This window comes from Sphingomonas sp. AP28, from assembly GCF_056680455.1.
The window spans coordinates 2,436,180-2,492,202 of the sequence record NZ_CM155283.1 but is presented as its reverse complement, the minus strand read 5'-3'; the positions used below and the strand labels follow the sequence as shown (position 1 = coordinate 2,492,202).

General features: G+C 66.4%; 56 protein-coding genes and 2 tRNA genes (2 of these 58 only partly in view). 37 read left to right on the top strand and 21 right to left on the bottom strand.

The genetic code is table 11. The features are described 5' to 3' along the window. Positions 1-836, top strand: partial view of a bifunctional diguanylate cyclase/phosphodiesterase gene (locus AC1MH0_RS11400; protein ID WP_480962869.1) — the end only. It extends 1,582 nt beyond the left edge of the window; the window shows 836 of its 2,418 coding nt (coding positions 1,583-2,418); the start codon falls outside the window, past its left edge; the stop codon is at positions 834-836. Positions 837-840: 4 nt separating this feature from the next. Here AC1MH0_RS11400 and AC1MH0_RS11395 read toward each other — a convergent pair whose 3' ends face one another. Continuing rightward, positions 841-1,161, bottom strand: a complete 321-nt coding sequence (locus tag AC1MH0_RS11395) for a hypothetical protein (protein ID WP_480962868.1) — start codon at positions 1,159-1,161, stop codon at positions 841-843. A gap of 281 nt (positions 1,162-1,442) precedes the next feature. Between AC1MH0_RS11395 and AC1MH0_RS11390 the strand changes: the two genes are divergently transcribed. The 3 genes from AC1MH0_RS11390 to AC1MH0_RS11380 all read left to right on the top strand — a co-directional run bounded on the left by AC1MH0_RS11390 (position 1,443) and on the right by AC1MH0_RS11380 (position 3,686). Continuing rightward, positions 1,443-2,897 carry a PAS domain-containing protein gene (locus AC1MH0_RS11390; RefSeq protein ID WP_480962867.1) on the top strand — a complete coding sequence of 485 codons (1,455 nt, stop codon included), beginning with the start codon at positions 1,443-1,445 and terminating at the stop codon, positions 2,895-2,897. Positions 2,898-2,911: 14 nt separating this feature from the next. Further along, positions 2,912-3,244, top strand: a complete 333-nt coding sequence (locus AC1MH0_RS11385; protein WP_133020103.1) for a hypothetical protein — start codon at positions 2,912-2,914, stop codon at positions 3,242-3,244. Positions 3,245-3,335: 91 nt separating this feature from the next. After that, positions 3,336-3,686 (top strand): response regulator, encoded by a 351-nt coding sequence (locus tag AC1MH0_RS11380; RefSeq protein WP_333961083.1) that lies wholly within the window; start codon positions 3,336-3,338, stop codon positions 3,684-3,686. 46 nt (positions 3,687-3,732) lie between these two features. On the opposite strand, the gene AC1MH0_RS11375 is transcribed toward AC1MH0_RS11380, so the two are convergent. The 8 genes from AC1MH0_RS11375 to AC1MH0_RS11340 all read right to left on the bottom strand — a co-directional run bounded on the left by AC1MH0_RS11375 (position 3,733) and on the right by AC1MH0_RS11340 (position 14,942). Then, positions 3,733-4,038 (bottom strand): hypothetical protein, encoded by a 306-nt coding sequence (locus AC1MH0_RS11375; protein WP_480962866.1) that lies wholly within the window; start codon positions 4,036-4,038, stop codon positions 3,733-3,735. A gap of 28 nt (positions 4,039-4,066) precedes the next feature. After that, on the bottom strand, positions 4,067-4,951 hold the full coding sequence (locus AC1MH0_RS11370) for a type 1 glutamine amidotransferase (RefSeq protein ID WP_480962865.1): 885 nt from the start codon (positions 4,949-4,951) through the stop codon (positions 4,067-4,069). Between the two features lie 83 nt (positions 4,952-5,034). Continuing rightward, a complete protein-coding gene (locus AC1MH0_RS11365) occupies positions 5,035-6,111 on the bottom strand; it encodes a lipocalin-like domain-containing protein (RefSeq protein ID WP_480962864.1) in 1,077 nt (358 codons plus the stop codon). Beyond that, positions 6,111-8,657 (bottom strand): FtsX-like permease family protein, encoded by a 2,547-nt coding sequence (locus AC1MH0_RS11360; protein WP_480962863.1) that lies wholly within the window; start codon positions 8,655-8,657, stop codon positions 6,111-6,113. The genes AC1MH0_RS11365 and AC1MH0_RS11360 overlap by 1 nt, the downstream gene beginning before the upstream one ends. Beyond that, entirely contained in the window at positions 8,647-9,333 is a 687-nt protein-coding gene (locus AC1MH0_RS11355; RefSeq protein WP_480962862.1) for an ABC transporter ATP-binding protein, read from the bottom strand. Before AC1MH0_RS11355 ends, AC1MH0_RS11360 begins: the two co-directional genes overlap by 11 nt. Before the next feature lie 63 nt (positions 9,334-9,396). Further along, positions 9,397-11,604: a penicillin acylase family protein gene (locus AC1MH0_RS11350; protein ID WP_480962861.1), complete on the bottom strand. Its 2,208-nt coding sequence runs from the start codon at positions 11,602-11,604 to the stop codon at positions 9,397-9,399. A 119-nt stretch (positions 11,605-11,723) separates the two neighbouring features. After that, positions 11,724-11,798: transfer RNA gene (locus tag AC1MH0_RS11345), tRNA-Gly, on the bottom strand. 192 nt (positions 11,799-11,990) lie between these two features. Next, positions 11,991-14,942 carry a TonB-dependent receptor domain-containing protein gene (locus AC1MH0_RS11340; protein WP_480962860.1) on the bottom strand — a complete coding sequence of 984 codons (2,952 nt, stop codon included), beginning with the start codon at positions 14,940-14,942 and terminating at the stop codon, positions 11,991-11,993. A 360-nt stretch (positions 14,943-15,302) separates the two neighbouring features. Here AC1MH0_RS11340 and AC1MH0_RS11335 point away from each other — a divergent pair, with 360 nt between their 5' ends. From AC1MH0_RS11335 to AC1MH0_RS11305, 7 genes are all read left to right on the top strand, one after another. Continuing rightward, positions 15,303-16,085 carry an ImuA family protein gene (locus AC1MH0_RS11335; protein ID WP_480962859.1) on the top strand — a complete coding sequence of 261 codons (783 nt, stop codon included), beginning with the start codon at positions 15,303-15,305 and terminating at the stop codon, positions 16,083-16,085. Continuing rightward, entirely contained in the window at positions 16,054-17,523 is a 1,470-nt protein-coding gene (locus tag AC1MH0_RS11330; RefSeq protein WP_480965732.1) for a Y-family DNA polymerase, read from the top strand. Before AC1MH0_RS11335 ends, AC1MH0_RS11330 begins: the two co-directional genes overlap by 32 nt. 13 nt (positions 17,524-17,536) lie before the next feature. Next, the gene (locus AC1MH0_RS11325; RefSeq protein WP_480962858.1) at positions 17,537-21,049 is read left to right on the top strand and encodes an error-prone DNA polymerase; all 3,513 of its coding nucleotides are present in this window, start codon (positions 17,537-17,539) and stop codon (positions 21,047-21,049) included. Positions 21,050-21,138: 89 nt separating this feature from the next. Continuing rightward, the gene (locus AC1MH0_RS11320) at positions 21,139-22,035 is read left to right on the top strand and encodes a tetratricopeptide repeat protein (protein WP_480965731.1); all 897 of its coding nucleotides are present in this window, start codon (positions 21,139-21,141) and stop codon (positions 22,033-22,035) included. Beyond that, the gene (locus AC1MH0_RS11315; protein ID WP_107954135.1) at positions 22,032-22,673 is read left to right on the top strand and encodes an LON peptidase substrate-binding domain-containing protein; all 642 of its coding nucleotides are present in this window, start codon (positions 22,032-22,034) and stop codon (positions 22,671-22,673) included. The genes AC1MH0_RS11320 and AC1MH0_RS11315 overlap by 4 nt, the downstream gene beginning before the upstream one ends. Positions 22,674-22,711: 38 nt before the next feature. Next, the gene (locus AC1MH0_RS11310; protein WP_480962857.1) at positions 22,712-22,858 is read left to right on the top strand and encodes a hypothetical protein; all 147 of its coding nucleotides are present in this window, start codon (positions 22,712-22,714) and stop codon (positions 22,856-22,858) included. A 2-nt stretch (positions 22,859-22,860) separates the two neighbouring features. After that, a complete protein-coding gene (locus AC1MH0_RS11305) occupies positions 22,861-23,046 on the top strand; it encodes a Trm112 family protein (protein WP_480962856.1) in 186 nt (61 codons plus the stop codon). A 10-nt stretch (positions 23,047-23,056) separates the two neighbouring features. Here the strand turns inward: AC1MH0_RS11305 and AC1MH0_RS11300 are convergent, their stop codons facing one another. After that, on the bottom strand, positions 23,057-24,223 hold the full coding sequence (locus tag AC1MH0_RS11300; RefSeq protein ID WP_480962855.1) for an alpha-hydroxy-acid oxidizing protein: 1,167 nt from the start codon (positions 24,221-24,223) through the stop codon (positions 23,057-23,059). A gap of 26 nt (positions 24,224-24,249) precedes the next feature. Next, the gene (locus AC1MH0_RS11295; protein ID WP_480962854.1) at positions 24,250-25,059 is read right to left on the bottom strand and encodes a class II aldolase/adducin family protein; all 810 of its coding nucleotides are present in this window, start codon (positions 25,057-25,059) and stop codon (positions 24,250-24,252) included. A gap of 95 nt (positions 25,060-25,154) precedes the next feature. Here AC1MH0_RS11295 and AC1MH0_RS11290 point away from each other — a divergent pair, with 95 nt between their 5' ends. The 3 genes from AC1MH0_RS11290 to AC1MH0_RS11280 all read left to right on the top strand — a co-directional run bounded on the left by AC1MH0_RS11290 (position 25,155) and on the right by AC1MH0_RS11280 (position 27,492). Then, positions 25,155-25,820: a Crp/Fnr family transcriptional regulator gene (locus AC1MH0_RS11290; protein WP_480962853.1), complete on the top strand. Its 666-nt coding sequence runs from the start codon at positions 25,155-25,157 to the stop codon at positions 25,818-25,820. A 41-nt stretch (positions 25,821-25,861) separates the two neighbouring features. After that, a complete protein-coding gene (locus tag AC1MH0_RS11285) occupies positions 25,862-26,653 on the top strand; it encodes a DUF72 domain-containing protein (RefSeq protein WP_480962852.1) in 792 nt (263 codons plus the stop codon). A 500-nt stretch (positions 26,654-27,153) separates the two neighbouring features. Continuing rightward, the gene (locus AC1MH0_RS11280; protein ID WP_480962851.1) at positions 27,154-27,492 is read left to right on the top strand and encodes a hypothetical protein; all 339 of its coding nucleotides are present in this window, start codon (positions 27,154-27,156) and stop codon (positions 27,490-27,492) included. Positions 27,493-27,564: 72 nt separating this feature from the next. Here the strand turns inward: AC1MH0_RS11280 and AC1MH0_RS11275 are convergent, their stop codons facing one another. Beyond that, a complete protein-coding gene (locus AC1MH0_RS11275) occupies positions 27,565-28,980 on the bottom strand; it encodes a sigma-54-dependent transcriptional regulator (RefSeq protein WP_480962850.1) in 1,416 nt (471 codons plus the stop codon). Between the two features lie 140 nt (positions 28,981-29,120). Here AC1MH0_RS11275 and AC1MH0_RS11270 point away from each other — a divergent pair, with 140 nt between their 5' ends. The 8 genes from AC1MH0_RS11270 to AC1MH0_RS11235 all read left to right on the top strand — a co-directional run bounded on the left by AC1MH0_RS11270 (position 29,121) and on the right by AC1MH0_RS11235 (position 33,956). Further along, complete coding sequence (locus AC1MH0_RS11270) at positions 29,121-29,243, top strand: aa3-type cytochrome c oxidase subunit IV (RefSeq protein WP_082441508.1); 123 nt, start codon at positions 29,121-29,123, stop codon at positions 29,241-29,243. A 4-nt stretch (positions 29,244-29,247) separates the two neighbouring features. Continuing rightward, positions 29,248-30,369, top strand: coding sequence for an NAD(P) transhydrogenase subunit alpha (locus AC1MH0_RS11265; RefSeq protein WP_480962849.1), 1,122 nt, complete (start codon positions 29,248-29,250; stop codon positions 30,367-30,369). 10 nt (positions 30,370-30,379) lie between these two features. Continuing rightward, complete coding sequence (locus AC1MH0_RS11260) at positions 30,380-30,628, top strand: type II toxin-antitoxin system HicA family toxin (protein ID WP_480962848.1); 249 nt, start codon at positions 30,380-30,382, stop codon at positions 30,626-30,628. Further along, on the top strand, positions 30,625-30,840 hold the full coding sequence (locus AC1MH0_RS11255) for a type II toxin-antitoxin system HicB family antitoxin (RefSeq protein WP_480962847.1): 216 nt from the start codon (positions 30,625-30,627) through the stop codon (positions 30,838-30,840). Before AC1MH0_RS11260 ends, AC1MH0_RS11255 begins: the two co-directional genes overlap by 4 nt. 19 nt (positions 30,841-30,859) lie before the next feature. Then, positions 30,860-31,165: an NAD(P) transhydrogenase subunit alpha part 2 gene (locus tag AC1MH0_RS11250; RefSeq protein ID WP_093398355.1), complete on the top strand. Its 306-nt coding sequence runs from the start codon at positions 30,860-30,862 to the stop codon at positions 31,163-31,165. 113 nt (positions 31,166-31,278) lie between these two features. Beyond that, positions 31,279-32,775, top strand: a complete 1,497-nt coding sequence (locus AC1MH0_RS11245) for an NAD(P)(+) transhydrogenase (Re/Si-specific) subunit beta (RefSeq protein WP_480962846.1) — start codon at positions 31,279-31,281, stop codon at positions 32,773-32,775. Between the two features lie 101 nt (positions 32,776-32,876). Next, complete coding sequence (locus tag AC1MH0_RS11240; protein ID WP_480962845.1) at positions 32,877-33,818, top strand: hypothetical protein; 942 nt, start codon at positions 32,877-32,879, stop codon at positions 33,816-33,818. Between the two features lie 62 nt (positions 33,819-33,880). Further along, positions 33,881-33,956, top strand: a tRNA-Val gene (locus tag AC1MH0_RS11235). A gap of 2 nt (positions 33,957-33,958) precedes the next feature. Here the strand turns inward: AC1MH0_RS11235 and AC1MH0_RS11230 are convergent. Continuing rightward, positions 33,959-34,519, bottom strand: a complete 561-nt coding sequence (locus tag AC1MH0_RS11230) for a helix-turn-helix domain-containing protein (protein ID WP_480962844.1) — start codon at positions 34,517-34,519, stop codon at positions 33,959-33,961. Between the two features lie 86 nt (positions 34,520-34,605). Between AC1MH0_RS11230 and AC1MH0_RS11225 the strand changes: the two genes are divergently transcribed. The 3 genes from AC1MH0_RS11225 to AC1MH0_RS11215 all read left to right on the top strand — a co-directional run bounded on the left by AC1MH0_RS11225 (position 34,606) and on the right by AC1MH0_RS11215 (position 36,849). After that, entirely contained in the window at positions 34,606-35,070 is a 465-nt protein-coding gene (locus tag AC1MH0_RS11225; RefSeq protein ID WP_480962843.1) for a DUF6456 domain-containing protein, read from the top strand. 203 nt (positions 35,071-35,273) lie between these two features. Beyond that, entirely contained in the window at positions 35,274-36,212 is a 939-nt protein-coding gene (gene dapF / locus AC1MH0_RS11220; protein WP_480962842.1) for a diaminopimelate epimerase, read from the top strand. 82 nt (positions 36,213-36,294) lie between these two features. Further along, positions 36,295-36,849 carry a fasciclin domain-containing protein gene (locus AC1MH0_RS11215; RefSeq protein ID WP_480962841.1) on the top strand — a complete coding sequence of 185 codons (555 nt, stop codon included), beginning with the start codon at positions 36,295-36,297 and terminating at the stop codon, positions 36,847-36,849. A 205-nt stretch (positions 36,850-37,054) separates the two neighbouring features. Here AC1MH0_RS11215 and AC1MH0_RS11210 read toward each other — a convergent pair whose 3' ends face one another. Next, entirely contained in the window at positions 37,055-38,320 is a 1,266-nt protein-coding gene (locus tag AC1MH0_RS11210; protein WP_480962840.1) for a NupC/NupG family nucleoside CNT transporter, read from the bottom strand. 163 nt (positions 38,321-38,483) lie between these two features. On the opposite strand from AC1MH0_RS11210, the gene AC1MH0_RS11205 reads away from it, so the two are divergent. The 6 genes from AC1MH0_RS11205 to AC1MH0_RS11180 all read left to right on the top strand — a co-directional run bounded on the left by AC1MH0_RS11205 (position 38,484) and on the right by AC1MH0_RS11180 (position 42,512). Continuing rightward, positions 38,484-39,146, top strand: a complete 663-nt coding sequence (locus AC1MH0_RS11205) for a queuosine precursor transporter (protein ID WP_480962839.1) — start codon at positions 38,484-38,486, stop codon at positions 39,144-39,146. Between the two features lie 121 nt (positions 39,147-39,267). Beyond that, a complete protein-coding gene (argB, locus tag AC1MH0_RS11200) occupies positions 39,268-40,185 on the top strand; it encodes an acetylglutamate kinase (protein WP_060526005.1) in 918 nt (305 codons plus the stop codon). A 227-nt stretch (positions 40,186-40,412) separates the two neighbouring features. Then, positions 40,413-40,715 (top strand): YggT family protein, encoded by a 303-nt coding sequence (locus AC1MH0_RS11195; RefSeq protein ID WP_056053469.1) that lies wholly within the window; start codon positions 40,413-40,415, stop codon positions 40,713-40,715. Then, complete coding sequence (locus tag AC1MH0_RS11190) at positions 40,712-41,023, top strand: DUF167 domain-containing protein (protein WP_480962838.1); 312 nt, start codon at positions 40,712-40,714, stop codon at positions 41,021-41,023. Before AC1MH0_RS11195 ends, AC1MH0_RS11190 begins: the two co-directional genes overlap by 4 nt. Then, positions 41,020-41,895, top strand: coding sequence for a bifunctional methylenetetrahydrofolate dehydrogenase/methenyltetrahydrofolate cyclohydrolase FolD (folD, locus tag AC1MH0_RS11185; RefSeq protein WP_480962837.1), 876 nt, complete (start codon positions 41,020-41,022; stop codon positions 41,893-41,895). The genes AC1MH0_RS11190 and folD overlap by 4 nt, the downstream gene beginning before the upstream one ends. Then, on the top strand, positions 41,892-42,512 hold the full coding sequence (locus tag AC1MH0_RS11180; protein ID WP_254687058.1) for a MarC family protein: 621 nt from the start codon (positions 41,892-41,894) through the stop codon (positions 42,510-42,512). The genes folD and AC1MH0_RS11180 overlap by 4 nt, the downstream gene beginning before the upstream one ends. Before the next feature lie 88 nt (positions 42,513-42,600). Here the strand turns inward: AC1MH0_RS11180 and AC1MH0_RS11175 are convergent, their stop codons facing one another. Next, positions 42,601-44,388 carry an AcrB/AcrD/AcrF family protein gene (locus AC1MH0_RS11175; RefSeq protein ID WP_480962836.1) on the bottom strand — a complete coding sequence of 596 codons (1,788 nt, stop codon included), beginning with the start codon at positions 44,386-44,388 and terminating at the stop codon, positions 42,601-42,603. A gap of 90 nt (positions 44,389-44,478) precedes the next feature. Here AC1MH0_RS11175 and AC1MH0_RS11170 point away from each other — a divergent pair, with 90 nt between their 5' ends. Then, the gene (locus tag AC1MH0_RS11170; RefSeq protein WP_480962835.1) at positions 44,479-44,904 is read left to right on the top strand and encodes a GtrA family protein; all 426 of its coding nucleotides are present in this window, start codon (positions 44,479-44,481) and stop codon (positions 44,902-44,904) included. 30 nt (positions 44,905-44,934) lie between these two features. Beyond that, entirely contained in the window at positions 44,935-45,663 is a 729-nt protein-coding gene (locus AC1MH0_RS11165) for a class I SAM-dependent methyltransferase (protein ID WP_480962834.1), read from the top strand. A 269-nt stretch (positions 45,664-45,932) separates the two neighbouring features. Here AC1MH0_RS11165 and AC1MH0_RS11160 read toward each other — a convergent pair whose 3' ends face one another. Beyond that, positions 45,933-46,967: a glycosyltransferase family 2 protein gene (locus tag AC1MH0_RS11160; protein ID WP_480962833.1), complete on the bottom strand. Its 1,035-nt coding sequence runs from the start codon at positions 46,965-46,967 to the stop codon at positions 45,933-45,935. A gap of 47 nt (positions 46,968-47,014) precedes the next feature. Then, positions 47,015-49,120 carry a RelA/SpoT family protein gene (locus AC1MH0_RS11155; protein ID WP_480962832.1) on the bottom strand — a complete coding sequence of 702 codons (2,106 nt, stop codon included), beginning with the start codon at positions 49,118-49,120 and terminating at the stop codon, positions 47,015-47,017. 167 nt (positions 49,121-49,287) lie between these two features. Between AC1MH0_RS11155 and AC1MH0_RS11150 the strand changes: the two genes are divergently transcribed. Further along, positions 49,288-49,767, top strand: coding sequence for a winged helix-turn-helix transcriptional regulator (locus AC1MH0_RS11150; RefSeq protein WP_121904809.1), 480 nt, complete (start codon positions 49,288-49,290; stop codon positions 49,765-49,767). A 149-nt stretch (positions 49,768-49,916) separates the two neighbouring features. On the opposite strand, the gene AC1MH0_RS11145 is transcribed toward AC1MH0_RS11150, so the two are convergent. From AC1MH0_RS11145 to AC1MH0_RS11135, 3 genes are read right to left on the bottom strand one after another with little or no spacing between them, the layout of a single operon-like run. After that, complete coding sequence (locus AC1MH0_RS11145) at positions 49,917-50,342, bottom strand: acyl-CoA thioesterase (RefSeq protein WP_480962831.1); 426 nt, start codon at positions 50,340-50,342, stop codon at positions 49,917-49,919. Between the two features lies 1 nt (position 50,343). Beyond that, positions 50,344-51,120: a sulfite exporter TauE/SafE family protein gene (locus AC1MH0_RS11140; protein ID WP_121886361.1), complete on the bottom strand. Its 777-nt coding sequence runs from the start codon at positions 51,118-51,120 to the stop codon at positions 50,344-50,346. 9 nt (positions 51,121-51,129) lie between these two features. Further along, the gene (locus AC1MH0_RS11135; RefSeq protein WP_060525995.1) at positions 51,130-52,338 is read right to left on the bottom strand and encodes an LL-diaminopimelate aminotransferase; all 1,209 of its coding nucleotides are present in this window, start codon (positions 52,336-52,338) and stop codon (positions 51,130-51,132) included. 335 nt (positions 52,339-52,673) lie between these two features. On the opposite strand from AC1MH0_RS11135, the gene AC1MH0_RS11130 reads away from it, so the two are divergent. From AC1MH0_RS11130 to clpS, 3 genes are all read left to right on the top strand, one after another. Continuing rightward, a complete protein-coding gene (locus AC1MH0_RS11130) occupies positions 52,674-54,392 on the top strand; it encodes a PHA/PHB synthase family protein (RefSeq protein WP_480962830.1) in 1,719 nt (572 codons plus the stop codon). A gap of 333 nt (positions 54,393-54,725) precedes the next feature. After that, a complete protein-coding gene (locus tag AC1MH0_RS11125; protein WP_480962829.1) occupies positions 54,726-55,175 on the top strand; it encodes a phasin family protein in 450 nt (149 codons plus the stop codon). A gap of 193 nt (positions 55,176-55,368) precedes the next feature. After that, the gene (gene clpS, locus AC1MH0_RS11120) at positions 55,369-55,719 is read left to right on the top strand and encodes an ATP-dependent Clp protease adapter ClpS (protein ID WP_056066412.1); all 351 of its coding nucleotides are present in this window, start codon (positions 55,369-55,371) and stop codon (positions 55,717-55,719) included. A gap of 157 nt (positions 55,720-55,876) precedes the next feature. On the opposite strand, the gene AC1MH0_RS11115 is transcribed toward clpS, so the two are convergent. Beyond that, positions 55,877-56,023: the 3' end of a Crp/Fnr family transcriptional regulator gene (locus AC1MH0_RS11115; RefSeq protein ID WP_056488277.1), read on the bottom strand. 537 nt of this gene lie beyond the right edge of the window; only the last 147 of its 684 coding nucleotides appear in the window; its start codon lies off the right edge, out of view; its stop codon occupies positions 55,877-55,879.

The window sequence follows — 56,023 nt, the reverse complement described above, 5'->3', positions numbered from 1 at the left end:
CCGAACGCCTGGTCGAACGGCAGCACATCACCGACGACCTTTACGAAGCGGTGCAGAATGGCGGCTTCGCGCTTGCGTTCCAGCCGGTGGTGGCGCTGTCGGCGGGCATCACCACCGGGTACGAGGCGCTGATCCGCTGGAACCACCCGACGCGCGGCTGGATCTCGCCCGATACCTTCATCCCGATCGCCGAGGATTGCGGCCTGATCGAGGAGATCGGCCGCTGGGTCATTATGGAAGCGTGCCGACAGCTGGCGGGCTGGTCGTCGCACCTCCACGTCGCGATCAACGTGTCGGCGGGACAGCTGAAGTCGGACGCGCTGCTGCACCATCTGACGCAGGCGATCCTGGTTCACGGTATCGCGGCGGAGCGGGTCGAGGTCGAGATTACCGAGACCGCGCTGATCGACGATGCCGCGCGCACCGCGGCGATGCTGGCGCGGATCCGCCGGACCGGGATCAAGGTCGCGCTCGACGATTTCGGCACCGGCCAGTCGTCGCTCGCGCATCTTCGCGATTTCCAGTTCGACCGAATCAAGATCGACCGGAGCTTCGTGATCGACGCGGGCTCGGACCCGCGGTGCATGGCGGTGTTGCGCGCGACCGTCGCGATCGGCCAGGAACTCGGCGTGCTGACGCATGCGGAGGGAGTCGAGACGCGCGAACAGCTCGAACTGCTGCGCTCGATCGGCTGCGACGCGGTGCAGGGTTATCTAGTCGGGCGACCGGTCGTGCCGTTCACCGATGCAGTCGAAAATCTCGTGCCGATGTCGGTGGGCATGGTCCCCAGCCCGACAGGTGGCGATCCGGCGGCTGTCGCACGGATCGCCGCCTGACCGCTTACCGGCAGATCCGCAGCGCGATCGCGTCGAGTTCGCGGTCGTAGCTGGCGCGCTCGGCCGCGCTCAGGAAGCCCTGTTTGGCGACGAAGCGATCGGTGGCGCGGCGGACCTTGTCGACTCGCTGCCAGAGTTGCGTGCCTTGACGCTCGGTGATCCGGCGGGCTTTCCGCGCGGTGCCGATATCCGCCTGCAGGATGTTCGCGCGCACCGAGATATGCGCCTGGCGCGGGTCCTTGATCGATCCACCGAGCTCGCCCTCGACCGCGTGCTGCTCGGTTGCAGCTCGGATAATCCTGTCGCGGGGTCTGCGCCGTGGCACCGGTCGCGCCGACCGCCAAGACGACGAACATGAGACTTTTCACGATTGCTCTCCTGCCACGCACCCCATTGGTGCGGCTCGCGCGCTACTACGAACACCCTGAACGTCGGTTGTGCGCGGACCACGCGTGACTATCCCGCCTGCCGGGCATTCGAATTACGGGCATTCGAAATAATGTCGGGCAGTCGAATTGCTTCCGTGCAACGAGGGTATGCTATTGTGGGGGTGGAAGATTTTCGATAGCAAATGGTCGCTTGGAACAGAGTAGGAACCAGACGTCCTTGGACGACCAGGATGCCGATCATAGTCTGATCATGGCAGCATTCGGTCGCTCGCTCGATGCGAGCGATCCTTTCGTCGTCGGTTTCAACGAGGCGACATTGCCTATGGCGATCAGCGATCCGACGCTCCCCGACAATCCGATCATTCACGTGAACGCCGCGTTCGAGCGTCTGACGGGCTATGCCCGCGACGAGGTGGTCGGACGGAATTGTCGGTTCCTGCAAGGGCCGCAGACATTTTCGGAGGACGTATCGCGCCTGCGGGATGCGATCGGGCGGTCGGAGCGAATCGAGGTCGACCTGCTCAACCACCGCAAGGACGGGACGCCGTTCTGGAACCGGCTGCTGGTCGCGCCGGTGTTCGATCGCAGCCGGCATCTGCGCTATTACGTCGCGTCCCAGCACGACGTGACGCTCGAACGCGAGACGCTCGCGCTGCTGGAAGCAGAGCAGCGCGAACTCGAGGCGTCTGCCGCGGAGACTCAGGTTCGGCTCGCCGACAGCGCCGCGCGGCTGCAATTCGCGTTGAAGGCTGGGCGGCTGGGCGCATGGACCTTCGATCCCGCCAGCCAGCATCTCGACGCGTCGGATGGCTGCAAGATCGTCTTCGGCTATGATTCGGGCGCGGCGTTCGGTTATCCCGAGTTCCTCGAAACGATCCATCCGGAGGATCGCGCGCGCGTTGTCGAGGCGATCCAGGAGACGATCGCGACGGGATGCGACTACGACATCGAATACCGCATCGTGACGCCGACGGCCGAGGTTCGCTGGGTCGCGATCCGCGGCGAATTGCTGACGCGCGCGGATGGAACGGCGCTGTCGATGACCGGCTTCTCGACCGACATCACCGAGCGCAAGCGGACCGAGGAACACCGCGCGCTGCTGGCGGGCGAGTTGACGCACCGGGTCAAGAACACGCTCGCGACGGTCAGCGCGATCGTCAACCAGACGTTGCGCGATGCCGCGTCGATGTCCGAGGCGCGCGACACGATCGGTGCGCGGATCGGATCGCTGGCGGTCGCGCACGACCTGTTGCTGCGCGACGAGGTGGAGGGCGGGACGATCGCGGATATCGTGACCGGGGTGATGGCGCCGTTCGACGATGGCGGCGGTCGCCTGTTCTCGGTCGAGGGGCCGCATGTCCGGCTCGAGCCGCGCGTGACGCTCGCCTTGTCGATGGCGCTTCACGAACTGGCGACCAACGCCGCCAAATATGGCGCGCTCCACGTCGCGGGCGGGCATGTCACGATTTCATGGAGCGTCGGTATCGGCGAGGGCGGACGCCGGCTGGCCTTCATGTGGGAGGAGACCGGCGGCCCGGTGGTCACCACGCCGACGCGCACCGGCTTCGGATCGCGGATGATCGAACGCGTGCTCGCACAACATATGCGCGGCACCGCCCGGATCGAGTATCGCGACACCGGCGTCGTCTTCACGATCGACGCGCCGCTCTAGGCTCGCTTGCGTCGATGCCGAAACCGCCCCCGCTGACGACCCCCGACGGACGGTATATCGTGGTGCGCGGACGGCTTTGGCGGACCGCGAACCCCGGCCTGGACGAAGACGACCGCGTGCGACTGGTTGCGGCGTTGATGGACGGGCGGCGAGGCGTGGCCGCGGCGAAGCGGGAGGGCGATAGCGCAGCGGAGGCGGCTGCGCGGGCCGCGGTCGATGCGGCGAAGCACGGTCTGGGCGAGCGCGGGCCGGTCTGGTGGACCGATGGCGCGCCCGATCTCAACCGGCACATGGCGCGCACGACGCGCTATGCGGAGTGGTTTGCGACGGTGGATGACGCCGCGTAACCGAGTAACCTATTTTACCATAAAATATGTCCAAGCCGGACCCGAGCCGGACCCAGCGCGTTGAGAGGCACTGGTTTGACGGGAAACGCAGATGTGTCACGTGCTTGTGATCGAAGACGACTGGCTGATCGCGGACCATATCATCAGCCTGATCGAGCAGGCTGGCGCCACCTCCTATGATCAGGCCGATTGCGAGACCGATGCGGTCTTCGCCGCGGGCGCGCGCATCCCGGACATGATCGTGTCAGACGTCCGGTTGCGTGAGGGTACTGGTCCATTGGCGGTGCAGCGGATCATCGCGGCACACGGCGACATCCCCGTCATGTTCATTACCGGAACGCCCGAGGCGTGCGTGCCGTGCGATCCGCCTGCCGCAGTGCTCGACAAGCCGATCATCGAATCGGCGGTTATCGAGACGTTTCGGAGACTTGCGCCGCACTGAGCGGCGGCGAGGTACGGCGTGGTGAGCGCCGTACCTCGATTGGCTATCAGCCCCGAATATCGCTCGCGTCGAATTCCTTGAATGCGGCCTTCACCTCGGCGGCGCGCGCATCGTCCGCGATGTCGACCGAGACGACGATCTTGCCTTCCAGCGCCGCATCGTCGCGCGATTCCGGCGTCGGGTCCTTGCCTTCGGTATCCGAACCAGCCTTCTCGTCGCCGACGCTGTTGGCTGCGCCGTCGGTGGTGATGAAGATGTCGGTCCGCTCGATGCCCTGCTCCTGGACCAGGCGCTCGACGGTCATCTCGGCTTCGCGGCGGGTATCGAACTTTGCCTTGAGAGTGGTGGACATTGGTCGCTCCTTGTTGCGGGTCAAAAGGTCAGGCGGGACACAGATCGGGCGATGCGGCGTGTGCGCGATCGCTGGCGTCGATGTCCGCGAGGTGATCGAGGAAATTGTTAAGTTCGGTGCGGCGCCGCGCTTCGTCGGCGAACTCGCGGTCGACGCCGAGCGCCCATAGCAGCGAGCGGCGATCGGGATCGTGGTGGAGCGCATCGAGCTGGTCCGCGCGGTGCTCGACATCGTCGGCCGTCTCCGCGAGCCCGGCTTCGACGATGTCCTCGGCCTGGCGACGCAGCGCCACCGCGATCTCGCCGAGCGCGAGTTCGGGGTGATATTGCACGCCCCAGAAAATCCCGCCGTCGTGGCGGATCTCGGCGGCCTGGATCGTCGTGACGGCGTTGCTCGCGAGCAGGGTCGCGTCGGCGGGAAGCGTCTCGACCTCGTCGCCGTGGATCGCGGGGGCGTCCCAGCTGGCCGCGCGGCCGGCGAGCAGCGGGTGATCGCGGCCGGCGTCGGTCGGCGTGATGCGGCGGGCGATCCCGGCCTCCATCCGCTGCGGCATCTTGCGGACTTTTCCACCGGCGGCGGCGACCGCGAGCTGTAGCCCGGCGCAGGATCCGAACGACGGCGTGCCCGATGCGAATATCGATCGCATGAAGGTCAGCTGGCGTCGGACCTCCGGGCTGTCGTCATAGACGTGGAGCGGCGATCCGGTGATGAACACCGCGTCGAACAGGCCCAGCGCGCTGGCCTCGTAGACCTGCGCATCGTCGTCGGCGGGTGCGACGATCGTGATCTCGGCATCGGGACGGAGTTGACGAAGCGTCGACGCGTAGGTTTCGCCCGAGCTTTTGCCGGCATGGCGACGACGCGCCTCGCGCTCGTCCGCGGTCTCGCTTTCGGCAACCAGAAAATGCGGCAAACCCGGTCCTCTCCCGTTTCGGTTCGAGCGACCTCAACGCGCTGGCACGCGTTTCGTCCGCCGCCACCGCAAATTTTGCGCGCTTACATTTCCAGCGCGCGCTCGTAGCCGGTGAGTTCGAGATAGCCGCGACCGCCGCGGGTGCGGACTGCGCCCTCCCAATAGACCGGCAGGCCGCTGCGACGGGCGTCGAGTTCCTGCGCGGCGAACATCGGTACGAGGCGCCAGCGCTGGATGCCGCCCGCGATGCGGACGCTCAGTTCCTGCGAGACGGGGTAGAGCGCGCCGGTCGCCCTGCTCCGCCATGTCGCGAGCGGGCGGAAGGCGACGTCGTTGGGGCCGAACACCGTCATGCCGCCATCGGCGCGACGGAGCGAGCCGCCCGTCCAGACCGTGCCGCCGCCCTTGCGCCGGATGCGGAACGCCATCAGCGCGGAGCCGTCGTCGAAGTTGAGCCCGGTCCAGTCCCAGCCTTGCGCGGCGGGGGCGAGGTAGTTGGACGACCATTCGCGGTCCAGCCACGCCTCGCCGGTCACCGCGACCGTTCCGCCGCCTTTGCGGACGCGGCCGGTCACGCGCAGATGCGGCACCGAGTAATAATAGCTGGCTTCCTCGGGGCGTGCTCCCTTGCGGCTATAGCCTCCGATTCCCTGAGGCAGGGGAGGCTGGGTCGGCTGGAAATCTAGCGCGAGGCCGAAGCCATCCGCGTTTACACGCGTCGTCCAGCGGCCATTCCCCGCGCGGCGCAATCGCCAGTCGCGGATCGCGACGTCGGCATCGCCCGTCCGCGCCTGCGCGAGACCGAAGCCTTCGCGAGCCGCCTGCTCGCCGTGGAGCAGCTTGCCGGTGGTCGGATCGGACAGCGCTGCGTGCGCGAACAGGACCTGGCGTGCGGCGAACGGGCTCGGGTTGCGCGGATCGACCGGCGGGCGCGTGCGGAAGAACGTCACCTGGAAACCGAGATCCTTGCCATCCTCGGTCCGCAGCCAGCCGGTGACATACCACCATTCGGTACGAAACGCCGGGTGCGCGCCGTGATCCGCGGGGAAACGCAAGCTGATCCCCGGCCGCACGACCGGATAGGGGGCGGGCGGCGTGGCGGCGGGCGCGGCGACACCGATCGCGGCGATCCAGCCGAGCAGGGCCCAAGGTCGCAGCATCACCAATCCTCCCGCACCGACTGTACCGCGCTCTTCGCCGTCGCGCGCCGTCCCGCGAGCATCGCGGTCGCCGCCGCCGCACCCGTCAACGCGATCGCGACGCCGATCAGCGTGCCGACCGGGATGCGGGTGGTCATCGTCCAGTTGAACGACTGCGGGTTGATGACGTGGATCAGCACCTGCGACAGGACCAGCCCGAGCCCGATCCCTGCAAGCGCGCCGGTGAGCCCGACGATCGCACCCTCGGTGGCGAGCATCCTGGTGAGCTGGCCGCGGGTGAGGCCGAGATGCCGCAACATCCCGAACTCGCGTTCGCGCGCGATCGTCTGCGCCGACATCGTTGCCGCCACGCCCGCCAGCCCGACCAGGATCGCCACCGCCTCCAGCAGATACGTGACCGCGAAACTGCGATCGAACAGCGTCAGCGCGAGTTTCCGCAGCGTCGCCGGCTGGCCGACTTCGACCTGGGGACGCAGGTCGGCGGGCAGGCGATCGGTCATTGCACGGGCGACCTTCGCCGGATCCGCACCGGGCAGGATCGTCGCGGAAATCTCGTCGCGGCGATCGTCACCGGTGAGGCGCTGGTAATCGCCCTCGTCGATCAGCACCGCGCCCGCCTGGCGTCCGTAGTCGCGCCATATGCCGGCGACGGTGAACTGCGTGCGGCCGGCGATCGGCAGCGTGATGCGCTCGCCCGAATTCCAGCCGTACAGGCGGTGTGCGGGCTCCGAAACCCAGATCGGCAGCGCGTCCTTCGGTACCGGCGGCCCGCGATCGATCAGCACCAGCAACGGATCGCGGCCACCGCGCTCGGGTCTTGCGATCAGGCTGACGGGTGGGCGATCCGCCGCGATAGTCAGCGGGATCTGGCGACTGAAGGCGAGGCGGGCGATACCCGGCGTGCCTGCGATACGCGTGCGGGTCACCGGATCGAACGTCGCGCCGGCGGTGGTGCGCAGATACAGGTCTGCGCCGAGCACCTGGTTCAGCCACTCGTCGACCGCGCCGCGGAAGCTGGTCACCATCGTCGCCATCGCGATCATCAGCGCGGTCGAGGCGACGATCCCGCACAATGCGGTCGCCGCTTCGCCCGGCGCGCCGTGAAGGTGACGAACTGCGAGCAGGCCGGGCACGCTGCCCCGCGTCCGCCTTGCCAACGGGGTCAGCAGCGTGCGCGCGAACCACGGCACGCCCGCGACGCCGCCCGCGAGCATCAGCGCCATCCCCAGGAAACCGAACAGCGGCAGCCCGGCGATCGCAGGCAACAGCGACGAGGCGCCTCCGGCGACGAGTAGCGCGGCGGCAGGCCACCACGCGACCGGCCGCCGTGGATCGAGTACGTCGCCGGCGTTCTTGAGCGCTGCCGCCGGTGCAGCCCGCGCCGCGACGCGGGCGGGCAACGCGCTGCCGAGGATCGCGGCGAGCAGGCCGAGCGCGAAGAACCCGATCGCGGCGCCGGGCTGGATCACGACGCGCGCGGTGCTGCCGCCGAAATAGCCCGCACCGAGGTCGCCGCCGAACCAATGGAGTGCCGCCCATGCCAGGCCGTACCCTGCCGCCAATCCCGCCGCTGCGCCGACCAGTCCGATCGCGAGCCCCTCGATCACGACCGCGGCGATGATCCCGGCGCGCGGCATGCCCAGTGTCCGGAGCAGGGCGAACGCGCGTTGCCGCCGCACCACCGACAGCGACTGCGCCGAATAGACGAGGAAACCGCCGGTCAGCAGCGCGACCAGCGCCAGCATGTCGAGATTGACGCGGTACGCACGCGACAGGGCATCGCCCTGCGCGTTCTGCGTTTCGGCGGTCGACAGGATAGCGTCCGCAGGCAGGATCGCGCGCAACGCCGGCTCCGCGATCGCGCGATCCGACAGCGCCAGGTCGAGCCGATCGATCCGCCCTAGACGCCCGAACCGCCACTGCGCCGCGGCGATATCCATGACGCCGACCGCGGTCGATTCGTCCGTCGCCGGCAGCGTGCCCGCCACCCGCAACGGCACCGACCGGCCATTGGCGACGACGACCAGCTGAGTTCCGATCTTCGCACCGACCTGGGTCAGCGCCGCACGCGACAGGAACAGCGCGGACTCGTCGAACGCCGTATCGTTGCCGGTATCGGGACCACGCGGGCGGATGCCGATCAGCGACGGCGTCACCGTGGCGGCACGGATCACGTCGACGCCCAGCAGGGTCAGCCGGGCCTTGCCGATCCGCGCATCGAGGCGAAGCACCGGGCTGGCATCGCCGACGCCATCGGCACGCGCGACGCGGGGATAGAGCCGTTCGTCGAAGCCGAGCGGGCTGGTCGCGCGGACCGACAGTTCGGCGGCACCGCTGACGCCGCGCATCGCGCCGTCGAACGACGCCAGCGCCGATCCGTTGACGAGATGCACCGCAAAGCCGAGCGCCACGCCGACCGCGATCGCGACCGCCGTCAACAGGAAGCGGGCAGGGTGGAACCGCCACTCGCCCGCGATCAGCCAGCGGAGTCCCAGCCGTCCCGACCAGAGCCCGGACCCGGACGTCAGGCCGATCTCAGGCGCCACGCCGCTCCACCAGTCCCTCGGCACCCAGCGTCAGCACGCGGTCGGCGATCGCCGCGCTCGCGTCAGAATGCGTCACCATCACGCCCGCCGCGCCATTGCCACGTACCGCATCGGCGAACAGCGACAGCACGCGCGCGGCGGTCTCCGGATCGAGGTTGCCGGTCGGCTCGTCCGCGAGGATCAGCGCGGGGCGGTGGACGAGCGCACGGGCGATCGCCACGCGCTGCAGCTCGCCCCCCGACAGGTCGCGCGCATAGCCGTCGCCGCGACCGTCCAGGCCGACCGCATCGAGCATCTCTTCCGCGCGCGCGGATGCCGCGGCATTGTCCGGCGAAACGAGCGCCAGCGGCAGCGCGACGTTCTGGCGCAGTGTTAGATAGGGGAGGATGTGGAAGGCCTGGAACACGAAGCCGATCCGCTCGCGCCGCAACCGCGTCCGCGCGGTTTCGTCGAGCGTGCCGAGGTCGATGCCGTCGATCGCCACGCTGCCCTCGTCCGCCTCGTCCAGCCCGGCTAGGATGTTGAGCAAAGTCGATTTGCCGACCCCGGATTCGCCGATGATCGCGACCAGTTCGCCCGCGCCGACCTCCAAATCCAGATGCCGGAACAACCGCCGCGGACCCGGTACCGACTTACCGAGCGCACGGACCGCGAGAAGGGGAGGGGCGTCAGGCATATCAAGTCCGTGCAATAGCTTGGGTGGCGCCGCAAGCACCGACATCGCTGGATATGCGGTAGATCAGTAACCGGGCCGATAGGTTCGTTCGACGTGCCCCGCGAGTTCGTCGGGATGGAAATAGACCGGCCGCAACCGTCCCTCGGCATAGCGCGCTACCTGGTCGGCAAAATGCGGCGATCGGACGTCGCCGCTCTGGCCGCCGGCCATGACCGCCATCGCCTTCACCCGCGCGCCGAACTCGACCACCGCGACGAAGCTGTTGCCGCTGCTGCCGTAATAGCGTTTCGTCCCCGGCCACGGCTTCGCGCCGAACGACGCGAGGCTGCCCCACTGCGCCGAGGTGAACGGCACAGGGGTAGAGGCGCGGCTGTCGTCGAAATGCGGTGCGATCGAATCGTCGAGTCGCTGGAAGCGGTTGATGTCCTTCCACGGCGTCCGCCAATCGCCGAAATCCTGCTTGAGCCGAGTGATGGCCGTGCTCAGCGCGGCGAGCTTCGTATCAGGGCCGACTCGCGTGGCGATATAGTCGGGCACGTTCAGCCTCTCCGCCTGCGCGAAGCTGCCGACCTCGCGCCACAATTGGTCGCCCCAGAAGACCGCGAGGCTGGTCGCGGTGGAATCATAGGCCCAGCGATGGTCCCAGCGCTTGAGCAACGCGATCGGTGCGGCGAGCGCGGGGCGACGCGGATCGCCCGCGGGAAGTGCCTCCCACGCCGCGACCAGTCCGGGCAGCAATCGCGCAAAGGCGGGGAGATAGGGATCGAACGCGGCGGCCCGCAGCGTGTCGGGTGTCCAGCCGGTCTTCCCCGTCAGCAACAGGTCGGCATGGACGCCCCGCGCATTGCCGCCGACCTGGTCCATATAGCGCGGATAGTCCGCCACCTTCGGACTGTCCGGGCCCGCCGCGCTCCACGGCCAGTCGTTGGTGTTGTGCGCCCACCCTATGCGCGGGTTGAGCACGCTCGGCAGGCTGGGGAGCGTATGCAGGCCATGCCAGTCGGTTGCGGGGTCGCTGCCGTCGACCGGGCGGGTATAGTCGAAGCGATCGTCGCGGATCGGCATGAACTGCGGCATCAGGAACGCGATCTCGCCTTTGCTGTCCGCGAACAGCGTGTCGTTCGACGAATTCGCCTTCAGCGCCGCGACCTTCATGTATCCTGCGAGATCGGTCGCCTTGGTCCGAAGGTAGCTTTGCTCGAGCGCGGGCACCGGGCGCCACATCAGCGCGGTGGCGATCCATTTGCCGGCCTTGGTCGCGACGATCGGGCCGTGATGCGTGCGATAGGTGGTGAAGCGGCGCTCGGCCATTGTCCCGTCGGGCTGGCGGACACGGAGCATTATGGTGCGTGCGACGACCGGCCGGCTCGTCTTGCCGTGGCGATAGGCATAGCCGCCGCCACGCCGCGTGATCCGTTCGGCGAACTCATCGACGTTGTCGACCGTCGCCGACGTGTGCATCCACCCGGCCTTCGGATTGAAGCCCTGGTAGACGAAGAACTGGCCCCAGTTGCTGGCGCCATACGCGTTCAGTCCCTCGTCGCTGGTCATCTGCGCCTCGGACCGGAAATAGAAGCTGGTGTGCGGATTGATGAGTAGCAGCGCGTGACCGTTCGCGGTCAGCCGGGGCGCGATGGCGATGCCGTTGGAGCCCGACGGCTCGCGCGGGATCATCCCGAGTTCTTCCGGCGTCGGGGGGGTAGGCTGGCCGTAGAAGGTCTTCAGGTCGCTGAGCGAGATCCGCTCGATATCGCCGCCGATGCTGCCTTCGGTGAAGCTGAGCGCCATCCACGGCTCGAACCGGGTCAGTACGCGGGGCTTTGTCTGCGGGTGCGTCGCGAGATAATAGTTCAGCCCGTCCGCCCAGGCCTGCATCAGCGTGCGCAACCATGCCGGGCTCGCGGCATAGTCCGCCTTCAGCGTGGTCGGGTCGACGAACAGCCGCTGGCGAAGATCCGCCCAGACCGCGTCCTCGCCCATGTCAGCGCCCGCCGCCTCGGCGGTCCGGCCGAGCGCGGTCAGGTAATTCGCCTCGATGCGCGGGAAGTCGTCCTCCGCCTGCGCATAGATCATTCCGAACACCGCATCGGCATCCGATCGGCCCTTGATGTGCGGGATGCCCCAGTCGTCGCGGGTGATCGTCACGCGCTTGGCCTGCGCCTGCCATCGTTGCATGTCGGTGGGCGCAGTACCCGGTGCTGCCGAGGAGGGGGCGGCCAGCAGCAGGGCCGACAGGATCAACGGGTGACGCGCGTGCCGAGGGATTGCCATGCGCCGAGCGTAAGGCGAGCGCATGGGAAATGCCATGTGTAGTGATGGTGATGAAGATGGTGGGTCGAAAAGCTGAGGCTCTGTCGCCTCGCGCTGGACCGCTGTTTTCCTGAGAAAACTGGAGCGGGCGAAGGGATTCGAACCCTCGACCCCAACCTTGGCAAGGTTGTGCTCTACCCCTGAGCTACGCCCGCTCTGGCGCCTATGTCTCCGGTCTGAAGCGACACGGTGACTGGGTGAGGCGCGCTGTTAGCCCGGTGTTTCCGGGACGGCAAGCGCCTTCTGCGTTCTTCGTGTAAAATTCTGACGGGTGTTTGGTTTGGAGGGCATGAAAAAGGGGCGGACGTTGCCGTCCGCCCCCGAGGTTTTCAGGCCGATACAGCCGATCAGAACTGGAAGTTCGCGCCCACCCGGATCGTCCGGCCGACCGCACCGATCTGCGTGTAGGTCGGGTTGTAGTTGACCGCGGCATAATTGCCCGCGTTCAGCGGCGCCTTCTGGTCGAGCAGGTTGACGACGTTGAAGTACAGGTCGAACTTGTCGTTGACCTTCACGTTGCCGGTCAGGTCGACGTCGACGAAGTGCTTCACGTGGCAGTTGAAGTTGGGGTCCGTGCCGCCATAGGTGCTGCCGCCGTCGCAGTCGGTGGTGCCGAACTGGTCGTACGCAACGGCCTTGTAACCCGAGGTGTAATAGGCCGTCGCCGTGAGCGTGTACGCCTTGTAGTCGATGCTGTTCTGCCAGTTGCCGCGCCAGGCCGGCGTGCCCGCGCCCGACGAGGTGATGTACGGCGCCTGCGTACCGACGAAATCGACGAACGGATCGGCATCGCTCTGCTTGAAGTCGTAATGCAGGATGTAGGTGGCCTCGGCGCGGCTGGTGAAGTGGAAGTCGTCGCTCGGCTTCAGCTGGACGAGCGCCGAGAAGTCGAGCCCCGAGGTCTTGAGCGCGGCTGCATTGGCATAAGGTGAGTTGACGAACAGCGCGCGGGTTGGGGCGTTCGGATAGGACGGATCGATCGCGTCGGGCGTCACGCTGTAGCCGGCCGGCAGCGCGGTGCCCGCGTAATAGGCGGCGAGTGCCTGGTTCGAGAGCGGCCCGCCGGTGATCACCCGCGTCTTCTTGATGTTGTAGTAATCCGCGGTGAAGCTCAGCCAGCGGAGCGGCTGGACGACCACGCCGCCGGTGAAGCTGCGCGACAGCTCGGGCTTGATGTCGGGGTTGCCGGCGGTGTTGAAGCCGATCGAATAGGACTGGTTGTACGCACTGCCGCCCGAGCAGCTCGTGCCGGTGACCGTGGCGCCGTGCTGTGCCTGGAGCGAGCAGGGCGGGGTGGCGGCGGTGAAGCCGACCACCGAACCCGACGTCTCGGCAAAGCTCGGTGCGCGGAAGCCCTTCGAGAAGGTGCCGCGCAGCGCGACCTGGCGGATCGGCGTGAACTTCACGCCGATCTTCGGCGAGAAGTGGCTATAGCCTTCCGAATAGTGATCGAAGCGGCCCGAGCCGTCGATCTCTAGGCTGGTGAGGATCGGCGCGTTGACCTCGAAATAGGCCGATTCGACGGTACGGTTGCCGACGGCCGAGAACTGGTTGAGGTTGATCGTCGTGAAGTCCGGGTTCTGGCTCGGATCGTTCTGCGCCTCGTAGCGGACCGACCCGCCGACGCCGAGTTGCAGCGCGCCACCCGGAAGCTGGAACAGGTCCTTGGTGATGACGCCCTGAACCATGTCGAGATCGCTGGTCGCCTGCGAGCGGACGGTCGGCGAGACCGCGGCACGGACGGCCGCGGTGTTGAGCTCCGGATTGACGAAATTATAGCTGCCGCTGGTGATCGCGGTCTGCAATCCGGCGAGGTTCAGATAGCCGTTCTGTGTGATGTCGAGCCATGAATGCGCCGCGGTGATCGTGGCGGAATAACCCCAGCCCTCGCCGAACTGGCCGTCGATGCCGGCCGCCGCGCGGATCACGTGGTTCTTGTACTCGGACGAGCTGGCGATGTCGCCGAACCGGTAGCGGATCGCAGCCGGCGTATTAAACGGGTTGTTGGGATTGTCAGTGCCGTTCGCCAACGTCGCCGGCAGGACGATGTTCTGCGTGTTGACCGGATTGGCCGAACGGATCAGCGACGGGCTGCCCTGCGACTTGACGTCGTTCTGGAAATACGACGCAATCAAATACGCTTGCGTCTTGTCGTTGATCTGCGCGGTGCCGTGGACGGTGACGCCGAACCGGGTCTGCTCGGGCTGGATCTGGCCGTATTGCGAAACGAGGTTCTGCTCGCAACCCTGGTCGATGAAGCCGGTGCCAGAGCGGGGCGTGGTGACGAGCGTCTGCCCGGCAGCGCAGCCATTGGGGTTGAGCACCTGGAATGCGCCGGTAGCGAGGCCGGTACCCGACAGGATATTACCCGGCGTGGTCTGCGTGGTGGGCGCGACGACCGCGCTGGTCGTACTGCTCGGTGCGACCGAGCCCGCATTGTTGTTGTCGCCGCCGATCGAGGTCAGGTCGGCGGTGTTGTATGGGAAGCCGCGGTTGCGATTGTAGATCGCGTCGTTGTGCTGATATTCGCCGCTGACGTAGAAGTTGAAGCCCTGCTCCTTCAGCCGTCCGGTACCGAGCGTCAGCGTCGCGCGCTGGCTGCCGCCGTCGCCGCGCTGAGTCACGCCGCCCTCGACCGTGCCGTACGCGCCGACGATCTCCTTCTTCATGATGATGTTGACGACGCCGCCGATCGCGTCGGCGCCATAGCTCGACGAGGCGCCGTCTTTCAGCACTTCGACGCGGTCGACGATCGCGTTGGGGATGGTGTTGAGGTCGACGAACGAGCGCTGGCCATCATCCGCCAACGGATAGTTGGCGGTGCGCACACCGTCGATCAGCGTGAGCGTCGAGTTGACGGTCAGGCCGCGCAGCGACACCCCCGACGAGCCCGCGCCGAAGCCGTTGGTGAACGACGTCGGGACCGAACCGCTGCTGTCGGCGGAGATCGAGCGCACTGCGTCGGACACGTTGTTGATGCCGGCCTTGGCGAGCGAGTCGGCGGTCAGCACGGTGACCGGCGACGGCGTCTCGGTATCGGTGCGGCGGAACAGCGAACCGGTGACGACGATGTCCTGCGGCTGGTCGACCTGAGCAGCGGAAGGAGGGGCGGCGGTCGGTGCCGATGTCGGGGCAGGCGAAACGTCGCCCTGCGATGGAGTCGAGACGGACGTGCCCGGCTGGACCTGGGCATCCTGCGCGAACGCCGGTGCGGTGCCGATCAACCCGGCGAAAGCGAGTGCCGAAAGCGCCGAGCTACGAAGCAGCGTCGGCCGGACAGCGATGGTGGTGGTGGTCATGGCAAGCAATCTCTTACTAGGCCCGTCTCCACCCTATCCAGGGTGTCATCGAGCGCGTTCCGGAACGGCCACAGCACCCGGGGAGGAATGTGGCTCGGCAGGAGAACTGCGGCCATGTCTTATAACTGTAAATAAGTGAGATCGGGCGCTCGTGAGATCGCCGATTCGGTGTCGCAGCAAAGACACGGTTCCTGTCGTATTTTTCATGGACGCGTCACAGTGGCGGACGAAGTGTGCATCATTTGCGAGCGACCGAAATGCCCTGTTGCGCGTAATTTTCGCGTCGATGCCGGCCTGAGATCGATCGCTGAAAAAGATTCCGCTTGGCGACTCCGTCGATAGAACATTACAAGAACAATTGTGAACGACTCGTCTGCCCTGATCGCCCGCCTGAAGCGGATCGCCACGACGGGGATGCCGACTCAAGGGGATGGCCGTGCGGACGATGCGTGGCTGACGCAGGGGATGGCGAAGGCGCAGTTGCACGAGGTTTTTGCGACGGTCGACGATTCGGCGAGTGGCGCCGGCTTTGCCGTCGCTTCGGTTCTGGCGGCGCGTGGGGCACCGGTGATGTGGTTGCGGACCGAGGCGAGCGAACGCCAGGGCGGCCGGCTACATGCGACCGGGCTGGTCGAGATGGGTCTCGACGTGTCGTCGCTAGTGCTAGGGCTGGTCGAGGACGAGGCCAGTCTTTTGCGCGCCGCCGCCGATGCCGCGCGGTGCCATGGGCTCGGCACGTTGCTGATCGAATCCTGGGGTCGTGCGCCGAAGATCGACCTGACCGCGACACGCCGGCTGATGCTGGCGGCCGAAGCGTCGGGCGTGACCATTCTGAGCCTGCGCATCGGCGCCGAACCGGTGCCGAGCGCTGCCGCATCGCGCTGGCAGGTGGCCGCGTGCCGCTCGCGTCCGCTGGAGGCCGACGCACCGGGCAAACCTGCCTTCGACATCGAATTGCTGCGTCGACGCGGAGGCCAGGCCGGGCTTCGCTGGCGTGTGGAGTGGGACCGTGACGCGTACATCTTCGACCAAACCGCCTTCGCCTCTGGTAATTCCGCGGCGCTACCTGGCGCTGGTGTTTCCGTGGCTGCCGATCGAGCGGCTGCGGACGATGCGGCCGCATCTGTTCGTCGGACGGGCTGAGACGCCGATCGCGTTCGTCGAGACGCTGTCGGGCGGGGTGCGGCTGAAGGCGCTCGACCGCGAGGCGGTGCGGGCGGGGCTTCAGCCGGGGCTGACGTTGGCGGATGCGCGGGCGCGGGTGCCCGAACTGGAGGTGTACGAGCATGACGCGCACGCCGATCACGAATGGCTCGAGCGGCTCGCGGACGGGTGCCAGCGGTACACGCCGTCGGTCGCGCTCGACGAACCCGATGGGCTGATCCTCGATATCGCCGGGTGCGTGCACGAGTTCGAGGGCGAACGGCGATTGGCGGCCGATCTGGAGGAGCGCCTTGCGCGCCGCGGGCTGCTGGTGCGGCATGCGTTCGGCGACACGCCCGATACGGCACGCGCGCTGGCGCGATTTGCGGGGGCGCCTGCACCGGATGAGAAACGCGCGGTGAAGCGGTTGCCGGTGGCCGCCTTGGGACTCGACGAGGATGCGACGACGGCGTTGTCGCGCGCCGGGCTGAAGACGGTCGGCGACGTGATGGCACGGCCGCTTGCGACGATCGCGGCGCGGTTCGGCGAGGAGGCGGCGATGATGATCCGCCGGCTCGATGGGTCGGTGAAGGGACCGATCGTCGCGCGACGCACCGTGGCCAAGATCGGTGTCGAACGGCGCTTCGCCGAACCGATCGCGCGCACCGAATACGCACTGGAGATGCTCGCCGAACTCGCCACCGAAGCGGCGGTGCAGCTTGCCGACCGCCACGAGGGTGGACGAAGGTGGGAGGCGCGCCTCTTCCGCGCCGACGGCCTCGTCCAGCGGCTGCGGATCGAGACCGGCCAGCCGACACGGGACGTGGCGCTGTTGATGCGATTGTTCCGCGAACGGATCGACAGCCTCGCCGATCCGCTCGATCCGGGGTTCGGCTATGATCTTGTCCGGCTCGACGTCGCACTGGCCGAGAAGCTCGATGCATCGCAGCTGAAGCTGGAGGGCGGCGAGGCACAGAAGGGGGAGGTCGCGCAACTCGTCGACCAGCTCGGCACGCGGCTGGGGCGGGCGCGCGTCCGCCGGTTCTCGGCACGCGACAGCCACATCCCCGAACAGGCCGAGCTGATGCTGCCGGCTGCCGAGGCGCCAGCCCCTACGGCGTGGATCGCCCCCGAGACTGGCGAGCCGCCGCTCCGCCCGATCTACCTGTTCGACCCGCCGCAACCGATCGAATCAATGATGGCCGAGGTCCCCGACGGCCCGCCGCACCGCTTTCGCTGGCGCCGCACCGTCCACGACGTCGCGCACAGCGAAGGCCCGGAGCGGATCGCCGGTGAATGGTGGCGGCGACAGGACATCCCGACGCGCGACTACTACCGCATAGAAGACCGCCGCGGCCGCCGCTTCTGGATCTTCCGCCACGGCCTCTATTCCGAGATGGAGGCCCCCCGCTGGTATCTCCACGGCGTGTTCGCATGAGCGGCGCGGCGCCATGACGGGGTTCGCCGAGCTCGTTGCGGCGACAAACTTCTCTTTCCTCGACGGCGCGAGCGATGCGGGCGCGATGGTCGGGCGCGCGGTGGAGTTGGGCCTAGCCGGTATCGGGATCGCCGATCGCAACACCGTCGCAGGCGTGGTTCGCGCGCACCAGGCGTTGAAGAAGGCGAGCGACGGTCTGCTCGGCATGGCGATGCCGCCGGTCGATTTCCGGCTGCTGGTGGGTGCCCGGCTCGTGTTCGAGGACGGGACGCCGGACATCGTCGTCTATCCCGCGACGCGGCGCGGCTGGGGGCGGTTGACGCGTTTGCTGACGGTCGGCAATCGCCGCGCCGAAAAGGGCGGGTGCATCCTGGGGCTCGGCGACCTGATCGCGCATCATGCCGACATGATGCTGGTGGTGATGCCCGAAAGCAGCGCGCGCGGGGCGACGCCCGTGTCGCCGCTGCCGGAAGGCGATGCGCTGCCGCAAAGACATGCGCGCGACCTGCCGACGATCCTCCAGGCGGTGAAGCGGCTGGGCGCGAACTCGGTATGGTTCGGTGTGACGATGCCGCGTGGCGGTCGCGATCGGCGACGGCTGGCCCGGCTCGGGCGGATCGCCGATGCGGCGGGCGTTCCGGTGCTCGCGACCACCGACGCGCTCTATGCCTATTCCGACGACCGCGACCTGCACGACATCGTCACCTGCATCCGCGAGCGTACGACGATCCACAAGGCCGGGCGCCTGGTGGCCGCGAACGGCGAGCGGCATCTGAAGCCCGAGACCGAGATCGCCCGGCTGTTCCGCGACCGGCCCGACGCCGTGGCGCAGAGCGCACGGCTGCTGTCGCGGATCGCCTTCACGCTCGACGACCTGAAATACGAATATCCGCACGAGCCGATTCCGGCGGGATGGGAGGCGCAGGATTGGCTCGAACATCATGTCTGGCAGACTGCGCTCGAACGCTACGACTACCGCGTGCCGGAAAAGATGCTGAAGCTTCTGTACGAGGAGTTCGCGCTGATCCGCGAGCGCAACTACGCCTATTACTTCCTGACGGTGCACGACATTGTCCGCTTCGCCCGCGCATGCGATCCGCCGATCCTGTGCCAGGGGCGCGGCTCCGCCGCCAATTCGGTCGTCTGCTACCTGCTCGGCGTCACTTCGGTGGATCCGATGAAATACGACCTGCTGTTCTCGCGGTTCGTGTCGAGCGAGCGTGACGAACCGCCGGATATCGACGTCGATTTTGAGCATGAACGGCGCGAGGAGGTGATGCAGTACATCTATCGCCGTTATGGCCGCGACCGCGCTGCGATCGCCGCGACGGTGATCCATTATCGCCCCAAGAGCACGGTGCGCGAGGTCGGCAAGGCACTTGGGCTCACCGAGGACGTGACTCAGCGGCTGACCAGCACGGTGTGGGGCAGCTTCTCGAACCGGTTCCAGGAACAGCGCTTTGCCGAGACCGGCTTCGACGTCGACAATCCGGAGATCGCCCGCCTGCGCGAGATGGTCGACCGGCTGCTCGAATTTCCGCGTCACCTGTCGCAGCATGTCGGCGGGTTCGTGCTCACCCAGGGCCGGCTCGACGAGATGGTGCCGATCCACAACGGCGCGATGGACGACCGCACCTTCATCGAATGGGACAAGGACGATATCGACGCGCTCGGGTTGATGAAGGTCGACATCCTCGCGCTCGGGATGCTGACGTGCATCCGCAAGGCGTTCGATCTCATGCGGGTGCATGGCCACGGCGATCACCTGCTCGACACGATCGCGGTGGCCGAGGACCCGCGGGTCTACGACATGCTGTGCAAGGGCGACAGCATCGGCGTGTTCCAGGTCGAGAGCCGCGCGCAGATCAACATGCTGCCGAGGCTCAAACCGCGCGTGCTGTACGACCTGGTCGTGCAGGTCGCGATCGTCCGGCCGGGGCCGATCGAGGGCGACATGGTGCACCCGTATCTCAGGCGGCGCAGCGGCAAGGAGGTCGTCGACTATCCCTCGCCCGACCCGAAGTTCGGGCCACCCGACGAATTGCGGCAATTGCTCCGCTTCACCTATGGCGTGCCGCTGTTCCAGGAACAGGCGATGAAGCTGGCGATCGTCGCGGCGGGGTTCACCCCGAACGAGGCGAACCAGTTGCGCAAGTCGATGGCGACGTTCCGGAAGGTGGGCGGCATGAACAATTTCCAGGCCAAGCTGGTCGGCGGGATGGTCGCGCGCGGCTATCAGGCGGAGTTCGCGGACCGGTGTTTCAAGCAGATCGAGGGGTTCGGTTCGTACGGGTTTCCCGAGAGTCATGCGTTGTCGTTCGCGCGCCTCGTCTATGTGTCGTCGTGGATCAAATGCTTCCACCCGGCGGTGTTCTGCTGTGCGCTGCTCAATTCGCAGCCGATGGGGTTCTACGCGCCGGCGCAATTGGTGCGCGATGCGGTCGAGCACGGGGTGACCGTCCTGCCGGTCGATGTGAATGCGAGCGCGTGGGATAACTTGCTTGAGTCCTCCCCGCTACGGGGAGGGGGACCGCGTGAAGCGGGGTGGAGGGGGACTTCCGCGAACGTATCGCTTGCGGCTGTCCCTGTTCGAGGCGCCGCGTTTTCGGCTGCCACTCTTCAAAGCGGTAGTTTTGCGGCGCACCCCCTCCACCATCCTGCGGATGGTCCCCCTCCCTGTGCGGGGGAGGATTTGCGGCTCGGGTTTCGACAGGTCGACGGGTTTCGGGAAAATTGGGCGGACGAGATCGTCAAGGCGCGGGCGATCGCACCGTTCGCCAGTATCGAGGACCTTGCCCGTCGCGCGAACCTGCCGCAGCGGGCGATGAACCTGCTCGCCGATGCGGATGCGTTCCGCTCGGTGGCGAAGGAGCGGCGCGAGGCGTTGTGGGACGTGCGCCGGACGCCGGCCCAGCAACTCGCGCTGTTCGCCGCCGCGGATGCGCCCGAACTCGGCGCGGAACCCGACGCACACTTGCCGGCAATGCCGCTCTCCGAACAGGTCGCCGCGGATTACCAGACGACGCGGATGTCGTTGAAAGGCCACCCGATGGCGTTCCTCCGCGAACGCTTCGCCGCCGAGGGAATCCTGTCGAGCGCGCAGGCCAACGCGACCAAGGACGGGCGGCGCGCGAAGGTCGCGGGCGTCGTCCTGGTCCGCCAGCGGCCGGGCAAGGGCAATGCGATCTTCGTGACGATCGAGGACGAGACCGGGATCACCAACGGCCTGATGTGGGCACGCGACTTCGAGGCCAATCGCCGCGCGGTGATGGCGTCGCGGCTGATGGTGCTGGAGGGCGTGATCCAGCGCAGCGAGGAAGGCGTCACGCATCTGATGACGTCGCGGGTGCAGGATCGCACCGACATGCTACGGCTCTTGTCGGAGGATCACGCGCTGGAACCGCCGCTCGCCCGCGTCGACGAGGTGATCCGCCCGGTCCTCCCGCGCGGCCCGGACGGACGGACGCCGCGCGCGATGCATCCTCGCGACGTGCGCGTCCTGCCCAAGTCGCGCGACTTCCATTGAGCGCGGCGTTATGAAGGTGGCATTCGACACGAGCGCCCCCCAGATAGCGCACTAGAATTACACGGGAGTTGAACTTGGCCACGCTTGGAATGTCCCCCGCGGAGAAGGACGCCGTCGAGGCGTTCCGTCGCGACGTCGTCGAACCGTCGATGACGAAGCTCGTGATCATCGATTTCTGGGCGGAATGGTGCGGGCCGTGCAAGGCACTGACGCCGACGCTGGAGAAGGTCGCCGCGGACTATGCCGACAAGGGCGTTGTGCTGGCGAAGGTCGATACCGACAAGAACCAGTTCATCGCCGCGCAATTCCAGATCAAGTCGATCCCGACCGTCTATGCGATGTTCCAGGGCCAGCTTGTCGCCGACATGACCAGTGCGCGCACCGAATCGCAGCTACGGGTGATCCTCGACCAGTTGCTCAAGCAACTGCCGATCGAAGCCGGCGCAACCGACGCGTTGCCCGACGTCGAGCCGTTGATCGCGATCGGTGAAGAGGCGCTCGCGGCCAATGACGGCGAGCGCGCGCTCGGGATTTTTCGTGAGATCGCGGAGATCGCGCCCGAGCATCCGCAGGTCCATGCCGGCTTCGTCCGCGCGCTGGTCGCGACCGGGCAGCTCGACGAAGCGACGGACTGGCTGGCGAACCTCGATCCCGCGATCGCCAAGGACCCGGCGATTACGCGCGCACAAGCGGCACTCGCACTCGCGCAGTCGGCGCCGCCGGTCGAGGATTTGTCGCCTCTGCTGGCGGCGGTCGAGGCGAACCCCGACGACCTGCAGGCCCGGTTCGCGCTCGCCAACGGCCAGATGGCGGCGAACGACCGCGATGCGGCGGCGGACACGTTCCTCGGCATCATCGCCACCGAGCGCGACTGGAACGAGGGCGCGGCGCGGACGCAGTTGCTGAAACTATTTGAAGTCGTCGGGCTCGAAGACCCGTGGGTGTCTGGACAGCGACGCCGCCTGTCTGCGATCCTGTTCGGATGACGACTGAGTCCGCCCCCCCACGCGCCACCACGCGACTGTCGATCTTCCCGTTGCCGGGGGCGCTGCTGTTCCCCGGCATGCACCTGCCGCTGCACATGTTCGAGCCGCGCTATCGGGCGATGATCAGCGATGCGATGGCGCGCGACCGGCGGATCGGCATGATCCAGCCGCGGGGCGGACCGCATGACGACGCGGATGCGCTGTACGACATCGGCTGCGTCGGCAAGATCGCCGAGGTCGAGGCGCTCGACGACGGGCGCTACAACGTCGTGCTGGAAGGGATCGCGCTGTTCCGGATCGTCCGCGAACTCGACGTGACGACCGCGTTCCGGCAGGTCGAGGCGGAGTTGCTGCCGTTGATCGAGGACGACGCCCTGTCGCTCGGCCGCCGCTCGTCGCTCGAGCTGGAGTCGCGCCGGTTCGCGGACATGCAGGGCTATGCGGTCGATTGGGATGCGGTCGGCCGGCTCGACGACGAGAGCCTGGTCAACGGCATCGCGCAGATCGCGCCGTTCGATGCGGCGGCGAAACAGGCGTTGCTCGAGGCGCCGAACATCGAGCAACGCGCCGAGCTGATCATCCAGCTGATGCAGTTCTTCGGGCGCCACGACGGCGACGAATCGGTGACGTTGCAGTGACGTCGCCCAACAAGGGGCGTGCGCACGGTGCCGTAATGATGATCGGCATGTTCTTCGCCAATCTGTTCGATCCGAAGAAGATCACCGCGATCGAACACGTCGCGACGCAGCGGCGGATCGGCAGCGAGGCCAGTCGTATTGCTCAGGCCGCCGCCGCGCCGCCGTTACGCGGGGAAAGAGTTTGACGATGAAGCCCCTGGATCCATGGCTGCTCCAACGTCTCGTCTGCCCGGCAACGCGCACGCCACTCCGCTACGACGAGCCCGCGCAGGAACTGATTTCGGATGCTGCCGGGCTCGCGTATCCGATCCGCGACGGCGTGCCGGTGATGCTGGTCGAGGAAGCCCGCCGGCTCGACGAGACCGCCGCCTGATCGTCTTGCTTCAGTACCCCGTCCGCGTCGCGCCGGCCTCCCGGACGGCGGCGAGCGTCGGGTAGCCGTTCACGGCCATCAGCAGGTCGGCTTCGGCTAGGATGCACTTCAGCACATGCGCCGCGCCATTCGCGCCATCGAGCGCGAGGCCGTAGGTGTAGGGCCGGCCGATCCCGACCGCGGTGGCACCGAGCGCGAGCGCCTTGACCACGTCGCTGCCCGACCGGACGCCGGAGTCGAACAGCACCGGCACGGCCCCGCTCGCCTCGACCACCGCGGGCAGCATGTCGATCGCGGCGATCCCGCCATTCGCCTGGCGACCGCCATGGTTCGAGCAGTAGATCGCGTCCGCCCCCAGATCGATCGCGCGCCGCGCGTCGTCGGGATGACAGATCCCCTTCAGGACGATCGGCAGCGACGTCATCGATCGCAGCCACGGCATGTCGTCCCACGTCAGGACCTTGCCGAACGTCCCGGCCCATTGCCGCACTGCCGCGGGCAAATCCTCGCGCGGTGGCTTGGCAAGCATCGCGCGGAAGACCGGGTCGCTGAAGTAATTCTCCAGCACATGGCCGCGCAGTTGCGGAAAGTTCGCGACGTTCAGGTCGCGCGGGCGCCAGCCGGTCACCCAGGTGTCGAGCGTGACGACGATCGCCTTGTATCCCGCCGCCTCGGCACGGTGGACGAGGCTCTCGGCCAGCGGCTTGTCCTTGGGCGTGTAGAGCTGGAAGAAGCCGGGCGTGTCGCCCATCGCCGCGGCGACGTCTTCGAGCGGATCGTTCGACAGCGTCCCCTGGACTAGCGGGACACCGGTGATCGCGGCGGCACCGGCGGCCGCGATGTCGCCATGCCCGTCCTGCGTACAGATCCCGTTGATCCCTACCGGGCTCATGAAGATCGGGCTGGGCAGCGTCAGCCCGAAAAGGTCGATCGACAGGTCGCGGCGCATCGCATCGACCATCATGCGCGGCGTCATCCCCCAATGCTGGAAGGCATCGGCATTCTGGCGCTGCGTGAACTCGTCGCCGCATCCACCCTGGAGATAGCCGAGCACCGCGGGCGGCAATGCCGCCGCCGCCCGTGCCTGCAGCGATGCGAAATCGACCGGGACTTTCGGGAGTACACCGGCCAGCCCGGCGAAATAGATCTCGTTCTGGTAATCGCCGTAATGCGGCATGCGTTGCCCTCCGAACGTCTTTGCGATCAGTCCCGATAGCCGGGATTGACCCGGTCGAGCTTGCGCAACAGCGCCGGCCAGGCGAGCCCGTCGGCGAGCATGCGCATGCCGGCGCCGCTCGATTGACCCTCGACCTTCTCCGCGACGCCCTGGTTCGGGTTGTTCAAATTCTCGCGCCCGACGCTCAGCATGAGTACCTGTGCCTCGCAGGCGCGTTCGAGGAAATACATCCGCAGGAACGCCTGCGGCACCGACTCGCCCACCGTCAGCGTGCCGTGATTGCGCAGGATCATCGCGTTCTTGGTGCCGAGATCCTGCACCAGCCGCTCGCGTTCCTCCAGTTCCGTCGCGATGCCCTCGAAGTCGTGATAGGCGACGTCGTGCCCGGCGATCATCGCCGTCTGCGTATGCGGGAGCAGCCCTTCGGCCATCGCCGACACCGCCTGACCGTGCGGGGTGTGGAGATGCAGCACCGCCACCGCATCGTGGCGCGCCGCGTGGACCGCCGAGTGGATCACGAAGCCTGCACGGTTGACCGGGGCAGGGGTGTCCATGACCTTGTTGCCGTCGACGTCGATCTTGACCAGCGACGACGCGGTGATTTCCTCGAACATGTGCGTGTACGGGTTGATCAGGAAATGATGCTCGGGGCCGGGGACGCGCGCGGACAGATGCGTGAAGATCAGATCGTCCCAGCCGTAGAGCGCGACCAGCCGGTACGCGGCGGCGAGATCGACGCGCAGCGCCCATTCCTCGGCCGATACCTGGTCCTTGATCGTCGTTTCCGCCGCCGTCGTCATCGCCGTCGGTTCCATCGCCTTCAATGCCGTTGCCATCATCCGCCTCCTTATGTTTGCGCCCTTGTACGACCGGCCTTCGACAAACTTTGTCTCGATGGTGACAATCTCGAAATTTCGCCTAGCCTTGCGCGATGCACGATCCGGATCACGCGATACTGGCCACCGATAGCTGGTTCGGCGCGATACCGGCGGGCCGTCGTGAGCGCCTGTTGCAGGAGGCGCGAGTCGAGGTGCTGGAGAACGGCGCGCGGATCTACGGCTCGGGTGATCCGCCGAACGGGTTGTGGGCGGTTCTGGATGGACAGGTCCGGCTGAAGGGCTTGTCCGCCAATGGTGCCGAACTGCTCGCGCTGATCGTGCGGCCGGGGACGTGGTTCGGGGAATTGTCGACGCTGGATGGGCATCCGAGGCCGCACGACGCTACGGCGTTCGGCGTCGCGCGACTGCTGCATGTGCCGGTGGCGGCGTTTGCGCGGGCGGCGGCGGCGGACCCAGAGCTTTACCGCGATCTCGGGCTGCTCGTGTGCGCGCACCAACGCACCGCCTTGCGGTTCATCGCGCAGAGCGTGGGACAGTCGATCCGGGTGCGACTGGCGCAGGCGCTGATGCGCGCGTCGCAGGCGGGGGACGGTCGGATCACGATCCGGCAGGAGGAACTAGCCGGCGTCGTCGGTATCGCGCGCCAGACGCTCAACCGCCACCTGAAGCGGTTCGAGCGCGATGGCCTGGTCGCGGTCGCCTATGCGCAGGTCCGTATTCTCGACCTGCCGGGCCTGCGCGGCGTCGTCACCGAATAGGGCATCGCCAAGCGCTTCTCCCGCGCGCTACACTCGCGCCCATGACCATCAGAATCGGTATTGGCGGCTGGACCTACGAGCCGTGGCGCGGGACCTTCTATCCGGAGAAATGGCCGCAGAAGCGCGAGCTCGATTATGCCGCCGAACACGTCACCGCGATCGAGATCAACGGCACCTATTACGGCAGCCAGAAGCCGGCGACGTTCGCATCCTGGGCGAAGGCGGTGCCCGACGGGTTCGTCTTTTCGCTCAAGGCCTCGCGCTATTGCACCAACCGGAAGGTGCTGGCCGAGGCGGGCGAGTCGATCGCCAAGTTCACCGGGCAGGGGATCGTCGAGCTCGGCGACCGGCTCGGGCCGATCCTGTGGCAGTTCATGGCCACCAAGAAATTCGACGCCGACGATTTCGCCGCGTTCCTGAAGCTGTTGCCGGCCAAGCAGGACGGGCTCGCGTTGCGCCACGCTATCCAGGTCCGCCACGAGAGTTTCGCGGTGCCGGAGTTCGTCGCGATGTGCCGCGATGCCGGCGTCGCGATCGTCTTCGCCCAGTCGGCCGAATATCCCGCGATCGCCGACGTGACCGGCGATTTCGTCTATGCGCGACTGGAGGATGCCGAGGAACGCTTCGTCGCCGGCTACGCGCCGACCGCGCTGGACGCTTGGGCGGACAAGGCGAAGACCTGGGCCGCGGGTGGACGACCGGAGGGTTTGCCCTATGTCGAGGACGCCACGCCGGCAAAGACGCAGAGAGATGCGTTTGTGTTCTTCATCAACGGCGCAAAGGTTCGCGCCCCCCATGCGGCGATGGCGCTGATCGATCGGGTGCGGGGGTAAATAACGCGGTCATTCGGACGCCGCTTCGTAGTTGCCCGATCAGCATTGTTCGATTTCGCTTGCGATTTTCAGCTTGGCCGGGGGCGGGCCAGAGCCGCTCTGTTCCTCCGATGAGATACACGTCGCGCGTGATATCGGGAGCGACCGTTATGCTGTTACGGCGAAGCGGAATTGTGGTGCCACGACTGGCTATGCGACCACCTTGCGTATCGATCGCGCGAGCGAGCCCTAATCGGCCGCAACGGAAGTTATCGTCGCCGACCGCAACCACGGGGCGGCCGGGGAGGGTCCAGGAGGCACGATTTGGCTGAAGATCGTCTGGACGGCACCCGGCCAGTTGTCCGTCGCCTACGCGTTAAAAGCTCGCATATTCAAGCGCGTGCTCGACGCAAAGGGGGCTTCGGTCCGCTACAAAGCGAGTGATCCGTACTTACGGCCTTGAGTACCGTGCTTGTCAGCTTTTGTAGCTGCTCTAAAATCAAGCCGACCGTTTTCGCCCATTGCAGACACTCCTCGCTGCTTACGATCTGCCTACAACCGGTCGTTCGTTCGCTCAATTTAACGTATCAGTCGGTAGCGTGCCGGTGGAGAGGCTGAAGGGTAGTTCTGTGTCGGCAAAACCTGAATATGAAGAGATGGAATATATGCCTGCTTGGGCAGTAGCCAAAATACTGACGCTAGCCGTTTTCATCATTGCGACCCTTGAATGGTGGGTCGAGCGTTCACCGCGAATGCTCGCCATCGATCTACTTCTAATCGGGCTGTGGCTAGCAATCCGCCGTTTGAAGCCGGCAGATTACGATCCCGCGTGGCCGCGTAAATTGAAGAATGACCCGTAGAACTGTAGCTCAAACACAAACTGCGCTAGGCAAAGCAGTCGGGCCACTTTCCCCTCCAGCCCAGCCGCTACATCACGCCGCGTTGTCGATCCCGAGTTCGCCGAGCTTGCGGTACAGGGTCGAGCGGCCGATGCCGAGGCGGCGAGCGACTTCGGTCATGCGGCCGCGATAGTGGCCGATCGCCAGACGGATGACGTCGGCTTCGATTTCCTCGAGCGCGCGGAGGTTGCCGTCGGGGCGAAACAGCGTGACGCCTCCGCCACCGATCGTGGTCGTGGCAGGAGGGCGTTCACGCGTGCCAAGCGCGGCAATTTCTGGAAAATCTTCCTCGGTCAGCGCGGTATCTTCGCACAACACGGCGGCGCGGAAGAGCGCATTCTGCAACTGGCGGACGTTGCCGGGCCAGTCGTACTGAACCAACAACGCGAGCGCGGAATCGGTGATGCCAAGTGGCCGCAGACCCGGCTGTTCGGCGATACGCGCGAGCAGATGGCGAGCGAGCGCGGGAATGTCGCCGGTGCGTTCGCGCAACGGCGGGATCGTCACCTGGACGGCGTTGAGGCGGTAATACAAGTCTTCTCGGAAACGCCCGGCTTCGACCTCGTCGAGCAGCCGCGTATTGGTCGCGGCAATCACCCGAACGTCGACTTCGCGCGTGTGGCGAGCTCCGATCGCGAGGACTTCGCCGGTTTGCAACACCTGCAATAGCTTGGCCTGTGCCTCGAGCGGCATTTCGCCGACCTCGTCGAGGAACAGCGTTCCGCCATCGGCATCGTGGAACCGGCCGATCTTGCGTTCGAACGCGCCGGTGAACGCGCCCTTCTCGTGCCCGAACACTTCCGATTCGATGAGATTGGCGGGGATCGCGCCGCAATTGACGCTGATCATCGGCTTCTTCGCGCGCGGGGAGGCGGCATGGATCGCCTCGGCGATGACGTCCTTGCCGACGCCGATCTCACCTTCGAGCAGGATCGCGACGCGGGCGCGGGCGGCCTTCGCGGCGATCGCGAGTGCGGCGCGGAAATCGGGCGAGGAGCCGACAATTTCGTCGAAGGCGAGCAGGGCGGGGATCTTCTCGGTCAGCGGGCGCAGTTCGCCGGCTGATTTGCCGCCCACCGCCGCGTCCAGCGCCGCGAGCAGGCGATCGGGGGCGAGCGGCTTGACCAGGAAATCGGTGGCGCCGGCGCGCATCGCGCTGACCGCGTGCGCGACCGATCCGTTTGCCGTAGTCACCAGGATCGGCAGTGCCGGGCGCCGTTCGCGCAAGGTCGCGATCAGGGTGGTCGCATCCTCGTCGGGCGCCCAATGATCGATCACGATCGCATCGAGCTGCATGCCGTCCTGCGTGCCGAGCATCGCTATCGCAGTCTCGTCGTCTGCAGCAAAGACCGAGCGCCAGCCACCCCGTGCGGCGAGTGCGGCCACCAGCCGCCGCTGCGCGGGTTCATTGTCGATCAGTAGTAGTAGGCGCTGGCCATTGCGCGTCATGGCGAATCCTGTCCCGTTCCGGCACGTGCAATAGCTAGCGCAGGTAAAGGGGGACTTAAATGTCCTGCTTGGCGATCCCGGATGTGCGCGATAAGGTCTCGGCCATAGAGGATGGCACTGACAGGATTGGGGCACGAACCATGGCCGGCAACGGGGACATGAAGGCGCACGTCGCGACCTATTCGAGCGTAACGGGAATGATGAAATGGGGCGCAGTCGGGTGCGCGCTGGTCGTCGCGCTCGTGATCTGGCTGATCTCGTAGCGCCATGAAGATCGCCGTCCTGAAAGAACGAGCGGACGGCGAGCGGCGGGTTTCCGCGACGCCCGAAACAGTGAAAAAGTTTATTGCGCTGGGGGCTGTGCTCGCCGTCGAGGCGGGGGCGGGGGATACCGCTTCGATCGGCGATGCCGCGTATTCGGATGCGGGCGCTTCGGTGGGCGACCGTGCGGCGACGCTGGCGGGGGCGGAGATCGTGCTCGGCGTGCAGGGGCCCGATCCTGCTTCGCTGAACGGCGTGACGCCGGGGGCGTGGATCGTCGCCAGCCTCAATCCCTTTGCAGAGCGTGCGCGAGTCGAGGCCTATGCTGCGGCGGGCTACGAAGCGCTGGCGATGGAGTTCATGCCGCGCATCACGCGGGCGCAGTCGATGGACATCCTCTCGTCGCAGTCGAACCTGTCGGGGTACAAGGCGGTGCTCGATGCCGCCGCCGAATATGGTCGCGCGTTTCCGATGATGATGACCGCGGCAGGGACGATCTCGGCGGCCAAGGCGTTCGTGATGGGCGTCGGTGTCGCCGGGCTCCAGGCGATCGCGACCGCGCGGCGGCTCGGCGCTCAGGTGTCGGCGACCGACGTGCGCGCGGCGACCCGCGAGCAGATCCAGTCGCTCGGAGCTAAGCCGATCTTCGTCGAGAACGTCGCGGGGATCGAAGGCGAGGGAACGGGTGGGTATGCCGGTGAGATGTCGCCCGAATACCAGGCGGCACAGGCGGAGCTCGTTTCGGGACATATCGCCAAGCAGGACATCGTCATCACCACGGCGCTGATCCCTGGACGTCCGGCGCCGCGGCTGATTTCGGCGGCGCAGGTCGCAAGCATGAAGCCGGGGTCGGTGATCGTCGATCTCGCGGTCGAGCAGGGCGGCAATGTCGAGGGTTCGGTGGCGGGCGAAGTCGTCGTGGTGAACGGCGTGACGATCGTCGGGCATCGCAACGTACCGTCCCGGTTGGCGACCGACGCCAGCGCACTGTTCTCGCGCAACCTGTTCAATTTCCTCAGCGCGTTCTGGGATAAGGAGGCGGGGCGACCCGTGCTCGACGCCGAGATCGGCGACGCGATCCGCCTGACGCAGGGTGGCAAGATCGTAAGCGCAAGGCTGCTGGCATGATCCGGAGAGCATGACCCGTGGCGAGCGGCTTCTCGATGCGATGCGGGCCAATCCGCGGGACTGGCGTATCCAGGATGTCGTCGCTGCGTGTGCGGAGGCGCGGATATCTTGCAGCCCGCCCCGCAACGGCTCACACTACAAGGTGAAGCATACAAGCCAGGTCGAAATCCTGACGATCCCCGCGCACCGGCCGGTCAAGCCGGTCTATATTCGCGATCTCGTCAGGTTCATCGATGCGGTGCGGAGAACGGAACGATGAACCCGCAAGATTATGAGGTCGTGATTCGGCCGCTGTCGCCTTCAGATGGTGGGGGATACCTTGCGGTTGTCCCGGCACTCCCTGGGTGCAAATCCGACGGCGACACGCCGCAGGATGCGCTTGCCAACGCCTATGATGCGATCGCGTGCTGGATCGAAGCTGCCGAAGACATGGGGCGGGCCATCCCCACTGCCGCGCGCGCGGCAGCCTGAGAAAATCGGAGACCGAACAATGGACTTTATCGCGATCCTGTCGATCTTCGTGCTGGCGTGTTTCGTCGGGTATTTCGTCGTCTGGGCGGTGACGCCCGCGCTGCACACGCCGCTCATGGCGGTGACCAACGCGATCTCTAGCGTCATCATCGTCGGCGCACTGATCGCCGCCGCCGCAGCCGGGATCGGCGCCGGGTCGGGCGTCGCCAAGGCACTGGGGCTGCTCGCGGTCGTACTGGCGAGCATCAATATCTTCGGCGGCTTTGCGGTCACCGCGCGGATGCTGGCGATGTACAAGAAGAAGGAACGACCGGTCGCGAAATAGCGGCCGTCGTCCAAGCAAAAGCTGGGATCTCGTGCGACTCCAGGTCCGCGCGAGCAACCGGGGGATGCCAGCGTTCGCTGGCATGACGAAGTGGGTAAGTGGGGACGAACGCGATGCATGAACTGACGGTCAGCCCCTGGGCATCGCTCGCCTATCTGGTCGCGGGGGTGTGTTTCATCCTCGCACTTCGCGGCCTGTCCAGCCCGGCCTCGAGCCAGCGCGGCAATCGCTTTGGCATCATCGGCATGACGATCGCGGTCGTGACGACGCTCGTGACGCATGTGCCATTCGTTCAGCACCTTCTCGTTTCCGACACCGGATCTACGATAGCCGTGCGCGCTATCGACTGGACCACGGTCGTCGAAATTCTTGCGGCAATCGGCGTCGGCGCGGCGATCGGTCTCGTCACCGCCCGTCGAATCGCGATGACCGCGATGCCGCAACTCGTTGCCGCGTTCCACAGCCTCGTCGGCCTCGCCGCGGTGTTGGTCGGCGTCGCGGCCTATCTCAACCCGCAGGCGTTCGGGATCTCCGACCTCGTCATCCCGCTGATCGGCCAGCCGTTCGCGGTGATCCACCCCGTCAGCCGGATCGAACTCGGCCTCGGCGTGGCGATCGGTGCGATCACCTTTTCGGGCTCGGTGATCGCGTTCCTGAAGCTCAACGGCAACATGGGCGGCAAGCCGATCATGCTGCCCGGCCGGCACGTCATCAACATCGCGCTGCTCGCCGGCATCCTCGGGTTGATCGCATATTTCGTCACTAACCAAGAGCCGTGGATCTTCTGGACCGTCGTGATCCTGAGCTTCGTCATCGGCTTCCTGCTGATCGTGCCGATCGGCGGCGCGGACATGCCGGTGGTGGTCAGCATGCTCAATTCCTATTCGGGTTGGGCGGCCGCCGCGATGGGCTTCACGCTCCACAACAGCGCGATGATCATCACCGGGGCGCTGGTCGGCAGCTCGGGCGCGATCCTCAGCTACATCATGTGCCGCGCGATGAACCGCAGCTTCATCAGCGTCATCGCCGGCGGCTTCGGCCAATCCTCGGACGCGGGCGGTCCCGCGGCGGTCAGCGATCGACCGTGGAAGCGCGGCTCGGCGGAGGACGCCGCTTTCCTCATGAGCCAGGCGGAGCAGGTCATCATCGTCCCCGGCTACGGCATGGCGGTCGCGCAGGCGCAGCACGTCCTGCGCGAGATGGGCGACAAGCTGAAGGCCGAGGGTGTCCGCGTCAAATACGCGATCCACCCCGTCGCGGGGCGCATGCCGGGGCACATGAATGTCCTGCTGGCCGAGGCGAACGTGCCCTATGACGACGTGTTCGAGCTGGAGGACATCAACAGCGAGTTCGCGCAGACCGATGTCGCGTTCGTGATCGGCGCGAACGACGTGACCAATCCCGCTGCCAAGACCGACAAGTCGTCGCCGATCTACGGCATGCCCGTGCTTGATGTGGAAAAGGCCAAGACCGTGCTGTTCATCAAGCGGTCGATGGGCGGCGTGGGCTATGCGGGGGTCGATAACGAACTGTTCTACCGCGACAATACGATGATGTTGCTGGCGGACGCGAAGAAGATGGTCGAGGATATCGTCAAGGCGCTCGACTGAGCTTTGCGCATAAGGTTCCCAACTGCAACGGAACTGGATCCAGTTCGGGTGTAACTCTTCGTCTGACGCAGGTTAGTCTCTACGTCACAGCGGAGAGTTTGATGACGCGACCGGACGGCCCGCCCGAAGCGGCGAATTACAATACGGGAGTCGATGCGCTCTTCATCGCCGCTCCGGGTGCACCGGACCGCCTTGCCGCCGCTCTGACCGCGCTGCACGGACGAATCGTCGGCCGGCTCGATTGGCAGACGGGCTTCGGCGATCATGCGACGCCACAGGTGATCGTCGTCGAGGCCGGCGGAGTCGATCCCGCGTTGCTCGCCGACCGCCTGCCCGACATCGTCGATCAGGCGGCCATGGTGCGGGCGGGACTGGTGGTCGCCTTGGGCGTCGACGAGATCGACGTCGTCGCTGCGGCGACACTGGGCGGCGGCACGCGGTTGCTGGTCGATCCCACCGTCGGCGATTGCGTGGCGGCGATCGTGGTCGCCGCCGAAGCCGCACGCATTCCAACCGGTGTGTTCGACGTTCACCGCGAGACCGACGGCACGCGGCTCGAACGGCTGAACACCGAGGTCGCGCGGATCGCCGAGGCGCTCGCCCGATTGACTCGTGCGGAGATCGAGGGCGACGTACCCGCCGCGCCGATCGTCGGCGACCGCACCAATCGCTACGGCGCACCGCCCGCTCTGGTCGAGCCGAGCGCTGCGGATGTCCGTCGCGCAATCCGTGCGCGGCGCCTGCGCGACCAGTTCTTCGGGGCGACGTTGTTCGAGGATCCCGGCTGGGACATGCTGCTCGATCTCTACGCTGCCGAACTGGAGCAAGGCCGTGTTTCGGTGTCCAGCCTGTGCATCGCCGCAGCGGTAGCGCCCACCACTGCGCTACGTTGGATCGCTCGGATGACCGACACGGGATTGTTCGAACGCCGCCCCGACCTGCTCGATCGACGTCGTGCCTTCATGGTGCTATCTGACCGCGCGAGCGAGGCGATGCGCGGGTATATCGTGGCTACCAGGGGCGCCGACCTGCGGATCCCGTGACCGCCAAGCCCTTTTAGCTTGCCCCGGCCGCCGCGCTTTGGCATCGGACGTCCACCCGAGAGGGGCGATTAGCTCAGTTGGTAGAGCGTCTCGTTTACACCGAGAATGTCGGCGGTTCGAGCCCGTCATCGCCCACCATCCTATAGTTCGCGCACCAGTCGTACCGCTACCGCGATCCAGACCGGATCGGTGATGGCTAGCGATGGCGCGCCGGCGCCCAGTGGCAGGACGGTAACGCCGCCGTCGCATCCGGTCAGCCGTCCGAACGCGAACCGTCCCGCCGGCTGCGGGACGAGCACGTCGCGGTAGAGCGCGGTCGCGAACTCACCGGGGGGGAGCATCCCGCACCAGATGACGTCGCCCGCCCGGTAGTCGCCGACCCCGCCGACGACCGTCACGGCGATCTGGCCGGGCGCGACCTGTGGTGGCGGCGCCGTGGTGGTGCGACGCGGTGCCCGGACATCGCGGCCGTCGATGATCGCGGCGACGCTCAGGTCGACCCGGTCGGGCAGCGTCACGAGATCGGCCGCCGTGACGCCCAGGGCCGCGGCAATCCGGTTGAGCCAGCCGATCGACACGGTCCGCGTCCCCGTTTCCAGCCGTCCGATCGTCTGCGCGGTCGTCGGCGGAACGCAGCGCCGCGCGACCTCCTCCAATGTCAGTTTCTTGGTACGGCGGACGTCGCGGATAGCCGTGATCACAGATGACTCCAAACCAGATGGGTTATTCTCCTGTCCTACAACCATGACGATATGGCAACCGCCCTGGTGCAAATGGGAGGTGACTGATGCGTGAACTTGTGGAGCGATCGATCGATTCGGAGGGTGTTCCGCAGCCGTCGCGATCTCGTCGCGGGCGGACGGTGACCGTCAATCTGGCCGAGTCGCCGCTCGGGTGGCTGCGGTCGCGCGGGCTGGTCGATGCTCGGCAGTTCGATGCCGGGGAGCGATTGCGCGCGGACTATGAACGCGCGTCGCTCGCCCCGAGCGTGACGATGCGCTGGGCGGAACGGGTCGATGGCGGCGGACATGATGGGCTCGATCCGTCATCGGCGCAGATCGCGGCGAAGCGACGGTTCGACGCTGCGCTGGCGACGGCGGGGCCGGGGCTGGCGGATATCCTGTGGCGCGTGGTGTGTGCGGGGGAGGGGCTGCCCATGGCCGAGAAAGCGCTGCAATGGCCGGCCCGGGCGGGGCGGCTGGTCCTCACGCTCGCGCTCGACCGCCTGGCTGCACATTACGGGATCGGGTAGGAAGTGACCCCAGCTGGACAACGAAGCGGCTTTCGACCTCTCCATTCGCCCCGCGAGGAATATTCGTGGGCAGCGATCCAGTCCGCGGATGTCGGGGCGGGGGGCGTAGGCAAGGAAGCCACCCCTCAGCCTCCGACCCGGACACTCTATAAGCCCGCCATGCACACTCGCTTTGCCGGCTACCCGGCACTAAGTGGACAGGCATGCGCTTCGACCTCATCAAATGCCACGGCTCCGGCAACGACTTTCCGCTGATCGACGCCCGCGCGTCGACGCTTGGCGATGCAGCCTGGGCGACCGTCGCGCGCGCGCTCGCGGATCGGGATGGGCCGGTGGGCGGCGACGGACTTCTGCTGCTGACGGGCGGCGACGAAACCCACGCGTTCGGCATGCGAATGTTCAATTCGGATGGCAGCGAGTCGGAGACGTGCCTCAACGGCCTGCGCTGCGTCGCGCGCGCCGGGTTCGCGGCTACGCGCGCCGAGACCGCGATGGCGCTGCTGAAGACGAGCGATGCGGCCGTCGCGCGCGATGCCGATATCGCCGAGGGCGTGTTCACCGTGCGCGAGATCGCTGGGCCCGCGTCGCTGGATGTCGCGGCGTGGCCGATCCATGTGGAGGCCGATCGCATCGTCGATACGCCGATCGAACCCTTGCCGACGGACCGCGCCTTCACCGCGGTGGCGATGCCCAACCCCCATCTCGTGACGTTCGTGGACGCGATCGACGAAGCCGAACTCGTCCGCGTCGGCGAAGCGTGCGAGGCCGCGCCCGACTGGCTGCCCAACCGCGCGAACGTCAGCTTCGTCGAAGTGCGCGGCGCGAACCTGTTCGTCCGTACCTTCGAGCGCGGTGTCGGCCTGACCGACAGTTGCGGCAGCGCGATGGCGGCGTCGACCTATGCCGCGTGCCTGACCGGGCGGATCGCCTATGACACGCCGACGACCGTCTTCAACAAGGGTGGGCTGGTCCGCGCCGAAGCAAGCGAGGCGGCGATGGTCACGCTGTCGGGGAACGCCACGTTCGAATGGGCGGGGTCGGTCGAAATCGATTTGGCTTCGGCCACGGTCGGCGACCTGACGATCTCGCAGCGCTTCGACGCGGAACGCGCTGCATGGGCGGGACTTATCGCGGCGATCTGAGACCGCGCTGCATCCTTCCGCAGCCACGCCCGTATCTCCCGACAGAAGTGTCGTACCAGCGGCGCATTGCAGGAGAGTCCTTATGAATCAGATGTTTCGTAGCGCGATCGTCGCCGTCGCCATCGTTGCCAGCGGCAGCGCGATCGTCGCCAAGCAGGGCAATCCGATGGTCGGTGGCGCCGCCATGTATCCGACCAAGACGATCGTCGAGAACGCCGTCAATTCGAAGGACCACACGACTTTGGTCGCCGCGGTGAAGGCCGCCGGCCTGGTCGAGACGCTGTCGGGCCCGGGTCCGTTCACGGTGTTCGCGCCGACCAACGCCGCGTTCAAGAAGCTACCGGCCGGCACCGTCGACACGCTGCTCAAGCCCGAGAACAAGGCGCAGCTCGCCGGCGTCCTGACCTATCACGTCGTCCCCGGCACGATCACCGCCGCCGACATCGCCGCCAAGGCGAAGGCGAATGGCGGCACCGCGACCTACACCACCGTGCAGGGCGAGCCGCTGATGTTCAAGAAGGTCGGCATGAGCTGGGGCATCATGGACGGCAAGGGTCACAAGGGTAAGATCACGATCGCCAACGTCATGCAGTCGAACGGCGTGATCCACGTCATCGACACGGTGATGCTGCCGTAATCGGCGACACCACGAAATAGCCGCCTCGCGTCCCCCCGGGAGGCGGTTTGGTCGGGCCCGTTGCCGAAAGGCAGCGGGTCCGATTGCGTTTCGGGGCGACGTCACCCCAGTCCCGTCATCCTGACGAAAGTCAGGATCCAGAGCCATGAAGGCCGACGCTCGTTACCCTGGATCCTGACTTTCGTTAGGATGACGGACGGGCGGTTTAGCCGATCAGCAGGCCCGCGAGCGCGGCCGACATCAGGTTTGCAAGGCTCCCCGCGGCGAGAGCGCGCAGGCCCAGCTTTGCGATCATAGGGCGCTGGTTCGGCGCTAGGCTTCCCGTCACCGCCATCTGGATCGCGATCGACGAGAAGTTCGCGAAGCCGCACAGCGAGAAGGTGATCACCGCGATCGTCCGGTCGCTCAGCCCCTGTTGCGTGCCAAGCGAAATGTACGCGACGAATTCGTTCAGCACGATCTTTTGCCCGAACAGCCCGCCGGCGATCCCCGCCTCGCTCCACGGCACGTTCAGCAGGAACATGATCGGCGCGAAGACATAGCCGAGCAGACCCTGGAAGCTGAGCCCCGGCAGTCCGATCATGTTGCCGAGCCCGCCGAGCAACCCGTTCGCCAGCGCCACCAGCGCGACGAACGCCAGCACCATCGCGCCGACCGCGACGGCCAGGCGCACGCCGGTCTGTGCGCCCTGGGCGGCCGCCATGATCAGGTTTGCGGGCTTTTCCTCGTCGTGAGTCGCCTGCGGCATCGGTTCGCCCGCCGACGACTCACCCGGCAGGTCGCCGAGCGCGAGTTCGCCTTCTGGCGGCGTGACGCGGTCGGGCATGATGATCTTGGCCATCAGGATGCCACCAGGCGCCGCCATGAAGCTCGCGGCGAGCAGATAATCGATGCGGATGCCCATCGACGCATAGGCCGCGAGGATCGTCCCCGCGACGCCGGCCATCCCACTGGTCATCACCGTAAACAGCTGTGCCGGGGTAAGCCCCGCGAGATATGGCCGGATGACGAGCGGCGACTCGCTCTGGCCGACGAAAATGTTCGCCGCCGCGCACAGCGATTCGACCTTCGAGACGCCGATGACCTTCTCGATCCCGCCGCCGACCCAGCGCACCACGAACTGCATGATGCCGAGATAATAGAGGATCGAGACGAGGCTGGCGAAGAAGATGATCACCGGCAACGCGGCGATCGCAAAGCTCTGTCCGCCGATCTCGGGGGTCGCCATCTTGCCGAACAGGAATTCGGTGCCCTTTTGCGAATAGCCGAGCAGGTTGGCGACCCCGCCCGACATCTCGCCGAGCACGACCTTGCCGATACCCGAATACAATACGAGGACGGCGATCCCGACCTGCAGCGCGAACGCGGCGCCGACGATCCGCAGGCGGATCGCGCGGCGGTCGCTCGACAGCAGCACGGCGATGCCGAGGATGACGGCGATGCCTGCAAGGCCGATGACTAGTCTTTCCATGGACGCCCTGCGTTTCCTGCGATGACATACGCGGCCCCCCGGCTGCGCAAGCCCGCCGACATGACACGGGCGGCCCGCGCTCGCCAGTCATTTGAGGGTCGCCAGGTATCTGAGGGACGCTGGTCATTTGACGGCGCGCGCGTTTTCGCTAGCGTCCCCGGCGATGGATAAGCCTCCCCCCAGCAATCATGCCGCCGCGTTCCCGCGTTCGCTCTTCGTTTTTTCGGTCCTGTACGGCGGCATGGTGTGCATCGCCGGCGTGTTGGGGGTGAAGCAGGTCGCACTCGGCCCGCTCGCGGTCGAGGCGGGGATCTTCGGGTTCCTGCTGCTCGTGGTGCTGAGCAGTGCGATCGCCGAGCTGCACGGCCAGAAGACCGCGACGTTCCTAGTGCGCCTCGGGTTCATCCCGCTGCTGGTGTCGGCGGCGTTGATCCACCTGGTGCTGGCGCTGCCGCACGATCCGGGGATGTACCCGCCCGCGGTCGACGCGTTTCCGATCGTCGTCGGGCAAAGCTCGCGGATGATGATCGCGGGCCTGATCTCCTACGGAATCTCGCAGACGCTGAACGTGCTGATCTTCTCGAAGCTGTCGGGACAGGTCGGAAGCGGCGACGGCAAGCTGGTGTGGCTCCGGGGCATGATCGCGAGCATCATCTCGCAGATCATCGACACGATTTTGTTCATCACCATCTCGTTCCTGGGCGAGCGGCCGATCCTCGGGCTGATGGAGGGGCAGATGCTGACCAAGGTCGTGCTGTCGATCGTGCTGGTGCCGTTCATGATCACGTTCTTCGTGAAACTGGGGCGGCGGCTCGACCGCGCCTGACCTCGTTGTTCTCCCGCGAAGGCGGGAGCCCAGTCTGGGTCCCCGCCTTCGCGGGGAAACAAGGAGGCAGGAGCGACGTCCGCGGCTTTCGCTACCTCTCTCGACTGGCTAAGGGATCGGCATGACCGACCACACGCCCGATCCCGCCCTGCTCGCCAAGGCGGAAACGCTCACCGAGGCGCTGCCGTATCTGCAGCGCTATGCCGGCAAGACGTTCGTCGTGAAATACGGCGGCCACGCGATGGGCGATCCCGAGCTGCAACGCGATTTCGCCGAGGACATGGTGCTGCTCAAGGCGGTCGGCATCAACCCGGTCGTCGTCCACGGCGGCGGGCCACAGATCGGCGCGATGCTCAAGCGGCTCGGCGTCGAATCGCGCTTCGTCGACGGCCTGCGCGTGACGGATGCGGAGACCGCGCAGATCGCCGAGATGGTCCTGGCAGGCTCGATCAACAAGGAGATCGTCGGCTGGATCGGTCAGGCCGGCGGCCGCGCGGTCGGCATCTCGGGCAAGGACGCCGGCCTCGTCCTCGCGCAGAAAGTCGGCCACGGCCGCGAGCCCGACAAGCTCCAGGGGATCGAGCGGCACGTCGATCTCGGCTTCGTCGGCGAGCCGATCGCGGTCGACCGGACGATCCTCGACACGCTGATCGCCGCCGACATCATCCCGGTGATCGCGCCGATCGGCATCGGCGCCGACGGCCACACCTACAACATCAACGCCGACACGATGGCGGGCGCGATTGCCGCCGCGATGGGCGCGGCGCGCTTCTTCCTGCTGACCGACATCGTCGGCGTGCTCGACAAGCAGGGTGAGCTGCTCACCGACCTTGATCCCGCGCGGATCGCCGAACTCCGGGCTGACGGCACGGTCACCGGTGGCATGATCCCGAAGCTCGACACGTGCGTCGCGGCGGTTGAATCGGGTGTCGACGCCGCGGTGATCATCGACGGCCGCGTGCCCCACGCGATGCTGCTGGAAATCTTCACCAAGCAGGGTGCAGGCACGCTGGTCAGCGCCAACGGGCGCTCGCGGTAGGGGGCGCCAAGGTCCCCTCACCCCCGTCATCCTGACGAAAGTCAGGATCCAGAGCCACCAGGGTTAGCTTTCGTGGCTCTGGATCCTGGGTCAAGCCCAGGATGACGGGGGTTGGGGGGGGCGTCCGGTGCGGCTCGAATCATCGGGCGCAGGCCAGCGACACCACAGGCCTTCTCGTTCTTCCCCCGCCACCTTATATCCGGACCACACCAGCGGAGACCCTTGCCTTGATCGCCCTTCTTCAGATCGTCCAGTTGCTGCTCAACCTCGTCTGGTGGGTCATCGTCATCCAGGCAGTCTTGTCGTGGCTGATCGCGTTCAACGTTATCAACACGCACAGCGATTTCGTCCGCACGGTCTGGAACGCGCTGCAGAAGATCACCGAGCCGCTGTATCGCCCGATCCGCCGCATCCTGCCCGATTTCGGCGCGCTCGACCTGTCGCCGCTGGTCGTGCTGCTGATCCTCTACATCCTGACCAACATCGTCATCCCGAACATCGCGCAGAACTACCTCGTCGCAGCTTATTGATCGGGCAGTCAGCTTGGCGCGCGGTCGATGACGGACTCGCGATCGCAGTCCGGGTAACCCCGCGCGGTGGTCGCGACGCCTTGGCTGCTGGAACGCCCGAGCATTTCGCGGCGCGACTGGCAGCAGCGCCCGTCGATGGCGCCGCGAACGCAGGGCTGGTCGTCCTCGTCGCCAAGACCTTCGGCGTACCCAAGCGCGCCGTTACGATCGTCGCCGGCGACACCGCCCGCCTGAAACGACTGCACATCGCCGGCGACGTCGCTACGCTGGCGGAAATCGCGTCCGCGCTCTATGGGCCGCGGGCATGAGCGCGACCATCATCGACGGCAAGGCCTTCGCCGCCGGCCTCCGGGCCCGTATCGCAAACGGCGTCACCGCCTTTCGTGCACAGGCAGGCCGCGCGCCTGGGCTGGCTGTGGTGTTGGTCGGCGAAGATCCCGCCTCCAACGTCTATGTTCGCTCGAAGGGCAGGGCCACGCGCGAAGCCGGGATGGAGAGCATCGAGCACCGTCTCCCCGCCGACGTACCCGCCGAAGACCTGCTCGCGCTGGTCGCGACGCTTAACGCCGACCCGACGATCGACGGCATCTTGGTCCAGTTGCCGCTGCCAAAGCATATCGACGAGCAGGCGGTCATCTCGGCGATCGACCCGGACAAGGACGTCGATGGGTTCCACCCGATCAACGCGGGGCGGCTCGCAACCGGCCTGCCCGGCTTCGTACCCTGCACGCCGTTCGGCTGCGTCATGCTGTTGAAGAGCGTGTTGCCGAGCCTGAGCGGGCTTGAGGCGGTCGTCGTCGGCCGCTCGAACATCGTCGGCAAGCCGATGGCGCAACTCCTACTCCGCGAGAGCTGCACCGTTACCGTTGTCCATAGCCGCACCAAGGACGTCCCCGCACACATCCGCCGCGCCGATATCGTGGTGGCTGCGGTCGGTATTCCGCAGATGATCAAGGGCGATTGGCTGAAACCCGGCGCGACCGTCATCGACGTCGGCATCAACCGGACCGATGCCGGCCTCGTCGGCGACATCGATTTCGCCAGCGCAGTCGAGGTTGCGGGGGCGATCACGCCAGTGCCGGGCGGCGTCGGGCCGATGACCATCGCCTGCCTGCTCCGCAACACGCTGGTCTCAGCAGGACGCCGTGAAGGCGTCGCGATCGAGGAGACGAGCCTGTGATCGAACTCTACATCTCGTCGCTGATCACCTTCTTCGTGGTCATCGATCCGCCCGGCTGCGCGCCGATCTACGCCGGGCTGTCGGCGAGCGCCTCATCCCTCCAGAAGCGGGCGATGGCGATCCGTGCGGTCGGCGTGTCCGCGCTGATCCTGTTCGTGTTCGCGCTGTTCGGCGAGGCGTTGCTCAAGGGCCTCGGCATCAGCCTCGCCAGTTTCCGGATCGCCGGCGGCATCATGCTGTTCCTCATCGCACTCGAAATGGTGTTCGAAAAGCGCACCGAGCGCCGTGAGGACCGTGCCGCCAAGGTGGCGAGCGATCCCGAGGTCGAGGACGTCTCGATCTTCCCGATGGCGATGCCGATGATCGCCGGCCCCGGCTCGATCGCGTCGGTGATGCTGTTGATGAGCCGCAACAGCGGGATCGAGCGATCGCTGGTGGTGCTCGGCGCGATGGTGACGATCCTGCTGCTGACGCTGGTCGCGTTGCTCGCGGCGGGGCCGATCATGCGGATCCTCGGCGCGAAGATCGAGGCGGTGATCACGCGGTTGCTAGGGGTGCTGCTCGCCGCGCTGGCAGTGCAGTTCGTGCTCGATGGTTTGTCGGTAGTGCTGCGCTGATCCGTTCTCCTGCAAACGCAGGAGCCCAGGATTACAGGCGTTGTCTTTCGTTACCCTGGGCTCCTGCGTTCGCAGGAGAACCGGAGGGTCAATCCACCTTGAACAATCGCAGCGGCGACTTCGCGGGCAGCGGTAGCGGGGTCAGCCACGTCGGCACTTCGTTCCTCGCCAGCTCGGAATAGAACCCCTTCGGACTACGCGCCTTGTAGTTGGTCGATTCCGCCGCGTTCGGACAGAGCAGCAGCATCGTCGCGCCGTGGCGCTTGATGATCGCATGCGCATCATCCGCAGACCGTCCGAACGCGTGCTGCACGTCGAGGATCGCGTCGCCGTTCCGGTGATACGGCCCCGCGATCGCGTCGTGATGCGTGATCGTGATCAGCCGCGGGCCCATGTCGACGAAGGTGAAGATCGTCTGCGCGGGATATTTGTTCAGTGCGAGCAGCACGGTCGTGCGCAGGCAGTCGCCGGTCGCCATGCTGACACGCTTTTCATACGGCTTCGGCCGGTCGATCGGCAGGTATTTGAGCACCATGCCGGCAAACATGCCCGAGACGATCAGGAACGCGCCGGCCGTCCCCAGCACGCGCACCGCGAGCGATCGGTTGCCGAGCAGTCGCGGGATGATCAGCCAGGCAAGCGCGGTCGCCCCGGGAATCGCCAGCATCTGCGCAGCGGGCCCGGCGCGAACCTGCCACAAAAGCATCGCGCAGGCGAACGCGGTGAACAGCGCGACCGCCGCCCAGCCGACCGCGCTTGATTCGCGACGTGCGCGCCACGCTGCGATCGCTGCCCCGATCAGCCCGATGATCGGCAGCGTCGCCAGTGCGAATCCCACGCGGAAACTATGCTTGTAGATTGGCTTGGCCTCGCGGACATTGTTCAGCCAATTGCGCTGCAGCTCGGGTGAGATGCCCTCGGGGCGCCCCAGGCACTGCGGGAACACCAGCGCGAACCCCGCGACGATCACCGCCCCCGCCGCTACTGCGAGCGCCAACCGCATCGCTCGCGACGCCGGACCGAACCGCGCAAGCAGGAACAATAGCATCCCCGCCGCGATCATCACGCTCAGCCACACCGGCGTCAGCGCATCGCAGCGCATCGCCTGGTTGGCGTTCGACGCGAACAGCGCGAACCCGAGCGTGCTGCCGCCACCGAGTGTCAGCGCGTAGATCGACAGCCGCTCGGCTTCCGACCGGTCCCACACCCAGCGTAGCGCGATGATCGCCCCCGCCATCGCCGCATACGGCAACAGTTCGAGCCCGATCGACAGCGACACCGCACTCGCGAGCCCGACCATCGCGCCACCGCGACGTCCGTTCGCATCGCACAGGCCCGCGACCGTCAGGCTCAACATCGCCAGCTGCCAACCGTGATGATCGATTCGCTCGGGCATGAACATCAGCATCGTGGCCGTAGCGCCGACCATGAACACGACCGCCAGCGGCCACGCATACGGGCTGATCAGCCGTCGCACCGTCGCACCAATGCCCAGCATCGCGATCGACAACGGCAGCAACGGCGCGATCCCGCACGCGAGCCGCTCGGCCCAGCTGTTGTTGGTGAACAGGCGGAAGAACAGGATCAGCCCGGCGATCGGCAGGTCGACGATGCGGCTCCAGTGGATGTCGAACCCGACCGGCGGGTTCATCCGGTAGTTGCGCAGATCGTACCAGCTTTGTCCGTCGAGCAGAGCGCGGACCTGCATCAGCCGCATGTTGTCGTCGGTATCCCCCAGCGACAGCCAGCGTATCTGCCCCCAGCGATCGAATATCGACCATGCCGCCACCGCCACCCAGGCGAGCAACGTCAGCGCGATCCAATGCCGATCGAGTTCGTCCAGCAACGTCCGCCGCTGAAGTGGTGCCTGATCCAAAACGCTTTCCTCCGGCCCGCACGCGCTCTAGATGCGCGGGCTTGTCTTCGCGGCCGCTCTATCGCGGTGCGGGTAAAGAACAAGGCGGGCATGCAGGCGATTTGGCGACACATGGAGCAGATGCGGGCGAGCGGCGTGCTCGGCCAGCTCGTGCGCTTCGGAATCGCCGGCGGGATTTCGAGCGTGGTGTATTCGCTCGTCTACCTGCCGCTGACCGCGTATGTTTTCCCGCCCCGCCAGGCGGTGGCCGCGGTGCCGTTCGCGTTTGCGGTCGCGGTGGTCGTCGGGTTCTTCCTTCACAGCCGCTGGAGCTTCAAGGGCCACGCCAAGGAGCCGGGGGCTGGGCGGCACGTGAAGTTCGTGATCGTCCAGGGTTCGGGGCTTGCGCTCAACGCGGTCATCACCTGGATCGGCACCGCATTGCTGCATCTGCATCCCTGGATCCCGCTGATCCCCGCCGTCTTTCTTGCCGCGATCGTGACGTTCGTGCTCAACCGTTTCTGGGTTTTCAACTGACATGAATTTCAACCGCAGGGCCGACTCTTAATGGACCGCATCGTCTACGACCGGATGGCCGCCCACGATTCCACCCACTGGTGGTACCGCGCCCGCCGCGACATCTTGGCGGATTACCTGACACGCTACGCGGCGTTGCCGAAGGATGCGAAGATCCTCGAGATCGGTTGCGGCACCGGGCACAACCTGCCGATGCTGGCGGAGTTCGGCGAGATCGATGCGATCGAGATCGATCCCGCGGCACGCGAGATCGCGAGCGAGCGGCTTGGCAAGCCGGTCGGCGCGGCACCCTTGCCCGAACTGCCGGGCGTACCCCGCAAGCACTATGACCTGATCGCGGTGCTCGACGTGGTCGAGCATATCGAGGACGACGTCGCCGCATTGAAGGCGATGGCGGATTGCCTCGCGCCCGGTGGCAAGATTTTGATCGCAGTGCCGGCGCATGCGTGGCTGTGGAGCGCGCACGACGTGGTGAACCATCACCATCGGCGCTATTCGAAGGCGACGCTTAAGACCGCGATCGAGACCGCCGGACTGAAGCCGGAGAAGCTCGGCTATTTCAACTCGCTGCTGTTCCCGCTGGCCGCGGCGGCACGGATCGCAGGACGGATGACCGGACGCGACGACAGCGACGACTCACCGCCGCCAAAGCTGGTGAATGCGCTGTTCGAGAAGATCTTCCGGCTGGAGCGGCATCTGGTCGGGCGCGTGCCGATGACGCCCGGGGTTTCGATCGTGACGCTGGCGGTGCCGCGGTAGGGCTGCCGCACATCTTTGCGCCGGATCGTTACCGCCGCCCCTGACCCGTTCGTCCTGAGCGAAGTCGAAGGACATGGCCCGAGCGCAAGTGCTTCGACCTCGCTCAGCACGAACGGAGGGTGGCAGGGCCCCTCCAACCACCACCCCGGCGAGGGCCGGGGCCAAATTGGGGGGACGTCGCCAATTGAAGCCTGCGCTTCGTTACTGCGACCTTTCCAATTGGGCCCCGGCCTTCGCCGGGGTGGTGTCATGATCGGCAGGCGCGTTTGTTATTCGGGATGGAAGGGAAGGGGGCTGTCAGGCAACCGCACCACGTCCACCGGCTCCGCGCGAAACCCTAGCGTCGCCTTACCCTGGATCGGCCCCGCGACGTCCGCGACGATATACAGCGGCCGGCGCTTGGACTCGACGTACAACCGCCCGAGATACTCGCCGATCATCCCCAGCACGAACATCTGCACCGCGCCCAGGAACACCGTGACGAGCATGGTCGAGGTCCAGCCCTGCACCGCGCTGCCCGACAGCCAGCCGATCGCGATATACACGAACAGCAGCAGCGAAACGCCGGTCAGCGCCAGCCCCGCATGGCTCGCAAACCGCAACGGCGCAGTCGAGAAGCCGGTGACGGCATCGAACGCGAGCCGGATCATCTTCGCCAGCGGATAGTTCGTCTCGCCCGCCAGCCGCTCGGCACGATCATAGGGGAAGGGGACTTGGCGGAAGCCGATCCACGCGACCATGCCGCGAATGAACCGCGCCTGCTCGGGGAGCGACAGGAACGCATCCAGTGCACGCCGGCTCATCAGGCGGAAGTCCCCGGTATCGAGCGGGATCGGAGTCTCGGTCATCCGCGTCAGCAGGCGGTAGAAGGCGGCGGCCGTAGCCTTCTTGAACACCGTCTCGCCCGCGCGCTGGCGGCGAACTGCATACACCACGTCGGCCTGGCTCGCCGCCATCGCCGCGCGCATGTCGGACAGGAGTTCGGGCGGGTCCTGCAGATCGGCGTCGATGATCAGGATCTGCTCGCCCGCGCACAGGTCGAGGCCGGCGGTCAGCGCCAGCTGGTGGCCATGGTTGCGGGACAAATTGATCGCGACCAGCCGCGGATCGGCGGCGGCGAGGCGCTGCATCACGGGCCAGCTGTCGTCGCGTGAGCCATCGTTGATCAGGACGATCTCGTAATCGTCGCCGACCGCGACCTTTGCCGCGCCGGAAATGCGTGCGTGCAGGATGTCGAGGCACGCCGCCTCGTTGTAGCAGGGGACGACGATCGAGAGGGCCGGAGATTGGGCAGGACGGTTCATTCGCCCCGTCTAGCGCCCGCCGCGCCCGCCGTCATCGTCGGATGTTTCTACACCCGCTCCACGGTATGCACCGCATCCGCCGCGCGCAGCCCTGCCATCAGCCGCATGAGTTGCTGCACGTCGTGCACCTCGACGTCGATCTCGTTGGTGTGGAAGCTCTTGTCGCGCGTATCGAGCCGCAGGTTGATGATGTTCGCCTTGTGACCGCCGATGATCGACGAGACGATGCCGAGCGAGCCCGGCTCGTTCTTCACCATCACCGATATGCGCGCAACGGCGCCCTCGGTCTCGTCGCCCCAGGCGACGTCGACCCAGTCGGTCTCGTTCTCCGAGCGCTCGGCGAGCTCGCCCAGAACGCGGCAGTCGATCGCATGGACCTCGATCCCGGCATCGGGCCGCCGCAACCCGACGATCCGGTCGCCCGGCACCGGATGGCAGCACGTCGCGAGGTCGTAGGCAACGCCCGGCGTGAGCCCCTTGATCGAGATCGCGCTCGATTGCGGCGCCAGCGCATGCGTGACGTCGGCGCCGGCCGAGCCGGGCATCAGCGCCTCCATCACCGCTGCATCGGACAGTGTCCGCCGCGCGATCGCGACCATCAGCGAAGAGTCGTCGGGTAGCTTGAGCCGCTTCAGCGCGTGGCTCAGCGCATCGCTGCCGATCTGCGCCGGCAGCCGCGTGACGATGTCGTCGTACAGCGTGCGGCCGAGTGCGACCTGCTCGACGCGCTCCTTCTGGCGGAGGTGGCGGCGGATCGCGGCGAGGGCCTTGCCGGTGGTCGCGACATTCAACCATTGCGGCTGCGGCGACTGGCCCTTCGAGCGCAGGATCTGCACCTGGTCGCCATTCTCGATCACCGTCGACAGCGGCACGACGCGGCCATTGACCTTCGCGCCGACCGCCTGGTCGCCGAGATCAGTGTGCACCGCGTACGCAAAGTCGATCGAGGTCGCGCCCTTGGGCAGCTGGATCAGCTCGCCCTTCGGCGTGAACGCGAAGATGCGATCGGTATACATCGCCATCCGCGTGTGTTCGAGCAGCTCTTCCGGGCTCTCGGCGGTATCGAGAATCTCGACGAGGTCGCGAATCCAGCTGACCTGCCGGTCGCTGCCGTTGATCTGCTGTTTGTAGGCCCAGTGCGCCGCCAGCCCGAACTCGGCCTGTGCGTGCATGTCGGCGGTGCGGATCTGGATCTCGACCCGCGCACTGTCGGCGTGGATCACCGAGGTGTGCAGCGAGCGATAGCCGTTGCGCTTGGGCGTCGAGATGTAATCCTTGAACCGGCCCGGGACCATCGGCCAGCGCTGGTGGATGATCCCGAGCACGCGGTAGCAATCCTCCACGGTCGGGACGATCGCGCGGAAGGCCATCACGTCGGACAGCTGTTCGAAGCTGATGTGCCGCTCCGACATCTTGCGGAAGATCGAATAGGGGTGCTTTTCACGCCCCGAAATCTCCGCCTCGACGCCCGCGCGCGACAGCACCAGTTTCAGCCCGGACGCGATCTTCGCGATGCGGTCGCCGTCGCCTTTCTTCAATTGTTCGAGGCGCCGGTTGATCGATTCGGAGGCTTCGGGTTCGAGCTGGGCGAAGGCCAGCGACTGCATCTCGCGCATGAACTCGTACATGCCGATTCGCTCGGCAAGCGGCGCGTAGATGTCCATCGTCTCCTTGGCGATGCGACGGCGCTTCTCGGGCTTCGAGATGTGGTGCAGCGTCCGCATGTTGTGCAGGCGGTCGGCAAGCTTGACCAGCAGCACGCGGATATCGTCGGACATCGCGAGGAGGAATTTGCGCAGGTTCTCCGCGGCGCGTTCGTTTTCGGTCTGCGCTTCGATCTTGCTGAGTTTGGTGACGCCGTCGACCAGCCGCGCGACGGAGGCGCCGAACAGCCGCTCGATCTCCTCGGGGGTGGCGACGGTATCCTCGATCGTGTCGTGGAGGATCGCGGTGGCGATCGTCTCCGCGTCGAGGTGGAGGTCGGTCAGAATGCCCGCCACCTCGATCGGGTGGCTGAAATACGGATCGCCGGACGCGCGCTTCTGCGACCCGTGGGCATGCATCGAGAAGACATAGGCGCGGTTCAGCAGCGCCTCGTCGGCGTCGGGATCGTAGTCGAGGACGCGATCGACCAGTTCATATTGGCGCAACACCCGCCATAGATGGGGCCGGGCGGGGACTTTTGGCAACAAAAAGCGTCGGATCACTGTGATCTAATGGCTGCGTCAGTCTTTCGTGGGCGGCGCCTAATGCAGGATAAGCGGGGCGTTTCGCTTCTGCCGGTTATGCGGTACGTTCGCCGACGGACAAGGATGACGTGATGGGAAAATTGCGCGAACCATTGCTGGAATGCAGCCTGCCCGCCGCGCTGGAGGCGATGGGCGAGCGCTGGTCGTTCCTGATCCTCCGCGCGTCGTTCAATGGCCTGCACCATTTCGAGGAGTTCCAGTCGGAACTGGGGATTGCGCGCAACATCCTGGCGAACCGGCTGGCGCGGCTGGTCGAGCATGGGATTCTCGAGCGGCAGCCTATCCCGGAGGATCGGCGCAAGATCGCTTATGGTCTGACGGACAAAGGTTTCGCGCTGCTGCCGACGATGATCGCGCTCAGGCAATGGGGCGAGCGGTGGGAGACGTGCGTGCCGGCGTTCCCCATCCTGGTCGACGCGCGCGATCGGCGGCCGTTGCAGCCGGTATCGGTGCGGTCGCATGACGGGCGCGTGCTGGGGAAGGGGGACCTGATCTGGGCGCTTCCTGGGGAGGTTGCCGGGGATGGGGTGGAGGCTGAGGCGGCGGAGTAAGAGACGGCTAACTTGCCGACAGGCACCTCCCCGGCGCAGGCCGGGGTCCAGTTGGGGAACGGCGCTGATAAGCGTTGCGCGTCGTTACCGCGACCTTTCCAACTGGGCCCCGGCCTCCGCCGGGGAGGCACCATGTGCAGGGTGATCGTTCAGGAGTTAGGCAACTCCGCCAGCACCGTGCGGATCGGATCCGGCAGGGCTACCGGGCGGCCGGTCTCAAGATCGACGTGGACGCTGACCATCGTGATCACCGTGTGCAACTCCCCCGTCTCGGCATGCGCGAGTTCGAACCGCTTCGTTAGGCTCGTCGTGCCGAGCTTCTCGATCCGCACGAACGCCTCGACCGTATCGCCCAGGCGGAACGGCTTGAGGTAGTCGATCTCCGTCCGGCGGACGTTGAACTCGGTGGTCGGCCAGACGTCGGGCAAAGCCTCCGCGATCCCGGTCCATTCCCAGAACTCGGTGACGGCGACGTCGGCATATTCGAGATAGCGCGAGTTGAAGACGATCTTCTGCCCGTCGATCTCGGCATAGCGCACGCGGAATCGCGTAGAGAAGGCGAAGCCCGGCCGCATGTCAGAAGATCAGCTTCACGCCGACCAGCGCCAGCACGGTCGCGAGGACAGGCACCAGCACGCGGTCGGAGACGCGCGTGGCGATCAGGCTGCCGACGATGATGCCGGGGATCGATCCGATTAGCAGCGACACGAGCAGGTCGACGTCGACCGAGCCGAGGATCCAGTGGCCGATCCCGCCGAGCAGCGTCAGCGGCACCGCGTGGGCGATGTCCGACCCGACCAGCCGGTTTATCGGGAGGGTGGGGTACAGGATCAGCAGCGCGGTCATGCCCAGCGCCCCGGCGCCGACCGAGGTGAGGGAAACCAGTACGCCGAGGACCGCGCCGAGCAGGATCGTCAGCATCGCCTGGCGCTCGCCGCCGACCGTGCCGATCCGTGGGGTCAGCCACGCGACGATCTTGCCGCGGAAGAAGGTCGCGACGGCCGAGAGGATCAGCGTGACGCCGAGCACGACGGTGATCGCGTGGCCGGTGTCGGACGATTTCTCGCCGAGGTGGTTGAGCACGAGCAACGTCGCGATCGCCGCGGGGACGCTGCCGGTGGCGAGCCGGCGGACGACCTGCCAGTCGACCGTGCCGCGCCAGCCATGCACCGTCGTCCCGACCGTCTTGGTCGCCGACGCGTAGAGCAGGTCGGTGCCGACCGCGGTGGCGGGATGGAAGCCGAAGACGAGCACCAGCAGCGGCGTCATCAGCGACCCGCCGCCGACACCCGTCAGCCCGACGATGAGGCCGACGAGCACGCCGGCCACCGAATACAGCAGATTGATATCCACGCTGGCGGGTTAGCCGGCGCCACGCGCGGGCGTGTTGACGCCCATCGACTGAAGATATTTCTTCACGTTGCGCGCCGCCTGGCGGAGCCGCTGTTCGTTCTCGACCATCGCGATTCTCACATAGCCCTCGCCGTTTTCGCCGTAGCCAACCCCTGGGGCCACCGCGACGTGCGCGTGAGTCAGCAATTGTTTGGTGAACTCAAGGCTACCTAAATGCGCGAGCGCGGGTGGCAACGGGGCCCAGGCGAACATGCTCGCGCGGGGGCTCGGGATGTCCCAGCCGGCGCGGCCGAAGCTTTCGACCAGCACGTCGCGGCGCTTGTGATAGAGCTGGCGGTTACGCTCGACAATGTCCTGAGGGCCGTTGAGCGCGGCGCAGGCGGCGGCCTGGATCGGCGTGAACGCGCCGTAATCGAGATACGACTTCACGCGCGTCATCGCCGCGATCAGCGTCTTGTTGCCGACGCCGAATCCCATTCGCCAGCCAGCCATCGAATAGGTCTTGCTGAGCGAGGTGAACTCGATCGCGACGTCCTTCGCGCCCGGGACCTGGAGGATCGAGGGGGTCGGCTTGCCGTCGAAATACAGCTCCGAATAGGCGAGGTCGGAGATCACCCACAGCTTGTGCTTCTTCGCGAATTCGACGACGCGCTCGTAGAAGGCGAGGTCGACGACTTCGGCGGTCGGGTTCGACGGATAGCCCATCACCAGCACCGACGGCGCGGGGACGGTGAACGCCATCGCGCGCTCGAGGCTCTCGAAATACGCCTCGTCCGGCGTGGTCGGCACCGCGCGGATCGTCGCGCCGGCGATGATGAAGCCGAAGGTATGGATCGGATAGGAGGGGTTCGGCGCGAGCACGACGTCGCCGGGCGCGGTGATCGCGGTGGCCAGACTCGCGAGGCCTTCCTTCGAGCCCATCGTGACGACGACCTCGGTCTCCGGATCGACGTCGACGCCGAAGCGGCGGCCGTAATAATTCGCCTGCGCTTTCCGGAGCCCGGGGATGCCCTTCGACTGCGAATAGCCGTGCGCGCTGGGCTTGCGTGCGACTTCGACGAGCTTCTCGATGACGTGCTCGGGGGGCGGCAGGTCGGGATTGCCCATGCCGAGATCGATGATGTCCTCCCCGCCCGCGCGCGCCGCCGCCCGCATCGCGTTCACTTCGGCGATGACGTAGGGGGGCAAGCGTTTGATGCGGTAGAAGTCTTCGGACATGATCAGCCTCTAGCTGGAGGAGCGGGTGCTGTACCGCAGGTGAGCGGGGGCGTCATCCGCCTCATTCGTCGAGAGGGCGAAAGCTGGGGTATTCTGATTTGGATGGAATGCACCTCCCCGGCGGAGGCCGGGGCCCAGGTGGAGAGGTCGCGGTAACGTAGCCCACCGTTGACCAGTAACGTCTCCCAACTGGACCCCGGCCTCCGCCGGGGAGGTGGTTGGACGTCGGGGTGGTGATTGACGGGACGATGTGGCGACGGGACCATGCGCCAACCACCACCATGCTTCCGCCGAGCCGGTGTCTGCGTTAAGCTCCCGAAAAAGCAGAGGATGCCATGGCCGATACTCCTCCCGACGCCTCCACGCCGACCCTGCCCGATCTCCAGCATTGGACGTGGGTGATGGGGCGTGCGCAGCAGATGATGATGGAGCAGGGGCTCGCCGCAATGCAGGCCAAGCCCGAGGGAATCCCGGCGATCCCCGGCTTCAGCGACCCCGCGACACTGGAGCGCGCGCGAGATTTCTGGACCGAGAGCCTGACGCTGTGGCAGCGGTTTCTCGATCCCGCCAAGGCGCCCGAACCCGCGCCGGTGACCGACAAGCGCTTCAAGGCGCCGCAATGGCGCGAGCCGGTGTTCGACCTGATCCGGCAGAGTTACGAGCTGATCGGCGACCACATGCTCCGCGGCGTCGAGGCGGTGGACGGGCTCGACCCCAAGCAGAAGGAGCAGTTGCGGTTCGCGACGAAGGGGTTCGTCGATGCGATGAGCCCAACGAATTTCGCGCTGACCAACCCGCAGGTGATCGAGAAGACGATCGAGACGCGCGGCGAGAATCTGCTCAAGGGCCTGCAGAACATGATGGCGGATCTTGCCCGCGGGCAGGTGACGCATACGCCCGACGGTGCGTTCGAACTCGGGCGCAACCTGGCGATGACGCCGGGCAAAGTGGTGAAACGCACGCCGCTGTACGAACTGATCCAGTACAGCCCGACCACCGAGCGCGTGTTGGCTACGCCGCTCGTGATCTTCCCGCCTTGGATCAACCGATTCTACATTCTCGACCTGACGCCGGAGAAGAGCTTTATCCGCTGGGCGGTGGAGCAAGGCATCACCGTGTTCACGGTGTCGTGGAAATCGGCTGATTCGAGCATGAAGGACGTGGTCTGGGACGACTATGTCGGCGCGCAGGTCGAGGCGATCGACACGGTTCGCGCCGCGCTCGACGTGCCGGCGGTGCATACGATTGGCTATTGCGTGGCGGGGACGACGCTGGCCGCGACGCTGGCGCTGCTGGCGGCGCGTGACGAAGCGGCGAAAGTGGCCAGCGCGACGTTCTTCACCGCGCAGGTCGATTTCGCGCAGGCTGGCGAGCTGCAGCATTTCATCGACGACGAGCAGCTGAAGATGGTCGCGTCGCTGTCGCCCGAGGGGTTTCTCGACGGGCGGTACATGGCGACGACGTTCAATCTGCTGCGCGGGCGCGACCTGATCTGGAACTACGTCACGCAGAATTACCTGCTGGGGCAGGATTACGTGCCGTTCGACCTGCTCCACTGGAATGGCGACACCACCAACCTGCCGGCAAAATGGCATCTGAGCTATTTGACCGACCTGTACCGCGACAATTTGCTGGTGACGGGGACGATGACGGTGGACGGTACGCCGATCGATCTCACCAAGGTTTCGACCCCGAGCTATGTCCAGGCGGGGCGCGAGGATCATATCGCGCCGGCTGAAAGCGTCTGGAAACTCACGCAATTATTTGCCGGGCCGCTGAAGTTCGTGCTGGCGGGGTCGGGGCACATCGCGGGCGTGATCAATCCGCCGGCTGCGGGGAAGTATCAATACTGGACCAATCCGGGGGCGCATACGACGCTGGGCGACTTCGTTGCCGGTGCGACCGAGACGAAGGGGAGCTGGTGGCCGGATTGGGTTGAATGGTTGCGCGCGCTGGGTGCCGAGACGGTGGCGGCGGACGGTGCGCGGTTGCCGGGTGAGGGGGCGCTGAAGGCGCTCGGCGAGGCACCTGGGGAGTATGTGAAGAGCCGATAGCGCTACCTTACGTTTGCGTCATGGTGCAGTGCACAATTTTATTGTGCGGCGCGAGAATTGGTGTATGAAGACCGCGACATAACTCCGAAGAGAGGTGCGTGGATGGTGGATATCGTGAAACGGACGGCCAAGGCCGGTTCGAAGCCTGCCGTCACCGCGAAGGCTCCTCGGACTGTCGCCAAGCCGGCGAAACCGGCACCTGAGCCGATCGCCAAGACGCCGGCATCTCAACCTCTCGCGGCTGGTTTTGTATCGCCGCACACGGACATTCCTGCCCCGATTCAGGCCCGCGCGCCATTGGGGACCCCTGTTAGCGAAACAAAGGACACCACGATGGACACGATCCAGAGCATCACCGAGAAGACCAAGGCCCTCTTCAGCGGTTCGAACACTGCCGAATTCAACGAGCAGGCCAAGGGCGCGATGGAAAAGTCCGCGAAGATGGCGGAAGATTTCGTCGCATTCGGCAAGGGCAACATCGAGGCGCTCGTCGAGTCGTCGAAGATCGCCGCGAAGAACGTCGAGGCGCTCGGCCAGGAAGCGGCCGACTACGCCAAGACCTCGTTCGAGAGCGCGACCGAAGCCGCCAAGACGCTCGCCGCCGCCAAGTCGCCGACCGAGTTCATGAAGCTCCAGGGCGATTATGCACGCACCGCGTTCGACACGATGATCGCCGAGGGCTCGCGCTCGACCGAGCGGATGCTCAAGATGTTCGGCGAGTTCGCGCAGCCGATCTCGAACCGCGTTGCGGTCGCGACCGACAAGATGAAGATTTCGGCCTAAGTTACGCGATGCCGTCTTCGGGCGGCAGGTGACGAGAAAGGGGCGGCCGTCACGCGACGGTCGCCCCTTTTGCGTTTGCGGTTTTCGCGCGACGTGCGCCGGCGCCCCCTTGCCCTTGCCCCCCGGCATGCCATATTTTGGCAGCATGCTTTTGACCCCTGAAATGACGACTCCCCAGCGGACGGGCGAGCAGATGGCCGAGCGCCGCGACGATAATGGCGAGGACGGCCATGATGGCACCGGGGGCGGCACCGGCGCCGGTATCGCGACCAAGACGCGCGCGAAGACCAAACAGCCGACGCCGTACCGCGTCCTGATGCTCAACGACGACTATACGCCGATGGAATTCGTCGTGCTGTGTCTGCAGCGCTTCTTCCGGATGGACATGGAGGCCGCGACTCGCGTGATGCTGCACGTCCACCAGAAGGGCGTCGGGGTGTGTGGTACGTTCAGCTACGAGGTGGCGGAGACCAAGGTGTCGCAGGTGATGGATTTCGCCAAGCAGAACCAGCACCCGTTGCAGTGCACGCTCGAGAAGGCTTGAGCCTGAGGCTTTGAGTTAATCCTCCCCCGCCAGGGGGAGGTGGCACCGAAGTTGACGGAGGGGGGGGGGGGCACGCGCCACCCCTGTTTCGTATCCTCCCCCTCCGTCTGGCGAGGGCCAGCCACCTCCCCCTTGCGGGGGAGGATCGAAAAAGGGGTTACCGCGCCGGTGGCAACCAGCGCAGGTCCAGCCCCTCGAACCGGTCGATGTAGTTCGCGGCTTGCGCCAATTGCACCTCGTTGAGCAGCGTGACGCGGCCCATTTCGCGGCGAATAAGGCCGTCCTCTTCCAGCTGGCGCAGCAT

Coding starts and splice junctions, on each gene's coding strand:
- AC1MH0_RS11145 (WP_480962831.1), bottom strand. CDS start 50,342: ATGCGGCCGGGCTTCGCCTTCTCTACGCGATTCCGCGTGCGCTATGCC.
- AC1MH0_RS11380 (WP_333961083.1), top strand. CDS start 3,336: ATGTGTCACGTGCTTGTGATCGAAGACGACTGGCTGATCGCGGACCAT.
- AC1MH0_RS11310 (WP_480962857.1), top strand. CDS start 22,712: ATGATCGGCATGTTCTTCGCCAATCTGTTCGATCCGAAGAAGATCACC.
- AC1MH0_RS11150 (WP_121904809.1), top strand. CDS start 49,288: ATGGGAAAATTGCGCGAACCATTGCTGGAATGCAGCCTGCCCGCCGCG.
- AC1MH0_RS11265 (WP_480962849.1), top strand. CDS start 29,248: ATGAAGATCGCCGTCCTGAAAGAACGAGCGGACGGCGAGCGGCGGGTT.
- AC1MH0_RS11165 (WP_480962834.1), top strand. CDS start 44,935: ATGGACCGCATCGTCTACGACCGGATGGCCGCCCACGATTCCACCCAC.
- clpS (WP_056066412.1), top strand. CDS start 55,369: ATGGCCGAGCGCCGCGACGATAATGGCGAGGACGGCCATGATGGCACC.
- AC1MH0_RS11300 (WP_480962855.1), bottom strand. CDS start 24,223: ATGCCGCATTACGGCGATTACCAGAACGAGATCTATTTCGCCGGGCTG.
- AC1MH0_RS11330 (WP_480965732.1), top strand. CDS start 16,054: ATGCGGCCGCATCTGTTCGTCGGACGGGCTGAGACGCCGATCGCGTTC.
- AC1MH0_RS11275 (WP_480962850.1), bottom strand. CDS start 28,980: ATGACGCGCAATGGCCAGCGCCTACTACTACTGATCGACAATGAACCC.
- AC1MH0_RS11260 (WP_480962848.1), top strand. CDS start 30,380: ATGACCCGTGGCGAGCGGCTTCTCGATGCGATGCGGGCCAATCCGCGG.
- AC1MH0_RS11160 (WP_480962833.1), bottom strand. CDS start 46,967: ATGAACCGTCCTGCCCAATCTCCGGCCCTCTCGATCGTCGTCCCCTGC.
- AC1MH0_RS11205 (WP_480962839.1), top strand. CDS start 38,484: ATGGATAAGCCTCCCCCCAGCAATCATGCCGCCGCGTTCCCGCGTTCG.
- AC1MH0_RS11240 (WP_480962845.1), top strand. CDS start 32,877: ATGACGCGACCGGACGGCCCGCCCGAAGCGGCGAATTACAATACGGGA.
- AC1MH0_RS11225 (WP_480962843.1), top strand. CDS start 34,606: ATGCGTGAACTTGTGGAGCGATCGATCGATTCGGAGGGTGTTCCGCAG.
- AC1MH0_RS11325 (WP_480962858.1), top strand. CDS start 17,537: ATGACGGGGTTCGCCGAGCTCGTTGCGGCGACAAACTTCTCTTTCCTC.
- AC1MH0_RS11210 (WP_480962840.1), bottom strand. CDS start 38,320: ATGGAAAGACTAGTCATCGGCCTTGCAGGCATCGCCGTCATCCTCGGC.
- AC1MH0_RS11320 (WP_480965731.1), top strand. CDS start 21,139: ATGTCCCCCGCGGAGAAGGACGCCGTCGAGGCGTTCCGTCGCGACGTC.
- AC1MH0_RS11250 (WP_093398355.1), top strand. CDS start 30,860: ATGGACTTTATCGCGATCCTGTCGATCTTCGTGCTGGCGTGTTTCGTC.
- AC1MH0_RS11170 (WP_480962835.1), top strand. CDS start 44,479: ATGCAGGCGATTTGGCGACACATGGAGCAGATGCGGGCGAGCGGCGTG.
- AC1MH0_RS11295 (WP_480962854.1), bottom strand. CDS start 25,059: ATGGCAACGGCATTGAAGGCGATGGAACCGACGGCGATGACGACGGCG.
- AC1MH0_RS11285 (WP_480962852.1), top strand. CDS start 25,862: ATGACCATCAGAATCGGTATTGGCGGCTGGACCTACGAGCCGTGGCGC.
- AC1MH0_RS11340 (WP_480962860.1), bottom strand. CDS start 14,942: ATGACCACCACCACCATCGCTGTCCGGCCGACGCTGCTTCGTAGCTCG.
- AC1MH0_RS11255 (WP_480962847.1), top strand. CDS start 30,625: ATGAACCCGCAAGATTATGAGGTCGTGATTCGGCCGCTGTCGCCTTCA.
- AC1MH0_RS11270 (WP_082441508.1), top strand. CDS start 29,121: ATGGCCGGCAACGGGGACATGAAGGCGCACGTCGCGACCTATTCGAGC.
- dapF (WP_480962842.1), top strand. CDS start 35,274: ATGCGCTTCGACCTCATCAAATGCCACGGCTCCGGCAACGACTTTCCG.
- argB (WP_060526005.1), top strand. CDS start 39,268: ATGACCGACCACACGCCCGATCCCGCCCTGCTCGCCAAGGCGGAAACG.
- AC1MH0_RS11315 (WP_107954135.1), top strand. CDS start 22,032: ATGACGACTGAGTCCGCCCCCCCACGCGCCACCACGCGACTGTCGATC.
- AC1MH0_RS11245 (WP_480962846.1), top strand. CDS start 31,279: ATGCATGAACTGACGGTCAGCCCCTGGGCATCGCTCGCCTATCTGGTC.
- AC1MH0_RS11355 (WP_480962862.1), bottom strand. CDS start 9,333: ATGCCTGACGCCCCTCCCCTTCTCGCGGTCCGTGCGCTCGGTAAGTCG.
- AC1MH0_RS11130 (WP_480962830.1), top strand. CDS start 52,674: ATGGCCGATACTCCTCCCGACGCCTCCACGCCGACCCTGCCCGATCTC.
- AC1MH0_RS11215 (WP_480962841.1), top strand. CDS start 36,295: ATGAATCAGATGTTTCGTAGCGCGATCGTCGCCGTCGCCATCGTTGCC.
- AC1MH0_RS11350 (WP_480962861.1), bottom strand. CDS start 11,604: ATGGCAATCCCTCGGCACGCGCGTCACCCGTTGATCCTGTCGGCCCTG.
- AC1MH0_RS11385 (WP_133020103.1), top strand. CDS start 2,912: ATGCCGAAACCGCCCCCGCTGACGACCCCCGACGGACGGTATATCGTG.
- AC1MH0_RS11305 (WP_480962856.1), top strand. CDS start 22,861: ATGAAGCCCCTGGATCCATGGCTGCTCCAACGTCTCGTCTGCCCGGCA.
- AC1MH0_RS11365 (WP_480962864.1), bottom strand. CDS start 6,111: ATGCTGCGACCTTGGGCCCTGCTCGGCTGGATCGCCGCGATCGGTGTC.
- folD (WP_480962837.1), top strand. CDS start 41,020: ATGAGCGCGACCATCATCGACGGCAAGGCCTTCGCCGCCGGCCTCCGG.
- AC1MH0_RS11290 (WP_480962853.1), top strand. CDS start 25,155: ATGCACGATCCGGATCACGCGATACTGGCCACCGATAGCTGGTTCGGC.
- AC1MH0_RS11375 (WP_480962866.1), bottom strand. CDS start 4,038: ATGTCCACCACTCTCAAGGCAAAGTTCGATACCCGCCGCGAAGCCGAG.
- AC1MH0_RS11125 (WP_480962829.1), top strand. CDS start 54,726: ATGGACACGATCCAGAGCATCACCGAGAAGACCAAGGCCCTCTTCAGC.
- AC1MH0_RS11135 (WP_060525995.1), bottom strand. CDS start 52,338: ATGTCCGAAGACTTCTACCGCATCAAACGCTTGCCCCCCTACGTCATC.